General features: G+C 70.2%; 63 protein-coding genes and 1 tRNA gene (2 of these 64 cut by a window edge). 31 read left to right on the top strand and 33 right to left on the bottom strand.

Annotation, left to right across the window (positions count from 1 at the left end; all coding sequences use genetic code 11):
* The 4 genes in view from holA to ACLBKU_RS05165 are tightly spaced (at most 26 nt apart) and all read right to left on the bottom strand, a layout consistent with a single transcriptional unit that may run on beyond the window.
* On the bottom strand, positions 1 to 120 hold the start of the coding sequence (gene holA, locus ACLBKU_RS05150) for a DNA polymerase III subunit delta (RefSeq protein WP_410178462.1). The gene continues 948 nt to the left of window position 1, outside the view; the window shows 120 of its 1068 coding nt (coding positions 1-120); the start codon lies at positions 118 to 120; its stop codon lies beyond the left edge, outside the window.
* Positions 117 to 617 (bottom strand): LPS assembly lipoprotein LptE, encoded by a 501-nt coding sequence (gene lptE / locus ACLBKU_RS05155; RefSeq protein ID WP_410178463.1) that lies wholly within the window; start codon positions 615 to 617, stop codon positions 117 to 119. Before lptE ends, holA begins: the two co-directional genes overlap by 4 nt.
* The gene (gene leuS / locus ACLBKU_RS05160) at positions 617 to 3139 is read right to left on the bottom strand and encodes a leucine--tRNA ligase (protein ID WP_410178464.1); all 2523 of its coding nucleotides are present in this window, start codon (positions 3137 to 3139) and stop codon (positions 617 to 619) included. Before leuS ends, lptE begins: the two co-directional genes overlap by 1 nt.
* Positions 3140 to 3165: 26 nt before the next feature.
* Complete coding sequence (locus ACLBKU_RS05165; RefSeq protein WP_410178465.1) at positions 3166 to 3621, bottom strand: DUF3576 domain-containing protein; 456 nt, start codon at positions 3619 to 3621, stop codon at positions 3166 to 3168.
* Between the two features lie 333 nt (positions 3622 to 3954).
* Here ACLBKU_RS05165 and ACLBKU_RS05170 point away from each other — a divergent pair, with 333 nt between their 5' ends.
* The gene (locus ACLBKU_RS05170) at positions 3955 to 4716 is read left to right on the top strand and encodes a hypothetical protein (protein WP_410178466.1); all 762 of its coding nucleotides are present in this window, start codon (positions 3955 to 3957) and stop codon (positions 4714 to 4716) included.
* 230 nt (positions 4717 to 4946) lie between these two features.
* Complete coding sequence (phbB, locus tag ACLBKU_RS05175) at positions 4947 to 5669, top strand: acetoacetyl-CoA reductase (RefSeq protein ID WP_410178467.1); 723 nt, start codon at positions 4947 to 4949, stop codon at positions 5667 to 5669.
* A 220-nt stretch (positions 5670 to 5889) separates the two neighbouring features.
* On the opposite strand, the gene ACLBKU_RS05180 is transcribed toward phbB, so the two are convergent.
* A complete protein-coding gene (locus tag ACLBKU_RS05180) occupies positions 5890 to 6024 on the bottom strand; it encodes a hypothetical protein (protein WP_410178468.1) in 135 nt (44 codons plus the stop codon).
* Between the two features lie 138 nt (positions 6025 to 6162).
* Between ACLBKU_RS05180 and ACLBKU_RS05185 the strand changes: the two genes are divergently transcribed.
* On the top strand, positions 6163 to 6753 hold the full coding sequence (locus ACLBKU_RS05185) for an NADPH-dependent FMN reductase (RefSeq protein ID WP_410178469.1): 591 nt from the start codon (positions 6163 to 6165) through the stop codon (positions 6751 to 6753).
* On the opposite strand, the gene ACLBKU_RS05190 is transcribed toward ACLBKU_RS05185, so the two are convergent.
* Positions 6747 to 8066 carry an MFS transporter gene (locus ACLBKU_RS05190; protein WP_410178470.1) on the bottom strand — a complete coding sequence of 440 codons (1320 nt, stop codon included), beginning with the start codon at positions 8064 to 8066 and terminating at the stop codon, positions 6747 to 6749. The two genes, ACLBKU_RS05185 and ACLBKU_RS05190, sit on opposite strands and share 7 nt — an antisense overlap.
* Positions 8067 to 8209: 143 nt before the next feature.
* On the opposite strand from ACLBKU_RS05190, the gene ACLBKU_RS05195 reads away from it, so the two are divergent.
* The gene (locus ACLBKU_RS05195; RefSeq protein WP_410178471.1) at positions 8210 to 8743 is read left to right on the top strand and encodes a hypothetical protein; all 534 of its coding nucleotides are present in this window, start codon (positions 8210 to 8212) and stop codon (positions 8741 to 8743) included.
* A 26-nt stretch (positions 8744 to 8769) separates the two neighbouring features.
* Here ACLBKU_RS05195 and ACLBKU_RS05200 read toward each other — a convergent pair whose 3' ends face one another.
* From ACLBKU_RS05200 to ACLBKU_RS05210, 3 genes are all read right to left on the bottom strand, one after another.
* The gene (locus ACLBKU_RS05200; RefSeq protein ID WP_410178996.1) at positions 8770 to 10593 is read right to left on the bottom strand and encodes an AMP-dependent synthetase/ligase; all 1824 of its coding nucleotides are present in this window, start codon (positions 10591 to 10593) and stop codon (positions 8770 to 8772) included.
* Between the two features lie 154 nt (positions 10594 to 10747).
* The gene (gene ggt, locus ACLBKU_RS05205; protein WP_410178472.1) at positions 10748 to 12466 is read right to left on the bottom strand and encodes a gamma-glutamyltransferase; all 1719 of its coding nucleotides are present in this window, start codon (positions 12464 to 12466) and stop codon (positions 10748 to 10750) included.
* Between the two features lie 9 nt (positions 12467 to 12475).
* Positions 12476 to 13516, bottom strand: coding sequence for a quinone-dependent dihydroorotate dehydrogenase (locus ACLBKU_RS05210; protein WP_410178473.1), 1041 nt, complete (start codon positions 13514 to 13516; stop codon positions 12476 to 12478).
* Positions 13517 to 13863: 347 nt separating this feature from the next.
* Here ACLBKU_RS05210 and ACLBKU_RS05215 point away from each other — a divergent pair, with 347 nt between their 5' ends.
* The 14 genes from ACLBKU_RS05215 to ACLBKU_RS05280 all read left to right on the top strand — a co-directional run bounded on the left by ACLBKU_RS05215 (position 13864) and on the right by ACLBKU_RS05280 (position 22674).
* Positions 13864 to 14709 carry a helix-turn-helix domain-containing protein gene (locus ACLBKU_RS05215; RefSeq protein ID WP_410178474.1) on the top strand — a complete coding sequence of 282 codons (846 nt, stop codon included), beginning with the start codon at positions 13864 to 13866 and terminating at the stop codon, positions 14707 to 14709.
* A 97-nt stretch (positions 14710 to 14806) separates the two neighbouring features.
* A complete protein-coding gene (locus ACLBKU_RS05220) occupies positions 14807 to 15247 on the top strand; it encodes an SUF system Fe-S cluster assembly regulator (RefSeq protein ID WP_410178475.1) in 441 nt (146 codons plus the stop codon).
* Complete coding sequence (gene sufB, locus ACLBKU_RS05225; RefSeq protein ID WP_410178476.1) at positions 15244 to 16725, top strand: Fe-S cluster assembly protein SufB; 1482 nt, start codon at positions 15244 to 15246, stop codon at positions 16723 to 16725. Before ACLBKU_RS05220 ends, sufB begins: the two co-directional genes overlap by 4 nt.
* Positions 16725 to 16862 (top strand): hypothetical protein, encoded by a 138-nt coding sequence (locus tag ACLBKU_RS05230; protein ID WP_410178477.1) that lies wholly within the window; start codon positions 16725 to 16727, stop codon positions 16860 to 16862. The genes sufB and ACLBKU_RS05230 overlap by 1 nt, the downstream gene beginning before the upstream one ends.
* Positions 16859 to 17161 carry a hypothetical protein gene (locus ACLBKU_RS05235; protein WP_410178478.1) on the top strand — a complete coding sequence of 101 codons (303 nt, stop codon included), beginning with the start codon at positions 16859 to 16861 and terminating at the stop codon, positions 17159 to 17161. Before ACLBKU_RS05230 ends, ACLBKU_RS05235 begins: the two co-directional genes overlap by 4 nt.
* The gene (locus ACLBKU_RS05240) at positions 17161 to 17724 is read left to right on the top strand and encodes a DUF559 domain-containing protein (protein ID WP_410178479.1); all 564 of its coding nucleotides are present in this window, start codon (positions 17161 to 17163) and stop codon (positions 17722 to 17724) included. The genes ACLBKU_RS05235 and ACLBKU_RS05240 overlap by 1 nt, the downstream gene beginning before the upstream one ends.
* Entirely contained in the window at positions 17721 to 18263 is a 543-nt protein-coding gene (locus ACLBKU_RS05245) for a hypothetical protein (RefSeq protein WP_410178480.1), read from the top strand. The genes ACLBKU_RS05240 and ACLBKU_RS05245 overlap by 4 nt, the downstream gene beginning before the upstream one ends.
* Positions 18263 to 19006: a Fe-S cluster assembly ATPase SufC gene (gene sufC / locus ACLBKU_RS05250; protein ID WP_410178481.1), complete on the top strand. Its 744-nt coding sequence runs from the start codon at positions 18263 to 18265 to the stop codon at positions 19004 to 19006. The genes ACLBKU_RS05245 and sufC overlap by 1 nt, the downstream gene beginning before the upstream one ends.
* Positions 19003 to 19758, top strand: coding sequence for a SufD family Fe-S cluster assembly protein (locus ACLBKU_RS05255; RefSeq protein ID WP_410178482.1), 756 nt, complete (start codon positions 19003 to 19005; stop codon positions 19756 to 19758). Before sufC ends, ACLBKU_RS05255 begins: the two co-directional genes overlap by 4 nt.
* Positions 19755 to 20981, top strand: a complete 1227-nt coding sequence (locus tag ACLBKU_RS05260; protein ID WP_410178483.1) for an aminotransferase class V-fold PLP-dependent enzyme — start codon at positions 19755 to 19757, stop codon at positions 20979 to 20981. The genes ACLBKU_RS05255 and ACLBKU_RS05260 overlap by 4 nt, the downstream gene beginning before the upstream one ends.
* A 5-nt stretch (positions 20982 to 20986) precedes the next feature.
* Positions 20987 to 21448 carry an SUF system Fe-S cluster assembly protein gene (locus ACLBKU_RS05265; RefSeq protein ID WP_410178484.1) on the top strand — a complete coding sequence of 154 codons (462 nt, stop codon included), beginning with the start codon at positions 20987 to 20989 and terminating at the stop codon, positions 21446 to 21448.
* Positions 21445 to 21939, top strand: coding sequence for a GNAT family N-acetyltransferase (locus tag ACLBKU_RS05270; protein ID WP_410178485.1), 495 nt, complete (start codon positions 21445 to 21447; stop codon positions 21937 to 21939). Before ACLBKU_RS05265 ends, ACLBKU_RS05270 begins: the two co-directional genes overlap by 4 nt.
* On the top strand, positions 21936 to 22301 hold the full coding sequence (locus tag ACLBKU_RS05275) for a HesB/IscA family protein (RefSeq protein WP_410178486.1): 366 nt from the start codon (positions 21936 to 21938) through the stop codon (positions 22299 to 22301). The genes ACLBKU_RS05270 and ACLBKU_RS05275 overlap by 4 nt, the downstream gene beginning before the upstream one ends.
* 43 nt (positions 22302 to 22344) lie before the next feature.
* Positions 22345 to 22674 carry a hypothetical protein gene (locus ACLBKU_RS05280; RefSeq protein WP_410178487.1) on the top strand — a complete coding sequence of 110 codons (330 nt, stop codon included), beginning with the start codon at positions 22345 to 22347 and terminating at the stop codon, positions 22672 to 22674.
* 4 nt (positions 22675 to 22678) lie between these two features.
* On the opposite strand, the gene ACLBKU_RS05285 is transcribed toward ACLBKU_RS05280, so the two are convergent.
* The 3 genes from ACLBKU_RS05285 to ACLBKU_RS05295 form a co-directional block, all read right to left on the bottom strand.
* Entirely contained in the window at positions 22679 to 23623 is a 945-nt protein-coding gene (locus ACLBKU_RS05285) for a hypothetical protein (RefSeq protein WP_410178488.1), read from the bottom strand.
* Positions 23624 to 23686: 63 nt separating this feature from the next.
* Positions 23687 to 24112, bottom strand: a complete 426-nt coding sequence (locus ACLBKU_RS05290; RefSeq protein ID WP_410178489.1) for a hypothetical protein — start codon at positions 24110 to 24112, stop codon at positions 23687 to 23689.
* Positions 24109 to 24798 (bottom strand): EI24 domain-containing protein, encoded by a 690-nt coding sequence (locus tag ACLBKU_RS05295; protein ID WP_410178490.1) that lies wholly within the window; start codon positions 24796 to 24798, stop codon positions 24109 to 24111. Before ACLBKU_RS05295 ends, ACLBKU_RS05290 begins: the two co-directional genes overlap by 4 nt.
* Positions 24799 to 24925: 127 nt before the next feature.
* On the opposite strand from ACLBKU_RS05295, the gene ACLBKU_RS05300 reads away from it, so the two are divergent.
* Positions 24926 to 25927 (top strand): adenosine kinase, encoded by a 1002-nt coding sequence (locus tag ACLBKU_RS05300; RefSeq protein ID WP_410178491.1) that lies wholly within the window; start codon positions 24926 to 24928, stop codon positions 25925 to 25927.
* Positions 25928 to 26119: 192 nt separating this feature from the next.
* Here ACLBKU_RS05300 and ACLBKU_RS05305 read toward each other — a convergent pair whose 3' ends face one another.
* Positions 26120 to 26917, bottom strand: coding sequence for a hypothetical protein (locus ACLBKU_RS05305; RefSeq protein ID WP_410178492.1), 798 nt, complete (start codon positions 26915 to 26917; stop codon positions 26120 to 26122).
* Between the two features lie 112 nt (positions 26918 to 27029).
* Complete coding sequence (locus ACLBKU_RS05310; RefSeq protein WP_410178493.1) at positions 27030 to 27407, bottom strand: hypothetical protein; 378 nt, start codon at positions 27405 to 27407, stop codon at positions 27030 to 27032.
* Between the two features lie 121 nt (positions 27408 to 27528).
* On the opposite strand from ACLBKU_RS05310, the gene ACLBKU_RS05315 reads away from it, so the two are divergent.
* The gene (locus tag ACLBKU_RS05315; RefSeq protein ID WP_410178494.1) at positions 27529 to 28086 is read left to right on the top strand and encodes a phosphatase PAP2 family protein; all 558 of its coding nucleotides are present in this window, start codon (positions 27529 to 27531) and stop codon (positions 28084 to 28086) included.
* Here the strand turns inward: ACLBKU_RS05315 and purD are convergent.
* Positions 28083 to 29354 (bottom strand): phosphoribosylamine--glycine ligase, encoded by a 1272-nt coding sequence (gene purD, locus ACLBKU_RS05320; RefSeq protein ID WP_410178495.1) that lies wholly within the window; start codon positions 29352 to 29354, stop codon positions 28083 to 28085. The genes ACLBKU_RS05315 and purD overlap by 4 nt on opposite strands.
* Before the next feature lie 140 nt (positions 29355 to 29494).
* Between purD and xseA the strand changes: the two genes are divergently transcribed.
* From xseA to ACLBKU_RS05335, 3 genes are read left to right on the top strand one after another with little or no spacing between them, the layout of a single operon-like run.
* Positions 29495 to 30937, top strand: a complete 1443-nt coding sequence (gene xseA, locus ACLBKU_RS05325; protein ID WP_410178496.1) for an exodeoxyribonuclease VII large subunit — start codon at positions 29495 to 29497, stop codon at positions 30935 to 30937.
* A 24-nt stretch (positions 30938 to 30961) separates the two neighbouring features.
* Positions 30962 to 31165, top strand: a complete 204-nt coding sequence (locus tag ACLBKU_RS05330) for a DUF2093 domain-containing protein (protein ID WP_410178497.1) — start codon at positions 30962 to 30964, stop codon at positions 31163 to 31165.
* 56 nt (positions 31166 to 31221) lie between these two features.
* A complete protein-coding gene (locus tag ACLBKU_RS05335) occupies positions 31222 to 32190 on the top strand; it encodes an esterase-like activity of phytase family protein (protein ID WP_410178498.1) in 969 nt (322 codons plus the stop codon).
* A 179-nt stretch (positions 32191 to 32369) separates the two neighbouring features.
* Here the strand turns inward: ACLBKU_RS05335 and rpmB are convergent, their stop codons facing one another.
* The gene (rpmB, locus tag ACLBKU_RS05340) at positions 32370 to 32657 is read right to left on the bottom strand and encodes a 50S ribosomal protein L28 (RefSeq protein ID WP_067407090.1); all 288 of its coding nucleotides are present in this window, start codon (positions 32655 to 32657) and stop codon (positions 32370 to 32372) included.
* Between the two features lie 256 nt (positions 32658 to 32913).
* Here rpmB and ACLBKU_RS05345 point away from each other — a divergent pair, with 256 nt between their 5' ends.
* Both ACLBKU_RS05345 and ACLBKU_RS05350 read left to right on the top strand, forming a co-directional pair.
* A complete protein-coding gene (locus ACLBKU_RS05345) occupies positions 32914 to 33159 on the top strand; it encodes a hypothetical protein (protein ID WP_410178499.1) in 246 nt (81 codons plus the stop codon).
* Between the two features lie 36 nt (positions 33160 to 33195).
* Positions 33196 to 33624, top strand: a complete 429-nt coding sequence (locus tag ACLBKU_RS05350) for a nucleoside deaminase (RefSeq protein WP_410178997.1) — start codon at positions 33196 to 33198, stop codon at positions 33622 to 33624.
* Positions 33625 to 33665: 41 nt separating this feature from the next.
* Here the strand turns inward: ACLBKU_RS05350 and ACLBKU_RS05355 are convergent, their stop codons facing one another.
* The 5 genes from ACLBKU_RS05355 to nadC form a co-directional block, all read right to left on the bottom strand.
* Positions 33666 to 34052, bottom strand: a complete 387-nt coding sequence (locus ACLBKU_RS05355) for a VOC family protein (RefSeq protein WP_410178500.1) — start codon at positions 34050 to 34052, stop codon at positions 33666 to 33668.
* Between the two features lie 148 nt (positions 34053 to 34200).
* Positions 34201 to 34686 (bottom strand): hypothetical protein, encoded by a 486-nt coding sequence (locus ACLBKU_RS05360; protein ID WP_410178501.1) that lies wholly within the window; start codon positions 34684 to 34686, stop codon positions 34201 to 34203.
* 5 nt (positions 34687 to 34691) lie between these two features.
* Entirely contained in the window at positions 34692 to 35126 is a 435-nt protein-coding gene (locus ACLBKU_RS05365) for a hypothetical protein (RefSeq protein ID WP_410178502.1), read from the bottom strand.
* A gap of 52 nt (positions 35127 to 35178) precedes the next feature.
* Positions 35179 to 35601: a hypothetical protein gene (locus ACLBKU_RS05370; RefSeq protein WP_410178503.1), complete on the bottom strand. Its 423-nt coding sequence runs from the start codon at positions 35599 to 35601 to the stop codon at positions 35179 to 35181.
* Positions 35598 to 36482, bottom strand: coding sequence for a carboxylating nicotinate-nucleotide diphosphorylase (nadC, locus tag ACLBKU_RS05375; protein WP_410178504.1), 885 nt, complete (start codon positions 36480 to 36482; stop codon positions 35598 to 35600). Before nadC ends, ACLBKU_RS05370 begins: the two co-directional genes overlap by 4 nt.
* Positions 36483 to 36569: 87 nt before the next feature.
* Here nadC and ACLBKU_RS05380 point away from each other — a divergent pair, with 87 nt between their 5' ends.
* Entirely contained in the window at positions 36570 to 36980 is a 411-nt protein-coding gene (locus tag ACLBKU_RS05380) for an NINE protein (protein ID WP_410178505.1), read from the top strand.
* Positions 36981 to 37144: 164 nt separating this feature from the next.
* Here the strand turns inward: ACLBKU_RS05380 and ACLBKU_RS05385 are convergent, their stop codons facing one another.
* The 10 genes from ACLBKU_RS05385 to ACLBKU_RS05430 form a co-directional block, all read right to left on the bottom strand.
* Positions 37145 to 37951, bottom strand: a complete 807-nt coding sequence (locus tag ACLBKU_RS05385; protein ID WP_410178506.1) for a LytR/AlgR family response regulator transcription factor — start codon at positions 37949 to 37951, stop codon at positions 37145 to 37147.
* Positions 37948 to 39168 (bottom strand): sensor histidine kinase, encoded by a 1221-nt coding sequence (locus ACLBKU_RS05390; RefSeq protein WP_410178507.1) that lies wholly within the window; start codon positions 39166 to 39168, stop codon positions 37948 to 37950. The genes ACLBKU_RS05385 and ACLBKU_RS05390 overlap by 4 nt, the downstream gene beginning before the upstream one ends.
* A 74-nt stretch (positions 39169 to 39242) precedes the next feature.
* Positions 39243 to 40226 carry a hypothetical protein gene (locus tag ACLBKU_RS05395; RefSeq protein WP_410178508.1) on the bottom strand — a complete coding sequence of 328 codons (984 nt, stop codon included), beginning with the start codon at positions 40224 to 40226 and terminating at the stop codon, positions 39243 to 39245.
* Complete coding sequence (locus ACLBKU_RS05400; RefSeq protein ID WP_410178509.1) at positions 40226 to 40936, bottom strand: DsbA family protein; 711 nt, start codon at positions 40934 to 40936, stop codon at positions 40226 to 40228. The genes ACLBKU_RS05395 and ACLBKU_RS05400 overlap by 1 nt, the downstream gene beginning before the upstream one ends.
* 33 nt (positions 40937 to 40969) lie before the next feature.
* The gene (locus ACLBKU_RS05405; RefSeq protein WP_410178510.1) at positions 40970 to 42337 is read right to left on the bottom strand and encodes a M48 family metalloprotease; all 1368 of its coding nucleotides are present in this window, start codon (positions 42335 to 42337) and stop codon (positions 40970 to 40972) included.
* Between the two features lie 94 nt (positions 42338 to 42431).
* On the bottom strand, positions 42432 to 44180 hold the full coding sequence (locus ACLBKU_RS05410) for a hypothetical protein (protein ID WP_410178511.1): 1749 nt from the start codon (positions 44178 to 44180) through the stop codon (positions 42432 to 42434).
* Between the two features lie 125 nt (positions 44181 to 44305).
* Complete coding sequence (locus ACLBKU_RS05415) at positions 44306 to 44746, bottom strand: DUF2141 domain-containing protein (RefSeq protein ID WP_410178512.1); 441 nt, start codon at positions 44744 to 44746, stop codon at positions 44306 to 44308.
* Entirely contained in the window at positions 44743 to 45525 is a 783-nt protein-coding gene (locus tag ACLBKU_RS05420) for a sterol desaturase family protein (protein ID WP_410178513.1), read from the bottom strand. The genes ACLBKU_RS05415 and ACLBKU_RS05420 overlap by 4 nt, the downstream gene beginning before the upstream one ends.
* Positions 45526 to 45571: 46 nt before the next feature.
* Positions 45572 to 46066, bottom strand: a complete 495-nt coding sequence (locus tag ACLBKU_RS05425) for an MmcB family DNA repair protein (RefSeq protein ID WP_410178514.1) — start codon at positions 46064 to 46066, stop codon at positions 45572 to 45574.
* Positions 46067 to 46126: 60 nt separating this feature from the next.
* Positions 46127 to 46501 carry a hypothetical protein gene (locus ACLBKU_RS05430; protein ID WP_410178515.1) on the bottom strand — a complete coding sequence of 125 codons (375 nt, stop codon included), beginning with the start codon at positions 46499 to 46501 and terminating at the stop codon, positions 46127 to 46129.
* A gap of 152 nt (positions 46502 to 46653) precedes the next feature.
* Between ACLBKU_RS05430 and ACLBKU_RS05435 the strand changes: the two genes are divergently transcribed.
* Positions 46654 to 46730, top strand: a tRNA-Arg gene (locus ACLBKU_RS05435).
* A gap of 109 nt (positions 46731 to 46839) precedes the next feature.
* Here ACLBKU_RS05435 and ald read toward each other — a convergent pair.
* Positions 46840 to 47934, bottom strand: a complete 1095-nt coding sequence (ald, locus tag ACLBKU_RS05440; protein WP_410178516.1) for an alanine dehydrogenase — start codon at positions 47932 to 47934, stop codon at positions 46840 to 46842.
* 135 nt (positions 47935 to 48069) lie between these two features.
* Here ald and ACLBKU_RS05445 point away from each other — a divergent pair, with 135 nt between their 5' ends.
* The 3 genes from ACLBKU_RS05445 to ACLBKU_RS05455 all read left to right on the top strand — a co-directional run bounded on the left by ACLBKU_RS05445 (position 48070) and on the right by ACLBKU_RS05455 (position 50653).
* Positions 48070 to 48510, top strand: coding sequence for an Lrp/AsnC family transcriptional regulator (locus tag ACLBKU_RS05445; RefSeq protein WP_410178517.1), 441 nt, complete (start codon positions 48070 to 48072; stop codon positions 48508 to 48510).
* Positions 48511 to 48689: 179 nt separating this feature from the next.
* Positions 48690 to 49742 carry a diacylglycerol/lipid kinase family protein gene (locus ACLBKU_RS05450; RefSeq protein ID WP_410178518.1) on the top strand — a complete coding sequence of 351 codons (1053 nt, stop codon included), beginning with the start codon at positions 48690 to 48692 and terminating at the stop codon, positions 49740 to 49742.
* A complete protein-coding gene (locus ACLBKU_RS05455; protein ID WP_410178519.1) occupies positions 49739 to 50653 on the top strand; it encodes a hypothetical protein in 915 nt (304 codons plus the stop codon). The genes ACLBKU_RS05450 and ACLBKU_RS05455 overlap by 4 nt, the downstream gene beginning before the upstream one ends.
* Positions 50654 to 50662: 9 nt before the next feature.
* Here ACLBKU_RS05455 and ACLBKU_RS05460 read toward each other — a convergent pair whose 3' ends face one another.
* Positions 50663 to 51202, bottom strand: coding sequence for a DUF2141 domain-containing protein (locus ACLBKU_RS05460; protein ID WP_410178520.1), 540 nt, complete (start codon positions 51200 to 51202; stop codon positions 50663 to 50665).
* Positions 51203 to 51429: 227 nt separating this feature from the next.
* On the opposite strand from ACLBKU_RS05460, the gene rpe reads away from it, so the two are divergent.
* A protein-coding gene (gene rpe / locus ACLBKU_RS05465; protein ID WP_410178521.1) for a ribulose-phosphate 3-epimerase crosses the window boundary here: on the top strand, positions 51430 to 51793 show its 5' portion. 299 nt of this gene lie beyond the right edge of the window; 364 of the gene's 663 nt are visible here — the first part of the coding sequence; its start codon is at positions 51430 to 51432; its stop codon lies off the right edge, out of view.

A 51793-nucleotide genomic window follows, 5' to 3' on the forward strand; every position in this document is an offset into this window, starting at 1 on the left:
GGCGAGGCGGGCGGCGGCGGCGCTCGCACCGGCCTCGTCGGGTCCGCAGAAGAAGAAGATCCGCGCGGCCAGCGCACCTGCCGGAAAGCCGCGGAGGAAGTCGCTGTGCTTGGCCTTCACGGCTGCGCGGAGGCTTGTGCCCGGAGCGTCAGCGCGACCTGCGTCGCCATGCGGTCGGCGACGTCGAGCGCGAGGTTCTCGAGCGCCTTCTGCTCGGCGGCAATGGTCGCGTATTCGCTGGAGACGACGTCGATCCCCGCGTCCGAGCCCGCGGTCGCGTCGAGCAGCACCGCGCCGGTGGCGATGTCGATGAGCTGGTAGCGCGCGCGCAGGATGCGGCGCTCGCGGCTGATGGTGTCGTCGTTGAGGACGCCCAGGGCTTCGAGCGAATCGTCGAGCCGCACGTCGAGCCGGTAGCGCGGGGCGGCATCCCCCGCGACTCCGAGCCGCGCCTCGAGCGCGTTCTTGACCAGCCAGCCCCCGCGGCCCTGGATTGCCGGGACCTCGACCGCGGCGAGCCCCTGCGCGACCGCGGCCTGCGACCCGCCGGCATACATCGGCTGGAGACCGCACGAGGCAAGGGCCAGCGAGGCCGCGAGGGCGAGAAGGTTCCGCATCAGGTGACGATATTCACCAATCGGTCCGGCACGACAATGACCTTGCGGATCGCCGCACCACCCAACGACCGCTGGAGGTTGGCGGACGACAGGGCGAGCGCCTCGAGCGCCTCCTTCGAGGCCCCCTTGGGCGCGGTGAGCGTGTCGCGCAGCTTGCCCATGTGCTGGATCGCGATGGTGACCTCGTCGTCGACCAGCAGCGCGGGATCGACCTCGGGCCAGGGGGCGTCGGCGATGAGAGTGTCTTTGCCCATCGCTGCCCAGGCCTCTTCGGCCAAGTGCGGCATCATGGGAGCTGCCAGATGGACCAAGGCCCGGATGGCAGAGCTCCGGCTTGCCGAGGGCGCGGCCTTCTCGACCGCGCCGGTCAGCTCGTAGATGCGCGCGACGGCCTTGTTGAAGCCCAGCGCCTCGATGTCCGCGGCAACCGCGGCGATGGTCTGGTGGGTCTTGCGGTCGAGCGCCTTGTCCTCGCCCGTCGCCGACCCGTCGTAGGCGGAGAACAGCCGCCACAAGCGCTGCACGAAGCGCGCGCAGCCCTCGATCCCGGCGTCGGACCACGGCAGGTCGCGCTCGGGCGGCGAGTCGGACAGCATGAACCAGCGCACCGCGTCCGCGCCGTGGCGGGCGATGATCGCGTCGGGATCGACGACGTTTTTCTTCGACTTCGACATCTTGATGACGCGGCCGACCTCGACCGGGGCGCCATCCGCCAGCAGCGTTGCGCCCTCGGAGGTGCGGTCGACCTCCTCGGGGCCGAAGAATACCGGCACGCCGCGCGCGGGATCGATCCGACTGTAGGTCTCGTGCGTCACCATCCCTTGCGTGAACAGCGCAGCGAAGGGCTCCTGCACGCTGATCTTGCCGGTGTGGGCGAGCGCGCGGGTCCAGAACCGCGCATAGAGCAGGTGCAGGATCGCGTGCTCGATGCCGCCGATATAGTGCTGCACCGGCATCCACTTGGCGACCTCCTCCGGGTCGAAGGGCCGGTCGGCGGGCTGGCTGGCGAAGCGCAGGAAGTACCACGAGCTGTCGACGAAGGTGTCGAGCGTGTCGGTCTCGCGCCGCGCGGGTGCGCCGCACTGGGGGCAGTCGACGTGCCTCCAGGTCGGATGGCGTTCGAGCGGGTTGCCGGGGATGTCGAAGGTCACGTCCTCGGGCAGCACCACCGGGAGCTGGTCCTTGGGCACCGGCACCACGCCGCAGGCATCGCAGTGGATGAAGGGGATCGGCGTGCCCCAATAGCGCTGGCGGCTGACGCCCCAGTCGCGCAGGCGCCATACGGTGCGCCCCTCGCCCCAGCCTTCACCCTCGGCGCGGGCAATCACGGCGGCCTTGGCGGCCTCGACGCTCATGCCATCGAGGAAGTCGGAGTTCACGATCACCCCGTCCCCCGCCTCGGCCTCGCCCTTGAAGGGCGCGTCGGCCTGCGCGGGATCGCTGGCGACGACGCGCAGGATCGGGAGGTCGTACTTGGTCGCGAATTCGAAGTCGCGCTGGTCGTGGCCGGGGACGCCCATGACGGCGCCGGTGCCGTATTCCATCAGCACGAAGTTGGCGATGAACACCGGGAGCGCCGCGCCGGTGAAGGGGTGGCGCGCGGTGAGCGCTGTGCGGTAGCCGAGCTTCTCCGCGGTCTCGACCTCGGCCGCCTTGGTCCCGCCCCGCTTGCACTGCTCGATGAAGGCCGCGACCTCGGGGTCACCCGCCAGCGATTGGGTGATCGGGTGGTCGGCGGCGATCGCACAAAAACTCGCGCCGAAGATCGTGTCGGGCCGCGTGGTGTAGACCGGCAGCTTGCCGCCGTCGGAGAGGTCGAAGCTGAATTCCAGCCCTTGGCTCTTGCCGATCCAGTTTTCCTGCATCAGCCGGACCTTCTCGGGCCAGTCCTCGAGGCTGCCGAGCCCCTCCAGCAGATCGTCCGCGAAGTCGGTGATTTTGAGGAACCACTGGTTCAATTTGCGCTTCTCGACCTCCGCGCCCGAGCGCCAGCCCTTGCCGTCGATCACCTGCTCGTTGGCGAGCACGGTCATGTCGACCGGGTCCCAGTTGACGGTCGATTCCTTGCGATAGACCAGCCCCGCCTCGTAGAGGTCGAGGAACAGCGCCTGTTCGTGGCCGTAATATTCGGGATCGCAGGTGGCGAATTCGCGGGTCCAGTCGAGTGCGAAGCCGATGCGCTGCAATTGCGCCTTCATCTGCGCGATGTTCGCCCTCGTCCAGCCGCCGGGGTGGACGCCCTTCTCCATCGCCGCGTTCTCGGCCGGCATCCCGAAGGCGTCCCAGCCCATCGGGTGGAGCACCTCATGCCCACGCATCTTCTGGTAGCGCGCCAGCACATCGCCCATCGTGTAGTTGCGCACATGGCCCATGTGGATGCGCCCCGAGGGGTAGGGGAACATCTCGAGGATGTAGCTCTTGGGCTTCGCGCTGTCCGAATCCGCCGTGAAGGTGCCGGCTTCGGTCCATGCGCGCTGCCAGCGCCCGTCAGCGACGGACGGATCGAAACGGGTTTCAGTCATGAAAGCCTATCCGTGGAAGGGCGGAATTACGAGGCGAGCGCCTGGCGGCGCAGGTCGCGGGCCTTGGTGAGGATGATGTCCTCGAGCTTCTGCACGGTGGCCGCCTGCACCGGGGCCTCGACCCAGGCGCCGGCCTGATTGACCTGACGGCTCGCCGCGACCCTGAGCGCATCGGCGCGCAGGTCCTGGTCGAGGATCGTGATGGTGAGCTTCACCCGCTCGGTCGGATTCGCCGGATTGGCATACCAGTCGGTGACGATCACCCCGCCGTTGCTGTCGGTCTGGAGCAGCGGCGCGAAGCTCACCGTCTCGAGCGCGGCGCGCCACAGGTAGGAGTTGACGCCGATGGTGTTGATCTGCGCCGCCTGGAGATCGGTGGTCGGCCGCTCGCGCCCGCCGCAGGCCGAAAGCCCGCCCAGCGACGCGCCCAGCAGCGCAAGGGTCACGGTGCGGCGGAAAGTGGCGGAGTTGGCGCGTGTCACAGCCGGATCATCCTCGTTACGTGTTACGGGCCCGCTCTATAGTGGCAAGCCCCCCTGCGGCAAGCGTCAACCGCGCCGCGCGCCGAATGGCCGCGGCCCCGCCACCGAGAGGACCTGCGGTCTTTACGCAACCTGAATTGAAGTATTCCAAGGGATTCTGTGTGCAAGGTGCCACAGGTCGGCGGCGAATCCGCCCGCCCGGCGGCGAGGCCATTGCAACTGCGCAAGGCCTGCCTATTGGTTGCATGGGGATAAGCTGCGACTCATGCGCGGTTCATCCTTGATATGCTTGGGCAGATGCCCGGTATGGGAAGAAGTCGACAGGGATCGGTCATGACGGCGAAGCGCAACAGGTTGGCGAAGGGGCAGCGTCCGCTGTCGCTTGTCGTCCTGTGCGGCGCGCTCGCGCTGGCCGTGCCGAGCGCAGGCCTCGCGCTCGCCGGCGACGCCCTGCCCGCGCGCGCGGCCTCCTCGATCGACGCGCTCGGCTTCGGCAGGTTCACCCCGGCCTCGGTCGATCCTGCGCTCGCCGCGCGGGTCGCCGACAAGGCGCGGGCGCGCGGCATCCACTTCACCCCCGCGAGCGCGCCGCCGGTCACCGGCAAGCGCACGGTCACCGTCGCGATCCGCGTCGATCAGGACGCGGCCCAGATCGTCTCGGTGCGCAAGCTGCCCGAGACCATGCCGGGCCGCGGCGTCGGCCTCGCCGCGCTCGATGTCAGCAAGTTCCAGCTCGGCGCGGCGCGCGGCTACCAGAGCTTCGCGCGCAAGGTCGACCTGTCGGGCAGCGTGCGCAGCCTCTCGGCGCCGGACCTCGCGCAGTTCAAGACCTCGGCGCCCAAGAGCGTCGAGAAACCCTCGCGCCTCCAGCCGCGCATCGAGCTCGAGGATCGCGAGATCGCCGGGCGCTCGCCGAACACGCTCGATTCGGTCGGGCAGCAGACGGTCGGCGTGGGCGGCAGCTTCCGCCTTTCGCGCGACGTCAACGTGATGGCCGGGGTGCGCTACTCGCAGGAGCGCGAGCGGATCGATCCGCTGACCAATTCGGTCAAGGACAGCCAGGCGGTCTACGTGGGGACGCAAATCAAGTTCTGATTTGCACCCAAGCCCTTGTGTAGGCTTGTTTTTCCGGAAAATCAGGGTCGTTCGAGGGGCGGTTTGGCCCGCGCTCGCCCCTGTCCAGGCTGCGCCCAGCCCCCCCTCACACCCCCTCAACACCCCCTGCACACCCCCCCTTGCGGCATAGCTATTCGCAGCTTCCCCTTCCCCTACGTCACGGTTAGGTTGGCCGCAAAGCATGTCGCTGACACGAGGGGAGAATTGCCATGGGGAGGGTTGCCATCGTCACCGGGGGGACGCGCGGGATCGGGGAGGCGATCTGCAAGCGGCTCCAGCGCCAGGGCCACACGGTGATCGCCAACTACGCCGGCAACGAGGAAAAGGCCCGCGCCTTCACCGCCGAGACCGGGATCCCCGCCTACCGCTGGGACGTCGGCGACCACGAGGCGACCCTCGCCGGGGTGGCCGAGGTCGAGGCGGCGCACGGCCCGGTCGACATCGTCGTCAACAACGCCGGGGTGACCCGCGACGGCACGCTCCACAAGATGAGCTACGAGGACTGGAACGAGGTGCTGCGCATCAACCTCGGCGGGTGCTTCAACATGGCCAAGGCGACCTTCCCCGGGATGCGCGAAAGGGGGTGGGGGCGGATCGTCAACATCGGCTCGATCAACGGCCAGGCGGGGCAGTACGGGCAGGTCAACTACGCCGCGGCGAAGAGCGGAATTCACGGCTTTACCAAGGCCTTGGCGCAGGAGGGCGCGAAGTTCGGGGTGACGGTCAACGCGATCGCGCCGGGCTATATCGACACCGACATGGTCGCCGCCGTGCCGCCTGCGGTGCTCGAGAAGATCGTCGCCAAGATCCCGGTGGGGAGGCTCGGCATGGCCGAGGAGATCGCCCGCGGGGTGGCCTTCCTCACTTCGGAGAACGGCGGCTTCATGACCGGCTCGACCATGAGCATCAACGGCGGGCAGCATATGTATTGAGCGAGGGCAGGCGCGCAGCCCCGCTGCGCGCCGGCGCCGTAAGGCGGCCCGAGCGCCGGCCGGCGGGTCGGCGCAGCCGAACCCGTCCGACGTCACGCTCCCGGCCGCTTTGCCCCCGGCCCTTGCCCTGCTGTTTCAGCGCCGTGCGCCTCTGCCCCGCGATCGCCGCCCCCGCTGCGGCGCAGGGCTATGTGCTCGCGATGACCTGCGAGAGGAGCACTCAGGGCGACGAGGAGGGCTCCCGCAGCTCGGCCAGCGGACGGCAGGCGATCGCCGAGAAGGTCATCGCCGTCACGCCCGAGGGCACCGAGCTCTCGCGCTCCTTCTCGGTCAGGGCGTCGGTGCCGGTGGTCATGAGGCGGGAAACTAAGGGGCGGGTCGCCGAGCGGCCACCCCGAAATCCTCGGGGTCCCGCGCGGGCGGCACGGCTCGGCAAGAACGGACAAGTCGGGCGGGGCGAGGCCTGCTAGTGCGGCGGTCGAAGGAGATCGCCATGGCCGACCGCATCCTCGTGTTCTACGGGTCCTACCGCAGCGACCGGCAGGGCATCCGCCTCGCCGAATACTGCGAGCGCAAGCTGCGCGGGCGCGGTGCCGAGGTCGAGCTGATCGACGCACAGGCGCTCGGCCTGCCGATGCTCGACCGGATGTACAAGGAATATCCCAGCGGTGAGGCTCCGGAGGCGCTCGAGACGCTGGCCGGGAAGATTCGCAAGGCCGACGCCTTCCTGTTCGTCGTCGGCGAGTACAACTGGAGCGTGCAGCCGGGGCTCAAGAACCTCACCGACCACTTCCTCGAGGAGTGGTTCTGGCGGCCCGCGGGGATCGTCTCCTACTCCGCCGGGCGGCTCGGCGGGGTGCGCGCGGCCCTGGCGTGGCGCGACATCCTCGGCGAGATGGGGATGGTGGTGGTCTCGAGCACCATCGCGGTGGGGCCGATCAAGGACGCGCTCACCGGGGAGGGAGAGCCCGCCGGCAGCGGCGGGGAGGCGCTCGAGAAGCAGTTCCCGCGCTTCGCCGACGACCTCGCGTGGTGGACCGCCGCCGCCAGGGCCCAGCGCGAACGGGCCGCGCCGCCCTATTGAGCCGCAGCGAGCGCGGCGGCCTGCGCGCGCAGCTGCCCGCGCAGCACCCAGATCAGCACCGCACTCGTCGCCATCATCGCCCCGACCAGCGCGAGCCCGGCGGCGTAGCTGCCGGTCGCGTCGGTCGCCAGCCCCCAGGCGAAGGGCGTCACGAAAGCGCCGATCTGCGAGATGGTGTTGATCGCCGCCGCCCCCACCGCGATCTCGCGCTGCGGCAGCGCCTCGGTCCAGGCGGAGGCGACCAGCATCGAGACCGAGAAGACGAAGGTCAGCTCGACGAGGTAGGCGGCGATCACGAGGCCGGGGGCGGGGACGAGCATGATGGCGAACAGCGTCGCGGCGACGATCACGGCGCACAGCGCGGCGTAGAAAAAACGGTCCTTGCTACGATCCGCGCGGTTGCCGATCGCCAGCATCGCGGCTGTCCCGAGCACGCCGCCCACGGCGGTGAGGTAGCCGATCATCGCCATGTCGAGCCCGGTCGCCTTGGCCAGCACCAGCGGCGCCGAGAGGGTGAAGGCGATCCCCGATCCGATGCAGGTGAAGCCGATCACGCCGAACACCAGCACCCGCGGATTGGCGAGCACGGCGAAGATGTTGTGGCTCGCGGGCTTGCCGATCAGACGCTGCTCGCGGGCGAGTTCCTCGGCGATCCACGCCTTCTCTTCGGGCGCGAGCCAGTCCACGGCCTCGGGGCGGTCAGGGAGGAGGGCGAGCACCGCCAGCCCGACGAACACCGTCGGCAGGCCTTGCGCGAGGAACAGCCACTGCCAGCCGTGCATCCCGGCAGTCCCGTCGAGCGACAGCAGCCACCCCGACATCGCGCCCATCACCATCGAGGCGAGCGGCCCGGCAATGTAGAAGCGGCTGACCGCGCGGCTGCGGTGGCAGGGCGGGATCCACAGCGACAGGTAGGTGATCACGCCGGGGAAGAACCCGGCCTCGGCGACCCCGAGGAGGAAGCGCAGCACGTAGAACTGCATCGGGGTCTCGACGAACATCATCCCCGCCGACAGCAGCCCCCAGGTGACCATGATCCGCGCGATCCACGGCCGCGCGCCGAAGCGCACCAGCATGAGGTTCGAGGGGATCTCGAACAGCGCGTAGCCGAGGAAGAACAGCCCGCTGCCGAGCCCGTAGACCGTGGCGCTGAACCTGAGGTCGGCGTTCATCTCGGCCGCCGCGAAGCTGACGTTGACCCGGTCCATGTAGGCGAAGAGGTAGGCGACGAGGATCAGCGGGATAATCCGCCAGAACGCCTTGCGCATCGCCGATGCGCCGATCACCGCCTGCCCGTCGTCTCCTGTCGCCATTGCCGTGCCCCCCGGCGAGGGCTTTGCCCCCTCTGCGTGGAGTGTATTCCGCGAGTGCAGCTGGCGTCAAACGGTGACTTCGAACGGGTGGAAATTCACCAAGTTACGGAGGCTTAAGCGGTTGTCTCTTATGCGTTACCACCATGACGGCGCACTTCGATCCCAACAGGGTCAGCTTTTTCAGGCTAGACGAGTGGTCCGTCGCGGTCTGCGCGTGGCGAGGATGCTGCATCGAAGTTTTTTCACGCGCCGAGCATTCAGTGGCAGATTGCCTGCGTCATTTGGCCTCAGCGGGAGTGCCCTTGGGGAAGGACGCACTCAACCCGTTTGGCGGCAATCGGCTCAAAGCCCTGCGGGCCTGTATCGAACAACAGGACTTCGGCGTCCATGGCAGGGCGGCGTTAAGGCGGATGAAAGAGTGGGAGCGCGTCGACGAGCTTCGCGCGCATCTGGCGCATGGCGAAGTCAAGGCGACGGCAGACGGCATCAGTGTCCGTCACATCGCCTTCGACGGCAAAACTGAGACACGCCACCCGCAGAAGACCTACACGCGGCTCGCCATGCTCCACGTCCTCGCCGATATCGAGGCGGCGCAGAAATCGCTCCACCACCAACTCGGCCAGATCAAGACGCTCGCCCTGAAAAAGGCATCGAACTCCGGATCAAATCCCGGGTGACGACGTAGCCGGATGAGGCTTCTGCCTCACCCCCGGTAGAGCCCGTCGATCCGCTGCTGGTAACGCTCGCGGATCTTGTGGCGGCGGATCTTCATCGAGGGGGTCATTTCCTCGTTCTCGATGGAGAAGGCCTCGTCGGCGAAGGCGAACTGGCGGACCTTCTCGATCACCGAGAGATCGGTGTTGGTCCGGTCGACCGCCGCGCGTACCGCGTTCTTGAAAGCGGGGAGCTCCTGCAAGGCCTTCAGGTCGAACTTCTCGCCGTTGGCGCGCGCCCACTCGAGCGCCCACTCGGCGTCGGGGACGATCAGGCCGACGACATAGGGCCGCTTGTCGCCGCTCACCATCGCCTGCGCGATCTCGGGCTGGAGCGTCAGCATCCCCTCGACCTTCTGGGGAGCGATGTTGTCGCCCTTGTCGTTGACGATCATGTCCTTCTTGCGGTCGGTGATGACGATCCGCCCGCGCGCGTCGAGGTGCCCGATGTCGCCGGTGTGGAGCCACGGCAGGCCCGCCGGGTCCGCGGGATCGGCGCGCAGCGTGCGCGCGGTCTCGGCCTCGTTGCGCCAGTAGCCGTGCATCACGAGCTCGCCGCGCACGAGGATCTCGCCGTCCTCGGCGATCCTGACCTCGACCCCGCGCAAGGGCGGGCCGACGGTGTCCATCTTGAGGCCCACCTTGGGCCGGTTGCAGCTGATCACCGGCCCGGCCTCGGTCTGGCCGTAGCCCTGGAGCATGGTGAGGCCCATCGCGTCGAAGAAGTTGCCGACCTCGGGGTTGAGCGGTGCGCCGCCCGAGACCATCGCCTTGATCCGCCCGCCGAACCGGGCGCGGATCTTGGGCCGGAGCGTGCGCTCGACGAGGTAGTCGAGCGGCCGGTCGCGCAGGCGCTTCTTGCCCTCCTTGGAGTGCTCCGCGATCCTCAGCGCGGCATCCATCATGAAGCCCGCGACCTTCCCCTGCTTCTCGACCTGCTTCATGATTCGGGTGCGCAGGACCTCGAACAGGCGCGGGACCACGACCATGATCGTGGGGCGGGTCTCCTCGATGTTGCTGGCAAGCTTCTCGAGGCCTTCGGAATAGAAGATCTCCGCGCCGACGCCGATCGGAAGATACTGCCCCCCGGTGTGCTCGTAGGCGTGGGAGAGCGGCAGGAAGGAGAGGAACCGCTCGTCGGTGATGCCGAAATCGTTGACCAGCACCTCGGCTGCGCCCGCGACGTTGCAGAGGATCGCGCCGTGGTGCTGCATCACCCCGCGCGGGGCGCCGCCGGTGCCGCTGGTGTAGATGAGGCAGGCGGTCTCGGAGCGCTCGATCCTGGCAATCCGCTCGTCCACCGCCGCGCGCGCCGCCGCAGCGTCGCCGGTGATGAGGCTCTCCCACCCGTGATACTGGAAGCTGCCGGTCTGGCGGGGCTTGAGCGCGTCGATTCCGACGACGTGCTCGACGAGACCCGTCTCGCCGATCGCGCCGACCAGCGGGGCGAGCAGCTTCTCGTTCGAGACGAACACCGCGCGCGCGCCCGAATTGTCGAGAATGTGCGCGTGATCGCGGCGGGTGTTGGTGGTGTAGGTGGGCACGGTGATGCACCCGGCGGCCATGATCGCGAGATCGGCGATGCACCACTCGGGGCGGTTCTCGGAAACCAGCGCGACCCGGTCGCCGTCCTCGAGCCCGAGGCGGCGCAGGCTCTCGGCCAGCAGGCACACCTGCTCGGCGGCGGAGCGCCACGACTGCGTCACCCACTGCCCGCCGGTCTTGTGGCCAAGGAACGGCGCATCCCCCTTCTCGTCGGCGCGCTTCAGGAACAGCGCGACGAGGTTCTGCGCCGTGTCGATGTCCTGCAACACGCGCGGGTCAGCGGGGTTCGCGACCGCGCGGGCGGAATGGGGCAGCGTGGGGGAATGCACTGGCAAAGGCTCCTGTCCCTTCGATTGTCCTCGGGGTTCAGGCTCGACCCCGTTGGCGCCCTGATTAGCCAGCCCAAGCCGTAGCGGCAAGCCGTCAGGGGGTGACCGCGCCCGCGTTGCGCGGCTCGGTCGCGACCTCCCAGCTGCCGTCGGCGCGGCGGCCGAGCGCGTTGGCCTTGATCGGCGCCGCGCCCTTGCGGATCAAAGCGTGGCCGAGCGCGGAAAGCTGCGCCTCCATCCCGGCGAGCGGGGTGCCGTCCTCGATCAGCACCATGTCGCCCATCGCCATCGCGAAGGGCAGGGCGAGCGCGTCCTGCGCGCCGAGCTTGAAGTCGAGCACGCCGATGATCGCGCGCGCGACCGTCACCGGGATGGTCGGGCCGCCGGCGGCGCCGATCACCAGCACCGGCGTGCCGCGCGCGTCGAAGACGATGGTCGGCGCCATCGAGGAGCGCGGGCGCTTGCCCCCCTCGACCCGGTTGGCGACGGGCTTGCCGTCCGCTTCGGGGGTGAGGGTGAAGTCGGTGAGCTCGTTGTTGAGGTAGAAGCCCTTGAAGTGCAGGCCCGATCCGAAGGCGCCCTCGATCGTCGAGGTGTAGCTGACGGCGGTGCCCTCGCGGTCGACCACCGCGAAGTGGGTGGTGCCGTTCTCGGGTTCCTCCGGCCCGTCGCCGCGCGCCAGCGGCGCACCCGGGGGCGTGCCGGCCTCGGCCTTGGCGAGCGTCGCGTCGGGCGAGATCAGCGCGGAACGCCGCGCGAGGTAGGCCGGATCGACCAGCCCCGCGACTGGCACCGCGACGAAATCGGCATCGCCCGCGTAAAGCTCGCGGTCGGCATAGGCGAGGCGCTGGCTCTCGATGAAGAGGTGCCAGAAGGTGGGGCTGTCCGGGCCCAGCGCGGCGAGGTCGAAGCGCTCGAGCTGGCCGAGGATCTGCGCGACCGCGATCCCGCCCGAGGACGGCGGGCCCATGCCGCACACGCGGTACACCCGATAGCGCGTGCAGACCGGCGCGCGCTCCTTCGCCTGGTAGCCCGCGACATCGGCGGCGGTCATGCGCCCGTCCTGCGGGGTGGCGGCGGCAACATGGGCGGCGAGCGCGGCGGCGGGCTCTGCGCCGTAGAAGGCCGCGGGCCCCTCGGCCGCCAGCGCGCGGAACGTCGCGGCGAGCTCGGGCACCTTGACGGTTGCCCCGACGGGGAGCGGGTTGCCGTCCGGCCCGAAGAACACCGCCCGCGCGCTCTCCGCCTTGTCGGCGCGGCCCTTGTTGCCCGCGAGCGATTCGTAAAGGCGGCGGTTCATCGTGAAGCCGTCCTCGGCGAGCGCGATGGCGGGCGCGAACAGCTTCGCCCAGGGCAGCCTGCCGTGCGCCGCATGGGCCCTGGCGGCGAGCGCGATGTTGCCCGGGACGCCGACGCTCAGCCCGGAGAAGACCCGCTGGTCACGGCCCAGCACCTTGCCCTCGGAATCGAGGAAGCGCGTGGGGGTCGCGGCGGCCGGCGCGATCTCGCGCCCGTCATAGGTGGCGAGCGCTTGCGTCTTCCCATCGGCGCGGACCATGAAGCCGCCGCCGCCGATACCCGAGCTCTGCGGCTCGACCACGTTCAACGCGAGCATCACTGCGATCGCCGCGTCGACCGCCGAGCCGCCCTCGGCCAGAATCGCCTCGCCCGCCGCAGTGGCGCGCGGATCGGCGCTGCTGACCGCGCCCGCCGGGGCCCGGGTTGCGGCAGCCTCGACGGTCGGCGTCTGGGTCGCGGCGCAGCCCGAAAGGGCGAGCGCGAGCGGGGCGAGCAGGGCGGGGAACAGGCGCATGGCCGGGTGCTATTCGCTTCCCACCGCTTCGGCAATGCTGGCGAACCCGTCCCGGCGCATCAGCGCCTCGAGCCCGCGCACGATCCGCGCGCCGAGACCGGGGCCCTCGTAGACCATCGCCGAGTAGAGCTGCACGAGGCTCGCCCCGGCGCGGATGCGCTCCCAGGCGTGCCCGGCGGTGGCGATGCCGCCGACCCCGACGAGCGGAAGCGCGCCGCCGGTCGCCTTGCGGAAGTCGCGCAGCCGCTGCGTCGCGAGCGCCCGCAGGGGCGCCCCCGACAGCCCGCCGGTCTCGCCCGCGTGGGCCGAGCGCAGCGCGGGCCGGGTGATCGTCGTGTTCGAGACCACCAGCGCGCCGAGCTTCCTCTCGATCGCAATGCGCGCGATCGCGTCGATGTCGGCGGGCTCGAGATCCGGGGCGACCTTGAGGAACACCGGCGGCGGCGCCGTTGGCACAGCCTCGTCGCGCGCGGCGATCACCGCCTCGATCAGCGCCGTCAGCGCGCCCTCGTCCTGGAGCGCGCGCAGGCCCGGGGTGTTGGGCGAGGAAACGTTGACGCACAGGTAGCCCGCATGGGTCGACACGAGGCGCGCCATGACCGCGTAATCGGCGATGCGGTCGGCGGAGTCCTTGTTGGCGCCGATGTTGACCCCGACGATCCCCGGCCGCCCGGCGCGCGCCCTGAGCCGCGCCAGCGCCGCTTCGGCGCCGCCATTGTTGAACCCCATGCGGTTGATCACCGCCCCGTCCTCGACCAGCCGGAACAGCCGCGGCTTCGGGTTGCCCGCCTGGGGAATTGGCGTGATCGAGCCGACCTCGGTGAAGCCGAAACCGAGACCGAGCAGCACATCGGGCACCTCGGCGTCCTTGTCGAACCCGGCCGCGACGCCGACCGGGTTGGGGAAGGCGAGCCCCGCCACCTCGACCGCGAGCGGTCCGGCGGGCGCCGGCGCGCGGCTCGGCAGCGCGGCGAGCGCGCGGAGGGCCAGCCGGTGGCCGGTTTCGGGGTCGAAGGCGAAGATCGCGGGGCGGACGAGGCGGAACAGCATGGCGACCCCGCGCCTAGGTCAGGCCGGGCCGCCTGTCGAGCGGTCGCGTCCCGCCCGGCCGGCCGCGCCCCGCCTGCACCCCCAGAAATGCCTTGTCGCTTGCATACAATCCTCATTGCCAATCAGCGGCTATGTCCCGGCTCGCGACCCGAAGGGCTCGGAGCAGGAATGCGAAGAGTTCCTCAACTTGCAGGGGCGACGCTCTCTCATGGGGCGTCGCCTTTTTTTCGCGCCCCCGCCCCTCGACAAGCCGCCCGGCCCTGCGCAAGATGGGCCTGCGCATCGTTGCGCCAGACCATGACAAGGGGGCCCCGCAAGGGGAAGTCGGGTTGGATTTCCAGGTACGCATGATCCCGCCACCGGCGTCGCTCGCCCGGTCGGTCCACACCTTCTACGTGATCGAGACCGGAGCCGCGCCGGTCGAGGAGACGGTCCCCGCCTACTCGGCGCAGCTCATCGTGATGGTGCGCGGCAGCGTCGCCTTCACCTTTGCCGACGGGCGGACCGGGTGCTCCTCGCGGGTGTTCGTCAACGCCCCGCAGCTGCGCAGCGCGAATTCGGTGCTGGAAGGCCCGGTGCTCCAGATCGGCGCCTCGCTCACCCACGCCGCGTGGCAGAGGCTCTCGAACCTTCCCGCCGACGTGGTGCACGACCGCCTGATCTCCGCCGAGGCGATCCTCGCGCCCGAACGGATCGCCGCGCTCGAGGCCGCGGCGGAGGCCTGTGATGCCGGGCGGATCGGACCCGAGGCGGTGTGCGCCGAGCTCGCCGCGACGATTGCCGCCGGGCCTTTCGACCTGCGCTCCGATCATGTCGAGGTGGTCGAGACGATCCTCGCCTGGCTCGCGAGCGGTTTCGATCCCGACATCCGCGCCCTCTACGAAGCCGTGAGAGTCTCGCCGCGCCAGGTGCAGCGCATCTGCCGCCGCTTCTTCGGCGTGCCGCCCGCACAGGTGCTCAAGCGCTTCCGCGCCCTGCGCGCCGCGATGGTGCTCGCGCAGCCGGGTCTCGGCGAAGCGCATCGCGACGCGCTGATGGCGACCTATTTCGACCAGGCGCACCTGATCCGCGACATCCGCCGCTACACCGGGCGCACCCCGACGCAGCTGCGCCAGCCCTCGGTGATGCGCGCGCTGCTCGATCCGGCGAGCCACGGCGATGCCGGCGCGCCGCTCATGGCCGCGGCGGGCTGAAGCGGCGGACTCCCGTTCCCTCGGCGGTTGTAAAAGCGCGACAAGGGCCCTAATTCTGAATTCGGAACGATTCTGTCTGAATAGCGAGCCGCCCGCAATGCGCCTGTCCAACCTTGCCGATTACGCGGTCATCACGATGTGCCAGGCGGCGTTGCATTGCGGCAATGGGCGCGTGAGCGCGGCCGAGCTGGCGAGCGAGACCGGGCTTCCGGTGCCGACCGTCCAGAAGCTCGTCTCGAAGCTCACCGCCGCCGGACTGCTGCGCTCGGTGCGGGGCGCGCATGGCGGGCTCCAGCTGGCGCGGCCGGCGGCGGCGATCACCGTGGCGGACATCGTCGAGGCGATCGAGGGGCGCATCGCGCTCACCTCCTGCGTCGATCATTCGGCGTGCGATTTCGAGGCCGGGTGCAGCATGAAGCCGCACTGGCCGATCATCAACGAGGCGCTGCGCGGCGCGCTGGCGGAGATCAGCCTCGCCCAGCTACGCGGGCCCCTCGCGCCGGCGCCGACGCAACTCGTCGAGGACCATCTGGCATGAGCGAAGACGTGGAAATCCAGGACCGCGAGGCGCGGGAGGCCGCTGCGAAGGTCGCCGACTACGAGCACGGCTGGTCCGCCGACATCGACACCGAGTTTGCCCCCAAAGGCCTCTCGGAGGACACGGTCCGCTTCATCAGCGCCAAGAAGAACGAGCCCGAATGGATGCTCGAATGGCGCCTCAAGGCCTTCCGCCTGTGGCAGACGATGGAGGAGCCCGACTGGGCGAAGATCGGCTATCCGCCGATCGACTATCAGGACGCCTATTACTACGCCGCGCCCAAGAAGAAGGCGACCATCGCCTCGCTCGACGAGCTCGATCCCGAGATCAAGGCCGTCTATGACAAGCTCGGCATCCCCGTGGCGGAGCAGGAAGTGCTCGCCGGGGTCGAGGGCGCGCGCAAGGTCGCGGTCGACGCGGTGTTCGATTCCGTGTCCGTCGCCACCACTTTCCGCGAGGAGCTGAAGCGCGCCGGCGTCATCTTCCTCTCGATCTCCGAGGCGATCCGCGAATATCCCGAGCTCGTGCAGAAGTGGCTGGGCCGGGTCGTGCCGGTGCGCGACAACTTCTTCGCGGCGCTGAACTGTGCGGTCTTCTCCGACGGCACCTTCGTCTACGTGCCCGAGGGCGTGCGCTGCCCGATGGAGCTCTCGACCTATTTCCGCATCAACGCAGAGAACACCGGCCAGTTCGAACGCACGCTGATCGTCGCCGACAAGGGGAGCTACGTCAGCTACCTCGAAGGCTGCACCGCCCCCATGCGCGACGAGAACCAGCTCCACGCCGCCGTGGTCGAGCTGGTCGCGCTCGACGATGCCGAGATCAAGTATTCGACCGTCCAGAACTGGTACCCCGGCAATGCCGAGGGCAAGGGCGGGATCTACAACTTCGTCACCAAGCGCGCGCTGTGCCAGGGGGACCGCTCGAAGGTGAGCTGGACGCAGGTCGAGACCGGCTCGGCGGTGACTTGGAAGTATCCGAGCTGCGTCCTCAACGGCGAGGACTCGGTGGGCGAGTTCTACTCGGTCGCGGTCACCAACAACTACCAGCAGGCCGACACCGGCACCAAGATGATCCACAACGGCAAGAACAGCCGCTCGACGATCATCTCCAAGGGCATCAGCGCGGGCAAGTCGAACAACACCTACCGGGGGCTGGTGCGCGTCGGGCCGACGGCGAGCGGCGTGCGCAACTTCACCCAGTGCGACAGCCTGCTGCTCGGCGATCAATGCGGCGCGCACACCGTGCCCTATATCGAGGTGAAGAACCCCAGCGCGCAGATCGAGCACGAGGCGACCACCTCCAAGATCAGCGACGAACAGCTGTTCTACGCGATGCAGCGCGGCCTCGGCGAAGAGGAAGCCGTGGCGCTGATCGTCAACGGCTTCGCCAAGGACGTGCTGAAAGAGCTGCCGATGGAGTTTGCCGTGGAGGCGCAGAAGCTGCTGGCGATTTCGCTCGAGGGGAGCGTGGGGTGATGCGCGCCGCCCTCACCTCGATCGTCACCCCGGCGAAAGCCGGGGTCCAGGGCGGCAAAGTGCTGCGCCCAGCGTCACTGGGTCCCGGCCTGCGCCGGGATGACGAAGTTGGTTTGCTTGAGGGGAGCGTCAAGTGAGCCTCGACGGAGCGACACTCGATGCTGCACATAAGCACTGCATCTCGCATCGAATCGAGGTGCTGGCGAGTGCCGTGTGCGGGTGCTTCTACTGCCGTTCTGTATTCCCGCCGAAAGCGGTGACCTACTGGCATGAAGAGACGAGTGGCGAAGCTGGCCGCGCACCCGATCCATTCACCGCCTTCTGTCCTACCTGCCACATCGACGCTGTCATCGGCGATGCCTCGGGTTATCCCGTCAGCGACCCGACCTTCTTGCGGGCAATGCATGCAAGGTGGTTCAAGAACGAGATCGAATAATGACCACCCGCAAAACCCTCGCCCTCAACCCCGAGGCTGCAACCGCCGAAGCCCCCGCGCTCAAGAAGAAGGGGCGCGGGTGGGAGATTTCGGAGAAGCGGCTCGATGCGCTGCACGAACAGGCGCGCGAGTTGCGGCGGCACTCCACCGAGGCGCACAAGGCGCTCGCGGCAAAGTTCGCCGCCGCGGACATGGGCCGCTACAATTTCAAGCGCCACGCCGTGGTCGGCAGCGCGATTGTCGATTTCAACTGCCACAACCTCGGCCTCGCATTGGCGATTGACGAGGAGGGGCAGAACGACACCCTCGCCAAGCGCCGCGACAAGAGCCTCGAGGCAGTCGGCATCCGGGTGATGCGGATCGCGGCGAAGGACATCCTCGATAACATCGACGATGTGCTCCAGCGCCTCACCCTCGCCATGCGCGAGCGGATCGCCGCCAAGAAGGAGGCCGCCCGCGCGCACAAGGCGGCGAACCCGAAGCAGACCTATTCGCGCCCCAAGCCGCGCCCGACCGACCGCAACGACAAGCCCCCCCAGAGCAACCGGAGCCGCAAGCCGTGATCCTCGCCACTCTCCTTTCCCCCCTCTTCGCGATGCAGGCCGCCGGCGAGTCCGCCGTCGCGATCAAGAACGACAACCCGGAGACCTGGAGCGTCGAGTATCCGCGCCTCATCCAGCCGATGGTCGCCGACTACCGCCGCTGCCTCGTCGTGACCGACCGGCGCATCTCCGGCAGGGCCGACCTCGAGCAGCAGCACGCCGCCGACATCACCCGCTGCGCCGCGCGCAAGGCGAAGGCGATCGCGGAATCGAACGAGATCCTCGCCGGCGCCAAGACCACGCTCACCCCCGCGCAGGTCGACACGCTGTTCGACAACATCGGCAAGATTCACGTCGCCCGCGGGCGCGATCTCGACCAGCAGTTCATCACCCGCGTCTCCGGGGCGCAGGCGGCGTCCGAGAGCTACGACGCCACCCGCCCCAAGGGCCTCGTGCTCGAACTGCGCGACGCAAGCGTGGTCAAGGCGCGCACCGACGCCGCCGCTGCTGCCGCGGGCGCCGCGACCGCAGCCGCCAAGAAGGACAAGGACGGCAAGTGATGCTGATCATCGACGACCTCCACGCCTCGGTCGGCGACCAGCCGATCCTGAAGGGCCTCACCCTCGCCGTCCCGGCGGGCGAGGTCCACGCGATCATGGGCCCCAACGGCGCGGGCAAGTCGACGCTCGCCAACGTGCTCGGCGGGAAGCCCGGCTACGAGGTGACCGGCGGCAGCGTCACCTTCCGGGGGCAGGACCTGCTGGCGCTGGAGCCGCACGAGCGCGCCGCGGCGGGGCTGTTCCTCGGCTTCCAGTACCCGGTCGAGATCCCCGGCGTCTCCAACGTCCAGTTCCTGCGCGAGGCGTTGAACGCGCAGCGCAAGGCGCGGGGGGAAGAACCACTCTCGGGCGGCGAGTTCCTGAAGCTCGCCAGGGACAAGGCCGCGCTGCTGCGCATGGACATGGAGATGCTCAAGCGGCAGGTGAACGTCGGCTTCTCGGGCGGCGAGAAGAAGCGCGCCGAGATGGTGCAGATGGGCATCCTCGACCCCGCCTTCGCGGTGCTCGACGAGACCGACAGCGGCCTTGACATCGACGCGCTGCGGATCGTGGGCAGCGGGATCAATGCGATCATGCGGAGTCCCGACAAGGCGGTGCTCCTCATCACCCACTATCAGCGCCTCCTCGACGTGGTCGCGCCCGACAAGGTGAGCATCCTCGCCGGCGGGCGCATCGTCGAAACCGGCGGCCCGGAGCTTGCCCTGCGGCTCGAGGCCGAGGGCTACGACGCGGTGACGGCGTGACGCTGGCAACCCTCCCGACACGCCGTCACGAGGCCTGGCGCTATGCCGACATGGACGGGCTGGCACGGCTTGGCGTTGCGGCGCTCGAGGGCTGGAAGGAGATCACCCTCGCGCCCGGCGAGACGCGGCGGCACGCGATGGCGGTGGGCTCCGATGCGCCCGAGCTGCACCGCATCCGCCTGACGCTCGGCGAGGGGGCGCGGGCGGATCTGTTCGTCACCAATGCGGGCGCGGATTACACCCGCGTCGAGGTCGAGGTGCGGCTCGCCAAGGGCGCGCACTTCGAATTCGGCGGCGTGACCATCGGCGGGGCGGGCGTGACGCGCGAATTCGTCACGCAGGTCATCCATGCCGAGCCCGAGGCGACCTCCAACCAGACCATCCGCGCGGTCCACTGGGGCGGGGGGACGGGCAACTTCCTCGGCGAGATCAAGGTCGCGCGCCACGCGCAGAAGACCGATGCGGCGCAGGACTTCAAGGGCCTGCTGCTCGAGGCGGGGGCGAGCGCCAATGCCGTCCCGCAGCTCGAGATCTTCGCCGACGACGTGAAGTGCGCCCACGGCGCCACCGTCGGCGCGCTCGACGAGGGGGCGCGCTTCTACATGATGGCGCGCGGGGTCGATCCCGCCACCGCGCAGCGCCTGCTGGTGCAGGCCTTCATCGGCGACGCCTTCGTCGCGCTCGAGGACGAGGTCGAGCGCGAGGCGCTGCTCGATGCGGCTTTGGCGGTGCTGGAGGGGGCCAAGCTGTGACTGCCGCCGTAACCCTCGAACGCGATCTGCGCGCCGACTTCCCCGGCCTGGTCACGCATGACGGCAAGCCGTGGCACTACCTCGACACCGCCGCGACCGCGCAGAAGCCGCGGGCGGTGATCGACGCGATGGCGCGCGCGCTCGGCGAGGATTACGCGACCGTCCACCGCGGGGTCTACACCCGCTCGGCAGAAATGACGCTCGCCTACGAGGCGGCGCGGCGCACGGTCGCACGCTTCATCGGCGGGCACGAGGACGAGCTGGTCTTCACCCGCGGCGCGACCGAGGCGATCAACCTTGTTGCGCAGACCTGGGGCCGCGCAAACCTCAAATCCGGCGACCGCATCCTGCTCTCGCAGGCCGAGCACCATTCGAACATCGTGCCGTGGCAGATAGTGGCGCAAGAAGTGGGCGCGGAGATCGACGTCTGCCCGCTGACCGACGACCACCGGATCGACTTGGATGCCGCAGAGGCGATGCTGACCGAGCGTCACAAGCTGGTCGCGCTGGGCCATGTCTCGAACGTCACCGGCGCGCTGCTCGATGCGCCCCGCGCCGCAGCCCTCGCCCACAAGGTCGGCGCAAAGCTGCTGCTCGACGGGTGCCAGTCGGCGCCGCATATGGGCGTCGATGTCGCTGCGCTGGCCTGCGACTTCTACGTCTTCTCCGCGCACAAGCTCTACGGGCCGACCGGGATCGGGGCGCTGTGGGCGAGGAAGGACATCCTCGCCGAGATGCCCCCCTACCAGGGCGGCGGGGCGATGATCGACCGCGTGACCTTCGCGGGCACGACCTACGCGTCCGGCCCGCAGCGCTTCGAGGCCGGCACCCCGGCGATCACCGAGGCGGTCGCCTTCGCCGCAGCCGCCAACTACGTCGCCGCCATCGGACCCGAGCGCATCCACGCGCACGAGCAGGCGCTCGTCGCGCGGCTGCGCCGCGAGCTGAGGGCGATGAACGACGTGACCTTGTTCGGCCCCGAGGACAGCGCCGGGATCGTCAGCTTCGCGATCGACGACATCCACCCGCACGATCTCGGCACGATCCTCGACGAGGCGAGTGTCGCGATCCGCGCCGGGCACCACTGCGCCCAGCCGCTGATGGATTACCTCGGCGTTCCCGCCACCGCGCGCGCCAGCTTCGGGCTCTATTCGACCGAGGCCGATGTCGACGCGCTGCTCGCCGGGATCGCCCGCACCCGCAGGATTTTTGGAAGAGGATGAGAGCGATGGACAGCGCCTCGCAGCCCGACATGACCGCCGACAAGCCGCCCCGCGCACGGGTCCAGGACGCCATCGACACCGACGAGGCGGCACCCCGCCAGCGCGATTACCTCGACGGCTTTCTCGCCGCCAAGCCGCCCGCCGAGGCCGTCGGCGGGGCGGGGAGCGACCTCCAGGCCGCGGTGATCGAGGCGCTGAGGGAGATCTACGATCCCGAGATCCCGGTCAACATCTACGACCTCGGCCTGATCTACGGCGTCGAGGTCGACGACAATGCCGATGCGACCGTCACCATGACGCTCACCACCCCGCACTGCCCGGTCGCCGAATCGATGCCGGGCGAGGTGGAGCTGCGCGTCTCCAGCGTTCCGGGGATTCGGGACGCCGAGGTGAACCTCGTCTGGGACCCGCCGTGGGGCCCGCACAAGATGAGCGACGAGGCGCGGCTCGAGCTGGGGATGCTGTGAGCCTCGCGCCCACCCTCGCGATTGCGCTGGCGGACTACCGCGACCCGCGTGATGCGGCGGACGTGGTGGTGCTGCTCGATGCCTATGCCCGCGACCCGATGGGCGGGGGCGCGCCGCTCGCCGAGGAGGTGAAGATGCGGCTGCCGGGCGATCTCGCGGCGAACCCGCAGGCCTTCGCGCTCATCGCCCGGCTCGAGGACGAGGCGGTCGGTCTTGCCAACTGCTTCATGGGCTATTCGACCTTCGCCGCCGCGCCGCTGGTCAATATCCACGATCTCGCGGTGCTGCCCGAGACGCGCGGGCGCGGGGTCGGCAAGGCGCTCCTCCAGGCGGTCGAGGTCGAGGCCTTGAAGCGCGGGGCCTGCAAGATCACATTGGAGGTGCTGAGCGGCAACCCGGCGCGGCATCTGTATGCCGCGTGCGGGTTCGGCGATTACCAGCTCGATCCGCAAGCCGGGCACGCGCTGTTCTGGCAGAAGAGGCTGACATGACCGAAACGACCACCACCGCCCGCCCCGCTCCCAAGGCCGCCGTCACCCTGACGCCGTCGGCCGAGGCGCGCATCGCCGAGCTGATGAGCAAGGCCCCGGAGGACGCGATCGGGGTCAAGCTCTCGACCCCGCGACGCGGCTGCTCGGGGCTCGCCTATTCGGTCGACTACGTCACCACCGAGGCGAAATTCGACGAGAAGATCCCCACCCCCGGCGGCACCTTCTACATCGACGGCGCCTCGGTGCTCTACCTCGTCGGCAGCGTCATGGACTGGCGCGAGGACGACTTCACCGCCGGCTTCGTCTTCGAGAACCCCAACGCCAAGGGCGCCTGCGGCTGCGGCGAGAGCTTCATGGTGTGAGCTTGCCCTCGCCTTTGCTGTATTGGTGTGCTAAGACACCTGAATGGCAAAGCGCGGCAAGCAGCTTCCTCCCGAGCGGATTGCAGAGCTGAAAGCTCAGCGCGCTCGGGAGTTGCAGGGGATCATTGACCGACTGACAGGTGAGCTCGAGCAACTCGAGGCCAAGCTGGCGGCGGCCGGCGACCAGAACGAGCGCATCATGCTCAAGGCCGAAATCGTTCACTTCACTTTGGCACTGAAGCAGATCAGTCGCGGGACAGGCCCTCCGCGCCGAAAACCGCCCGAGGCCGGCCTTGCCGTCCCCGCCGTTCCGCCGCGCGGACCCCTGCCCAAGCAAGGCGGAACTGCCGCGGAACTCGAGGTCGACAGCTAGACGGTCAGTCCTCTTCGGCGAGCCGGGCGAGCAGCTTGCGGTCGAGCGCGTCGACCTCGCCGTTGGCGTCGATCATCCGGTCGAGCCATTCCTTCTCGAAGTCGTCGATCGCCTCGCCCTTCGCCGCGAGCGCCGCGAAGTCGGTGCCTTCGGGCTTCTTCCTGCCGAACACCTTGCCGAAGTGGTTGGCGACCCGCGGCACCTCGCGCAGCGCGCGGCCCATGAAGCGGCCGACGTTCGCCTCGTTGTCGGCGACGAAGGCCTCGAGCTCGCGGCGGCGTTCGTGGCTGAGCTGGGCGTGGGGGAGCATGAAGCCCTTGAGATAGTTCGCCACCCCGTCGACGAAGAGGTCGTCCCACTCCACCGCGTTCTCCTCGGCGAGGGTCGCGTCCTTGAGGCGGAACAGCATCTCGGCGTCCTGGCGGGTGACCGCGGCCGGGCCGTGGCCGCCGCTCGCGAAGATCGTGCGGCGGATGAGGCGGCATTCGGCCGAGGTTATGTGGGTCGCGGAAAGCGCGCCGCCGCAGCGGGTCGGTCCGGTCCCGCTCAGCACCGCGCGCTCGACCTCGCCGAGGACGTAGTTCTTGAGCCGGTCGGGGGTGTTCTCGGCGCGCTCGAGGATACGCACCAGCGCCTCGAGCTCGGCCATGCTCTCGACCTCGCCGTCGCTGTCGACCTGCTCGATCAGCCAGGCGGCCTCCTCCTCGGAGCATTGCAGGCGCGGCTCGGTGCCGTTGAGCACGAATTCGCCGATCGCCTCGACGAAGAAGTCGACCCACTCGTTGCTGCGGGTGCGGAGCGCGCTGTTGAGCGCGAACAGCGCTTCGGCCTCGCCGCGGGTGATGATCCCGTCGCCCCAGCCCTCGCGGCGCAGCGCCAGCAGGCCCTCGGCGGTGATCTGCCCGTCCGCGGCGGCGGCCTCGGCGATGGCGATGAATTGCGTGGTCATGCGGCGTCGGTTCCCTTTCCAACCTCGGGAGCGAGCCATCGCATGAGCAGACTTAAGGCGGCGTTACCTTTCCTCGACCTCGCGGATGCAGGCGCCGGGATCGGCGGGCGCCCCGCCCTGCCGCAGCCGCGCCTCGACATGGGTCGCGGTCGGCGCCGCCCCGGCGGCGAGGGGGTAGAGGTAGATGTCGAGCACGCACGCCTTGCCCGCGAACTGGAGCTTGTGCGCGTCGCCCTCGGCAAGGTCGATGCGCGGGGTGCCGAAGCGCCGGGTGAGCGCCGCGGCGGGCGATCCGATCACCCCGCCGAGGCCCTGCGCCGCCATCACCTCGGGCGCGGAGCGGGCGGCGGGGGCGACGCGCCGCTCGCCGCCGATCGAGGGGCGCGGCGCGGCGGCGCTCGCCAGCGTGCGCGGCTTGGCGCCCCCGCCCCCGCAGCCGGCGAGCGCCGCCGCGAGCAGCGCCAGAGCCGCCATTCCCCCGAACCTCATGCCCTCTGTCGTCCCTCCTCCAGCCGGCGCAGCACCAGCTGCGTGCCCGCGCCTGCGCCGATAAGCGGTGCGGCGAGGTTCGCCAAGGGCACCAGCATCAGCCCGGCGATCGCCGTCCCCAGCAGGATGCGCTCAAGTCCCGGCACCGGGTTCGCCCCCTCCGCCCCCTCGCAATGCCGCAGCCACGCCATGTCGGTGAGCTCGCGACCGAGCAGCACCGCGTTGACCGCGAGCAGCACCAGCGCCGGGCCGATCGCGGTGAAGGCGAGCAGGCCGGCGACCGGCAGCGCCAGCAGGTTGTAGCCCACCGCGCGCATCAGCCCCCGCACCGCGTTCACAAGGTCGCGGCGGAACGGCAGCGGCCGCGCGCGCGACGCCAGCGCCGGGTAGTGCCGCGCCTCGACCGCGGCGACCACGTCGTCGGCGAAGAACTGGAGCACCGCGAGCGCGACCACCCGGAACAGCAGCCACGCGGCGAGCGGGACCAGCACCACCGCCGCGAGGCCCGCCCAGCCCTGCGCGACCCCGGCCCGCTCGGCCGCCTCGGCGAGCGCCGCGTAGAGCCCCGCCCCGATCCCCGCGAAGATCAGCAGCGTCACCGCGATGCTCTTCGCCGCGACCGCGAGGACTGCGCGGTCGCCGAGCTGGCGGCAGGCCATGACGAGCGCGGCGAGGACGGCGGACATGGCGCCAGCGATGCCCCGGCCCCCGCGCCCAAGTCAACGCGCGCGCCCGCCTCCCTCAACAGCACGCTTGGCGCGGCGGGCGAAGGCGGCTAGGCGCCCCGCAACATTCGCAACCAAGGAACCGCCCGTGCCCGAAGCCACCGAGCCCCGCTACGACGTGATCGCCATCGGCAATGCCGTGGTCGACGTGATCGCCTCCTGCCCGGAGGAGCTGATCGAGGAGCTCCAATTGAACCGCGGCGGGATGACGCTGATCGACGAGGCGCGCGCCGACGAGCTCTACGAGGCGATGCCCCCGGCGCGTGAGGTCTCGGGCGGCTCGGCGGCGAACACGCTCGCGGGGCTGGCGACGCTCGGCCTGCAATGCGCCTTCATCGGGCAGGTCTCCGACGACCAGCTCGGCAAGGTGTTCCGCCACGACATGCGCGCGACCGGCATCGACTTCGACACCCCGGGCCGCGACGGCGAGCCCGCCACGGGCCGGGTGCTGATCTTCGTGACGCCCGACGGCGAGCGCACCATGAACACCTTCCTCGGCGCCGGGCAGTTCCTCCCCGCCGCCGCGCTCGACGAGGCGCTGATCGCGAGCGGGGCGATCCTCTATCTCGAAGGCTACCTCTGGGACCCCGAGGAACCGCGTCGCGCCATGCGCCGCGCCATCGAGGTGGCCCGCAAGGCCGGGCGCAAGATCGCCTTCACCGCTTCCGAAAGCTTCGTGATCGAGCGCCACGGCGACGACTTCCGGGCGATGATCGAGGAGGGCATCATCGACATCCTGTTCGTCAACGAGACCGAGCTCGCCACGCTGACCGGCGAGAGCGACTTCGAAGCGGGCCTCGCCGCGATCGCGGGCAAGGTCCCGGTGCTGGTCGCGACCCGGTCGGAGAAGGGCGCGGTCGCGATCGCCCACGGCGAGCGGGCGGAGGTCGCCGCGGTGCCGGTCGAGAAGGTCGTCGACACCACCGGCGCAGGCGACCAGTTCGCGGCGGGCTTCCTGTCGGGCTATGCCAAGGGCGAGCCGCTCGCGGTGTGCCTGAAGCGCGGCGCGATCTGTGCTGCGGAGGTGATCTCGCACTACGGCCCGCGCCCCGAGGCCGACATGCAAGCGCTGGTCGCGGCGAAGCTGTAAGCGGACAAAGCGGACACCCTGTCCGCTTGGGCATCGTCGCAAAAACCGCTATCCTTCAGGCGCTTGTGGCCCCTGCGCGCGAGCGGACGGACACGGGGCGGCGGCGGCGAAGCGTCGCGCCGGGCTGCTGGGGGCTGACAATGCGAAAGAGCGGCGCGCCAGTCCTGCCGCCTTCCGCCCGCGTAGGAAAGCCTAGGCCCGCGCCGGGGCAGACAGGCGCTTCGGGCGCAGCTTGCCGGCCTGCCACCCGGCCCACGCCGTCGCCGCCCCGGCCGCGACGCCGATCACCATCATGTTGACCGGCGGGATCGTCGCATAGACGCCAAAGGCCGTCCGCACCGCCGGGATCGAGGGCGCGAACCACATGGCGGCCGCCTGCAACAGCATGAAGCCCGTCGCGACCAGCCACGGGGCGCCATACTTCCGGTTCATCGCAAAGAGGGTGAGCGCGAAGAGGCAGGCGAGGATGTCGCTGAGCGCGATCGTGTCGAGGATCGCCTGCGGGAAGGGGCTGCCGATCACGTTCATCCACGGCAGGTATTCGCCCATCACCCGGCTGAACGGGCTCTCGAACAGGATCAGCGGGGTCGCGAGCATATAGCCTGCATGGAGCCGCACGTTCCGGCGGTTCCTGAGCGCGAGGTAGAACAGCGTGAGATAGGCGGCGATGGCGATGCCCATGCCGATCCCGAACGCCGGGCCGAGCCTGTCCGCGAAAGGATCGTCGCCGCGCGCGAAGTTCGCCGCGGTGACGTTGATGATCATCACGAAGCCGAGGATCAGGAAAGGGAACAGCACGAAGCTCGCCCGCCCCATCTGGCTGTGCAGCGCATGGGCGCGGCGCTGGATGGTGAGGTGCTGGCCGATCAGCAGCGCGAGCCAGGTCATCGCCGAGATCGCGTGCACGTGGAAGGCGAGCGGCACCGGCCGCTCGGCGCCGAAATAGCTCGCCCAGAAGCCCGCCATGATGACGAGCAGCACGAAACCCACGAAATAAGGCGCGTGACGATACGGCATCGAGGCCCCCCTGTTGCCCTGACTTCCCCGCTGCGCGATCTATCACGTTCGCGCGCGCCGTCAAAGCCGCCGGGGGGCGGGGGCGCTAGCGGTCGGGCACGTAGCCCGCGTCGCGCAGGGTCACCATGTAGGCCGCGATCTGGTCGATCTGCGGGCGGGTGAGAGTGAAATCCATGTCCTCGGGGTAGTTGTGCGCCTCGGCCAGCCAGTCGGCGAGCGAGCGCTCCGACAGCCCCGGCCGGTTGGCGATCGCTGCGAAGCTCGGCGAGCGCGGGTTGGGAGAGAGGAACGGCGGCTCGACCGCGTGGCACCCGCCGCAGGCCGCCTCGACGAAGGCCGGCGCGCGGGCGTCGGGCGAGCGCGCGGTGGGCTTGCCGAGCATCGGCGGCGGGTTGTCGGGCGCCGGGGTCTGGCAGGCGGCGAGCCCGAACAGGGCGGAGAGCAGGAGGAGGCGCTGGGTCATGTCGCCCTTGTCTCCCGCGGGCGCGCGGCTTTCCTTGACCACGATCAAATTCGCGCGGCACCAAAGTCGCCGTGGGGCGTTTCGTGCGGGAGCCGAAGTGCAACGCGGAGACTGCCCCATCATGCCGACCACCCGCTTCGCTGTCCTGTTCGCCGCGCCCCTGCTGATCGCGAGCCAGCCGGCCTCGGCCTCGTCGCAGGACGACTGGGCGAGAGCGAGCGACATCGGCGTCGGCGGGCTGCTGCTGTGGTCGATCGGCGTGCCGCTCGCCGAGGGGGACAGCAAGGGCGCGCTTCAGGCCGGGGCCGCGGACGTCGCGGGCTTCGCCGCCGCCCAGGCGCTCAAGGAGGCCTTCCCCGAAACCCGCCCCGACCGCAGCGGCAACGACAGCTTCCCCTCCGGCCATACCGCCACCGCCTTTGCCGCGGCGACCAGCATCCTCGAACGGCGCGGGCCAGGCGAGGGCGTGCCCGCTCTGGCGCTGGCGGGTGTCGTCGGCCTCGCCCGTGTCGAGGCGGACAAGCACTACTGGTACGATGTCGTTGCGGGCGCGGCGATCGGCGCGGGTGCGGGCCTGCTGCTCACTCACCCCAAGGCGGACGGCAAGGGTCGCATGGCCGTGCTCGTGCCCTGGGGCGACGCGCACAGCATCGGCGTCAACGTCGCGGCGCGCTTCTAGCCGCGCTCGCGCGCCACTTCCCGCCAGCCGATGTCGCGGCGGCAGAAGCCGGTGGGGAAGTCAATCGCATCGACCGCCGCGTAGGCCTTCGCCTGCGCCTCGGTGACGCTCGCACCGGTCGCGGTGACGGCGAGCACCCGGCCCCCGTTCGCCACCAGCGCGCCGTCCTTCCGCGCGGTGCCGGCGTGGAAGATCTTCGCGCCCTGCGCCCCGGCCGACCCGAGGTCGATCGCGCCGCCCTTCTCGGGCGCGCCGGGGTAGCCCTTCGCCGCCATCACCACGGTGAGCGCGGTCTCGTCGCGCAGCGCGGGCGCGACTCCCGCCAGCTCTCCTTGCGCGCAGGCGAGCATGATCTGCGCGAGGTCGCTCTCGAGCCGCATCATCAGCACCTGGCACTCGGGGTCGCCGAAGCGGGCGTTGTATTCGATCAGCTTGGGGCCCTCCGGCGTGAGCATCAGCCCGGCGAAGAGGACGCCCGAATAGGGCGTGCCGTCCTCGCGCAGGGTGCGCACGGTCGGCGCGATGATCTCGGCCATGACCCGCGCCTCGAGCTCCGGCGTCAGCACCGGAGCCGGGGAATAGGCGCCCATCCCGCCGGTGTTGGGGCCGACATCGCCCTCACCGACGCGCTTGTGGTCCTGCGCGGAACCGAAGGGAACCACGCGCTCGCCGTCGGTGAGGGCGAAGAAGCTGACCTCCTCGCCCTCCATGAACTCCTCGATCACCACTTCGGCCCCCGCCGCCCCGAAGGCCCCGCCGAACATCTCGGCGAGCGCGGCCTCGGCCTCGGCGAGGCTCGCGGCGATCACCACGCCCTTGCCCGCCGCGAGCCCGTCGGCCTTGAGCACGTAGGGCGCGGCGAAGCGGGCGAGCGCGGCGCGGGCCTCGGCGAGGCTCGCGGTGCGCACGTAACCCGCGGTGGGGATGCCGGCGCGGGCGCACAGGTCCTTGGTGAAGCCCTTGGAGCCTTCGAGCTGCGCGGCGGCCTGCGAGGGGCCGAACACCGGCACGCCCGCCGCCCGCAGCGAATCCGACAGTCCGTCGACCAGCGGCGCCTCGGGGCCGATCACCACGAGGCCGATGCCCTCCGCGCGGCAGAAGGCGATCACCGCCGCGTGGTCCGTCACGTCGAGCGCGACCAGCTCGGCCTCCTCGGCGATGCCCGGATTGCCGGGGGCGGCGAAGAGGCGGGTCACGCTGGGCGCCTGCCGCAGCTGCCACGCCAGAGCGTGTTCGCGGCCTCCCGAACCGAGGAGAAGAACGTACATCGGCGAACCTCGCACAAGAAAGGCAGAACGGCGCTTCGACAAGCTCGGCGCGAACGGGTATCGAGGGAGGCCCTTACCCGTTCGCCCTGAGCCTGTCGAAGGGTGGTCCTGTTTTGGACACAGCTGAGCGTCGTGCGCAAATGTCAGACCTGATCGCGAATCCCAAGCCCGGCGACAACGCCCAGCCGCTCACTGTCAGCGAGCTCTCCGGCCTGCTCAAGCGCACGGTCGAGGACCGCTTCGGTTTCGTGCGGCTGCGCGGCGAGCTCTCGGGGGTGAAGCGCGCCGCCTCGGGCCACCTCTATTGCTGCCTCAAGGACGAGGGCGCGGTGATCGACGGGGTGATGTGGAAGGGCGGGGCGCAGCGCCTAGCCTTCCGCCCGGAGGACGGGCTCGAGGTGATCGCCACCGGCAAGCTCACCACCTATCCGGGGCGCTCGAAGTACCAGGTGGTGATCGACAGCCTCGAGCTTGCCGGCGAGGGCGCGCTGCTGGCGCTGCTCGAGAAGACCCGCGCGCGGCTCGCTGCCGAGGGGCTGTTCGATGCCGGACGCAAGCGCCGCCTGCCGTTCCTGCCGCGGGTGATCGGCGTCGTCACCTCGCCGACCGGCGCGGTGATCCGCGACATCCTCCACCGCCTCGCCGACCGCTTCCCGAGCCACGTGATCGTCTGGCCGGTGCTGGTCCAGGGCCATGGCGCCGCCGAGCAGGTCGCCGCCGCCGTGCGCGGCTTCTCGGGCCTCGCCCCCGGCGATCCCGTCCCGCGCCCCGACGTGGTGATCGTCGCGCGCGGAGGCGGCTCGATCGAGGACCTGTGGAGCTTCAACGAGGAGGTGGTGGTCCGCGCCATCGCCGAGTGCCCGATCCCGGTCATCAGCGCCGTCGGGCACGAGACCGACACCACCCTCGCCGACTACGCCGCCGACCGCCGCGCGCCGACGCCCACTGCCGCCGCGGAGATGGCGGTGCCGGTGCGGATCGACCTCCTCGCGACCCTCGCCGACCTCGGCAACCGCAAGCGCCGCGCGGTGTGGCGGCCGCTCGAACTCGGGCGCGAGCGGCTCGCGGCGCGGGCGCGGATGCTGCCCCGGCCCGAGGCGCTGCTGCAACCGCAGGCGCAGCGGCTCGACGACCTCGCCGAGCGCCTGCGCCGCGCGCTCGGCGACCGCTCCGCCAAGGGGCGCGAGCGGCTCGCCGGGGTCGCGGCGCGGCTCTCGCCGAGCCTGCTCTCGCGGACCGCGGCCGAGGCGCAGCGCCGGCTCGACCGCGCGCGGCTTGCGCCCGCCCTGATCGAGCGCCCGCTGCGCCACGGCCACGACCGCCTCGCCGCGCTCGCCCGGGTGATGAGCCAGCTCCACCCGGAAAAGCCGCTCGAGCGCGGCTATGCGATCATCCGCGACGGCTCGGGCAAGGCGCTGACCACCCGCGCCGAAGCCGCAGGCGAGGCGCTCCTCCACGTGCAGTTCCGCGACGGCGCGCTGAGCGCGGTCCCCGCGAGCAGCGCGCCCCCTCCTCCGCCCCCGCCGGCCCCGCGCCGCCGCCCGGCCGCGCCGCCCGCGGCCCAAGATGATTTGTTCGGTTAGCCGCGCTCTGCTATTGCGCACCCCATGCTGATGACTCCCTCCGACAAGGCCGCCAAGCTCTACTACGGCCCCTCCAGCTTCCGCGTGCTGCGCCCCGGGAGCCACGTGCTCTGCGCCGTCACCGGCGAGGCGATCCCCTTGCAGGAACTGCGCTACTGGAGCGCCGAGCGGCAGGAGGCCTATGCCTCGCCCGCAATCGCGACGCGCCGCCTGCTCGGGCTCGACTGACCGCCTTCCCTTTTGCGGTTGACCGCCCGCGCGCAAGGCCCGATGGGCGCGCGCGGATGCGGCGCCTCCTTCTTCTTGCCCTGGTCGTGGTCGGGCTCGCCCCCGGCACCTTCCTGCGCACCCTCACGGACGCGCGCGGCGCCGCGGCGGTGGTCACGATCACCCCGCGTCCCGAACGCGCGGGCGTCTCCGGGGAGCTCGCCCTCACCGGCGTGTGGGAGCTCAGGTCCGCCCAGGCCCATTTCGGCGGGTTCTCGACGCTCGCCCACGGGGCGGGGCAGGCCCTCGTCGCCGGGAGCGACCGCAGCTTCCTGCTCGACATCGACCTCGCCGGCGGCATCCCGCGCGCGGTGCCGGGCAGCTTCCGCTGGGTCGGGATCAGCACCCGCGGCCGCAAGGAATTCGTCGATCTCGAGAGCCTCGCGCGCGATCCCGCGAGCGGCACGCTGTGGGCGGGCTTCGAGGCGCAGAACCTGATCGTCCGCTACGCTCCCGACGGGCGCCGCACCATCGCCGCGCCGCCGGCGATGGCCGAGTGGGGCCGGAACAGCGGCGCGGAGACGATGGAGCGGCTCGCCGACGGGCGCTTCCTGGTGATCGCCGAGGGGGTGGTGGCAGGCAGCGACTGGTTCCACGAGGCGCTGCTCTTCCCGGGCGATCCGGTGGCGGGCGCGGCCCCGGCGCGGAGCACCTTCAAGGCGCCGCCGGGCTACGACCCGGTCGACGCCGCGCAGCTCCCCGACGGGCGCGTGCTGATCCTGCTGCGCGCGGTCCGCTACCGCCTCCCCGCCGAGTTCGACACGATGATCGCGATCGCCGATCCGCGCGAGATGCGCCCCGGCAAGGTGTGGGAGGCGCGGATCGTCGAGCGGCTGAACGGGGGGATCTTCGCCGACAATTTCGAGGGGATCACCTTCGTCCCCTCAGCCCAGGACCCCGCGAAGGGGAGCATCTGGCTGGTCGTCGACGACAATTTCTCGGTCTTCCAGCGCAGCCTGCTGGTGAGGTTTGATTCGCCGCGCTGACGCGCGGATAGACCTCCCGCCCCGCCTCCCCACCCGGCCACCAATAGTACCACTATGTTATGGTGGCCGGGTGGGGAGGCGGGGCGGGGGGTCTGCCCACCGAAGGTGGCCGAGAACGAAAAAGCGCCCGGAAATCCGGACGCTTGATCGGTTCGCCGATGCCCCGGAGGGCAGCGGGATCAGGCCGCGGCCTGGGCCTTGACCAGCTCGCGCTTCACCTTCAGCGCGTTGGCCGAGAGCTTGTCGTCGCTGGTCTTGAGCAACCAGTTGTCGAGCCCGCCATTGTGCTCGACCGAGCGCAGCCCGTGGGTCGAGACCCGGAACTTGAAGCTGCGTTCGAGCTTCTCGCTCATCAGCGTCACGTTCTGGAGGTTGGGCAGGAAGACCCGCTTGGTCTTGTTGTTGGCGTGGCTCACATTGTGGCCGACCTGGCGGCCCTTGCCGGTGAGTTCGCAGATGCGCGACATGGTGTGTCTCTTCTCGTGAAAAACGGGTCTTGGCTCGGGCCAAGGCAAGGAAAGCGGCGCGCATAACGGGGCTGGCCCGAATCGTCAAGCGCGTTGCGAGCGCGGGCGCTCGCGCTCCGCCCCGGCCCGTCGTGCACCGGCCACGATTTGCGACGAGCCTAACGCATGTCATGGCCGGAATGCTCCCCACGCCGTGCACTCGCCCCCAGAACGGGCGGATCGGCCGCCCGCGCGGTCGCCTGAAGGAGAACCGACAATGAAGCGAATCATCACCGCCGCCCTCATCGCCCCCTTGGCAATCGGCCTTGCCGCGTGCGATGTCGACCAGACCAAGGAGGCCGAGCTCCCGGAGGTCGACGTGAAGGGCGGACAAGTCCCTGAATTCGATGTCGAAACCGCGGACGTGGATGTCGGCACCAAGAAGACCGAGATCGAGGTTCCGGATGTCGATGTCAAAATGCCCGGCGACGCCAAGGGGACCCCGGTCACCGGCAACGAGTAACCGCTTGCAAAGGCGCGGGGCGTGATCCGCTCGTTCATGCCCCGCGCGCTGGCGCAGGCGCGCGCCGCCGCTGCCGCGGGCGAGGTGCCGATCGGCGCGGTGGTGGTGAAGGACGGCGCGGTCGTCGCCGAGGCGCACAATGCCCCCCGCGCGCGGCACGATCCGACCGCCCATGCCGAGATCCTCGCGATCCGCCGTGCCGCGGAAACCCTGCAAGATGAACGCCTTGCCGGCTGCGAGCTGTGGGTCACGCTCGAGCCTTGCGCGATGTGCGCCGGAGCCATCGCCCATGCCCGGATCGCGCGCCTCTACTACGCCGCCGCCGATCCCAAGGGGGGTGCGGTCGAGCACGGGGCGCGGGTCTTCGACCAGCCGCAATGCCTCCACCGCCCCGAGGTCTACACCGGCATCGGCGAGGAGGACGCGGCGGGTCTGCTGCGCGAGTTCTTCCGGGAGCGGCGCTAGGAGTTCTTGTCGGCCTACCGCTTCGCCAACCGACGCCGGCCCTAGTCGACCGGCGGCACGCCCGGCGGATAGTAGGTAAACTCCACGCGCAATCCATCGGGATCGGGCACGAACAGCGCGGTGATGCCCGGCTCGAAGGTCTGGAGCCGCGCCTCGATCCCGGCCGCTTCCAGCTCCGCGGCCAGTGCGCGGACCGCCTCGGGGCTGGGTGCGGCGAAGCCGAAATGGTTGAGCCCCGGGGCATAGCGGCCGTAGTCGCCCGTCCCCTCCTTTGCCTTGCCGAACTGGATATGGAGCCCGGCCGCATTGGCCCAGATGTGCGCCTTCTTCTGCGTGAATCCCAGTCGCGGCAGCAGGAATTCGTAGAATGCCGCGGCCGCGCCGGGGTCGCGCGAGAGGATGGTGAGATGGTCGAGGGCGAAGGTCATGGGGCGCGTCCTTGAAGCGGCGGGAGGCGATGTTTCACGTGAAACAGTCGTGATATGGGGGGGCTGGCGGGGGTCTGGAAGAGGCTGGAGGGGGGCTAAACGGGCTTCGGGCGAGGCTGAAGGCCGGCAAGGGCGGACCGGAACCTGCCTAGGGCGTGACGACATGCGCCCGGGTGCAGGCTTCGGGCTCGCGCTCGCTGAAGGCCGCGAAGCTGTGCGTCCGATAGGGCGCGAAGCGGTCGAGGTAGAAGGACCATACCGCCCGGTCCGTCCCGTCGGCCGGATCGAGCTCCGGTCCGCCGGGCGCTACGGCGAGAGCGAAATTGGCGGTCTGTCCCGGACAGGCGTCGCCGAAGCGCCGGTCCCACGTGAGTTGACGCGCTGCCTCGAGATCCCAGGTGCGCAGGTCCTTCACCAGAGCCAGCCGCGCCCGCCCCCTCTCGCAGGTCACCGCATAGAGGCACACCTTCTGCCCCGGCGCGCGCTCGCGGACGTACCAGCGTGCGGAGGCGACCAACTCCTCCTTCGAGAGGTTCGCCCAGGAGAGGTAGCGCGACAGGTAGTCGTAGCCGATCCCCCCGGCGAGGATCAGCAGGACGATCCCCAGGCAGCCTATCGCGAGCCGGCGCGCCATTGCGCCTATTCGAAGACGTCGGGGTCCATTCCTTGCGTGCCTTGCTTGAACCACGCATTGGCGTCGGGGCGGAACAGGAACCACAGCATCGCCGCCTGCACCGCCGCCGAGATCACCGCGACCGCCAGCGACGCCGGGGGCACGCTCGCCATCATGAAGGAGAAGGGCAGCGTCACCAGCCCGAAGCCGGTCATCACGGTGACGATCCAGCGCGCCGCGTTGCTTGCGCGGCGCGAGACGAAGTACCACAGCAGCAGCGCTATCGCGGTGCTGATCGCATAGGCCCCGATCACGAAGGTCGACCCGCCAAGCCGCGCGGCGGTGGCATCGGCCTCGAGTTGCTGGATCGAGGTCTCGTAGTTGATCGCAAGGCCGACGAACCCGAGCGCGAGCGTGGCGAAATAGAGCTGGTCGAAACGGATGATGGACTGCGGCCGCATGTGTGATCCCCTGTTGCTGGCGCGTCGAGGCTAACGGGTTGGCCGCAAATGTCTATTCGAAGATCGCAGGCCCGTCTTCCGGCGGCTCTTCCTCGGGCTGGCCCGCGAACCAGCGCGCGGCGGCGGGCGTGAGGAGGCTCGCCATCGCCGTCACCACCAGCACCGTTCCGGCGAGCGCGGTGCCATCGAACATGACGAGCCGCACCGCGCCCATGCACAGCACCAGCCAGCGAGCGAAGCGCGCCGCGAAGAGGGTGATCCAGGCGAGCGGGATCAGCGCGATGGTGAACTCCGCCGAGAGCGCGACGATCGCCGCATCGCGGCTCCATGGCAGCCACGGGGCGAGCGCGGCATAGGTCGCCTGCGCCAACGCGAGATCGTCGAGCCCGCGCAGCAGCCGCAGCAGCGCGGCGGCGAGGAAGGCGGCGGCGAAGATGCGGATCGCGAGCGGCCGGGGGCCGCGCCTCGCCCTCATAGCGGCAGGAAGTCGAGGCCGATGTCGGCGGCGGGCGCGCTCTGGGTGAGGCGCCCGACCGAGATGTAGGTGACCCCGCTCGCGGCCTTGGCGGCGATGGTGTCGAGGTTGACGCCCCCGCTCGCCTCGGTCGGCACGCGGCCCGCGACGATCCCCACTGCCTCGGCCAGCGTGGCCGGGTCCATGTTGTCGAGCAGCAGGTGATGCGCGCCCGCCGCGAGTGCAGGCTCGATCTGGTCGAGCCGGTCGACCTCGCAAATGATCCGCTCGACCCCCGCCTTGCGCGCGCGGCGCACCGCCTCGCCGACGCTCCCGGCGACCGCGACGTGGTTGTCCTTTATCATCGCCGCATCCCATAGCCCCATGCGGTGATTCTGCGCCCCGCCCATCCGGGTCGCGTATTTCTCGAGCACGCGCAGGCCGGGGATGGTCTTGCGCGTGTCGAGCAGGATGCAGGTCGCGCTGCCCTCCCCGTTTCCGTGGCCGCGCATCGCATCGACATAGGCGCGGGTCAGCGTGGCGATGCCGGAGAGGTGCTGGACGATGTTGAGCGCCGAGCGCTCGGCGGTGAGCAGCGCGCGGGCGCGCCCCTCGATCCGCATCAGGTCGGTGCCGGGGGCGACGCGCGCGCCGTCCGCGACGAGGGGCTCGATGCGGCACTCGGGATCGAGGTGGCGGAAGAAGGCCTCGGCGAGCGGCAGGCCCGCGACGGTCACCCCCTCGCGGCTGTCCATCACGCCCGAAAAGCGCGCCTCGGCCGGAATGACGCTCTCGCTGGTCACGTCGCGGCCCCCGCCGGGGAGCCCCACCCCGAGGTCCTCGGCGAGGGTTTCGCGGACGAAGGTCGCGAGGTCGAAGCCGGGGAGGGTGAAATCGGTCATGGCCTCAGGAGCTTGGGTGAGAAAAAATTGCTGCCAATATGGCTAGATTTGCATACGCGGGCGGTCGCGGTCCGTTTCTGCATCATCATGGCATATAGCGGACCGGACAACATGGAAAAGCGCAATGGCGCCGGCAACAAGCTGGCGCTGAGCTATCGCGAGCGGATGGAGATCGAGTTCCAGCTCGCCGGTCGCAAGCCGAGGGCGCTCGAGGCCTATGTGCGGTGCATCGCGCTCGGGATGTTTGGCGCGCACCGCTTTTATCTCGGGGACCGCGCGACGGGGAAGCGGATGCTGATGCTCGGCCTCACTGTCGTGGGGCTTCCGGTGAGCTTCGCCTGGGCGCTGCGCGACCTGTTCCGGTTGAACGCGCTGATCGAGGCGCGCACCGAGGCGATCTACGCCGAGCTGCTCGCCGAGGCCCTCGACAAGGCCAACCGCCCCGAGGGAGACGCCAGGGATGAGCGGACCCGGAGGCGGGAGCGGCGCACCGGCTGAGCGATCCGGGGCGGGGAGGCTGGCTGGCGGGCCGCATGACCAGGCCTTATCCGTTCGCCTCGAGCGTAGTCGAGAGGCGCTTGCGAGCGAGGTGTCTCGCGTTCTGCCTTCGGCAGTGCTGCGCGTCTAGCGCGGACGGGGGCGCGCAGGCGCCCCCGCAAACATCAGTGCACGAAGCGCGCCACCACGTCGCGGTAGCTGCGCGAGACTTTCACCTCGGCGCCGCTGTCGAGCACCAGGAAGCACTCGCCGTTGGTGTGGGGCTTGACCTGCCGCACGAGATCGAGGTTGACGATCGTCGAGCGGTGGACGCGCTGAAACTTCCTCGGATCGAGGCGGCGCTCGAGGTCCTTCATCGTCTCGCGCAACACCAGCGAATTGTCGCCGGTCGAGATGATCATGTAGTCGCCCGCGGCCTCGATGTGCTCGATCGTGTCGACCTCGACGCGGAAGATCTGGCCGCGGTCCTTGACGTTGATGAGCTTCTCGAAGCGGTCCGCGCTTTCGGTGGTGGTGGCGGTCGCTTCGGCGAAGTCGGCGGCGCGCTCGGGGGCGATCTCGGAGAGCACGTCGAGCAGCTGCCCGGCATCCTCGGCCGATTTCTTCTCCGAGATGCGCTGGCGCACCCGCTCGATGGTGTCGGCGAGCTTCTGCTCGTCGACCGGCTTCATGAGATAGTTGACCGCGTTCGCCTCGAAGGCGCGGATCGCGTGTTCCTCGTAGGCGGTGACGAAGACGAACAGCGGGGGCTCTATCTCCATCACGCCCTTGACGACGGAAAAGCCGTCGAAGCCGGGCATCTGGATGTCGAGGAAGACGAGATCGGGCTTCTCGGTCTTGATCTTGCGGATCGCCTCGCGCCCGTTGGCGCAGGTGTCGATGATCTCGACGTCCTCGAACGGCTGGAGCCGCAGCTGGAGGCCCTGGATGGCGAGTTTCTCGTCGTCGACGAGGATGGTTCTGATGGTCATGCGGGGGTTCCGATGGTTCTCTGAGTGGGGTTGAGGGGTATGATGTTGTCGCTCCCGCCCGGCGCAGCCCCGACTGCTGCTGCGGGTGCTGCCGCCTCCTGGGCTCTTGCGGCCCGAGTGAAGGGAATCTCGATCAGCACGGTAAAGCCGCCCCCTGCTTCGGATCTGGTCTCGAAAAGGTGATTGTCCCCATAGGCCTGCCCAAGGCGATTACGTATGTTAGCAAGTCCGACGCCGGTCGATACGGGCTGGCCGGGCACCGGCTCCGCCGTCTGCGCGAGATAGCGCGGCACGTCCTCGACCCCCGGCCCGGTGTCCTCGACGGTGAGCCTCAGGCGCTCGCCGATGACGCGCGCGGTGATGGCGATCTGCGCGCCTTCCTCCTGCGGGCTGACGGCATACTTGATCGCATTCTCGACCAGCGGCTGGAGCAGCATCGCCGGCAGCTGGGCGGCCATCGCCGCCTCCTCGAGATCGAACCGGGTGCGGAGCCGCTCCTCGAAGCGCATCCGCTCGATGTCGAGGTAGAGCTGGAGCGTCTCCACCTCCTGCGCGAGGGTGACCTGGCTGCCGGGCTCGGCGACCAGCGTGTGCCTGAGGAAGCCCGAAAGCCGCGTGAGCATCGCGTTGGCGGGCTCGGTCTGCTTCAGCAGCACCAGCGTCGAGATCGAGTTCAGCGTGTTGAACAGGAAGTGCGGGTTGAGCTGGTAGCGCAGCATCGCGAGCTGCGCGGCGGTGGCCTGCGCCTCGAGCCGCTCGAGCCGGTCGGCCTGCTGTTCCACCGTCAGGAAGAAGTTGATCGCGTAGTAGAGCGCGCTCCACCCGCCGAGCAGGGTCAGCGGCAAATACAGGAGCCCGATCAGCCGCTGCGCGAAGGTCGTGTCGCGCGTCCCGGCGTAATAGACCCCCTGCACCCAGGCGTCGATCGAGGCGTGGAGCAGCACCGCGAACATCAGCACCACCGCGGTCAGCCCCCAGGTGACGAGCGGCTGCTGGTGGATGAGGCTGCGGTAGATCACCGAGAGAATCAGGCTGATCGAGAAGCCGGTGATCGTCGTCACCAGGATCAGCGCGAGCAGGTCCAGGGGCTGCTGGTTGGCGAGCGCCGAGACTGCGCGCAGCAGGAAGGCCGCGCCCCAGCCGGCCAGCTGGAGGTTCCAGAACGCCCGGTTCTTGCTCGCGAAGAACGGCGCCGCCTGGATCTGGAGCACTGCCATAGGCGGAACGGTCTAACGCATTTCGTCGCAAACCACACTTCTATTCGGTCGCATCGCCTCGGACGAGCAACGCTTCAGCGCGGGGGATCGATCGCCCGGACGAAATGCCGGCGCCAGTCGGCCTTGCCCTCGCGTGCCAGCGCCGCACGGACCAGCGGCACCTCGGCGGCGATCGTCTCGGCGCGCTCGTCCCAGCCGTCGTGGGTGCGGCGCAGCCTGAGGCCGCCGTCGTGCTTCGATCCCCAGCGCGTCATGTAGGCGACCGCGTCGGCCGGATCGAACCCGGCATTGGCGAAGAGCCAGGGGATCAGCCGGTCGGCCTCGCGCTCGATCCGGCGCACGTTGCGGTCGGAGCGGCCGTTGCGGTCCAGCCACTCGTCGTGGCCGAGCACGTTGTGCGCAAGCTCGTGCGCGACGGTCCCGGCGAACACCGCGTCGAGCGGGTCGGCGAGGGTCGGGGCGTCGATCCCGATGACCACCCGCGCCCCGTCGGCGACCGCGGTGTCGCTGCCGCTCAGCAGCTCGAAGCGGCTGGCACAGACGTGGGCCGGGGCGAGCCGCGCAGTCTCGCCGTCGGCGAAGGTGACGGCGATGCCGCCGTGCTCGGTCAGCATCGCCTCGACATGGTCGTGCGCGCGGGCGAGCCGCTGCCAGTCGGTCGGCGGGCTTGCCGGCCACGCGTTCGGATCGAAGCGCTCGAGCGCGACGATCTCGCGGTTGCGGGTGAAGGCGCCCGAGAGCGCCGCGGGCGAGCCGGAGGCGGCGGTCTCGACCGCGAAATCGCCCTTGAGCCCGAGCGCGCGGCGCGCCACCTCGGGCGCGCCGTAGCTCGCCATGTCCTGCATTTGCAGCCCGATCGAGGGCACCACCTTCGGGCAGAATTCGGCGTTGGCGCGGGCGAGCTTCCAGCCCATGTCCTGGAGCCGCTGGTCGGCGTCCTGGTAGCGGGCGATCGCCGCGCGCTCGGCGGCGTAGTCGACCTGCGCGGCCGGCGGAGCCTCGGCGCCGGGCGAGGCGGCGGCCAGCACGGCCGCCAGCGCAGCAGCCGGCGCGCGCATCAGACCGGCTTGCCGGCCTCGTCCAGCGCGGCCTTCAACTTGTCGTAGCCGACCGCCCCACCGAACGGCTTCTGCCCCGCGATCCACGCCGGCGTGCCGGTGAAGCCCAGCGCGCGGGCATGGTCGAGGTTGCGCGCGATCTCGGTCGAAACCGCGTCCGAGGCGGCGTCGGCCTCGGCGCGGGCCATGTCGAGCCCGGCGGCGCGCGCGGCGGCCATGACGTCCTTGGTCGCGAACATCGCATCGTGGAAGGCGCGGTACTTGCCCTGCAATCCGGCGGCGAGCGCCATGCGCGAGGCGACGTCGGAGCCCTCGAAGATCGGCCATTCGCGGATCACGACCTTCAGTTCCGGGTCCTCGGCGATCAACCGGTTCACGTCCTTGAGGCTCGCCTCGCAATAGGGGCAATTGTAGTCGGTGAACTCGACCAGGACCTTCTTGCCGTTGGGGTTGCCGAGGATCACGCCGGGGAAGGGCTCGAACACCTGCCCGCCCATCTGCGCGAGGCGCTTGGCGGCCTCCTGCTCCTCGTAGGCCTGCGCCATCTGGGGCAGGATGTCGGGGTTGCCCATCAGGAAGGAGCGGGTGCGGTTGTCGGCGAGCCCGCTGTAGGACCACGCCGCCGCGCCGAGGAACCCGAAGGTCAGCGCGAGGCAAGCGGTCAGCAGCGTCTGGCGCAGCACGGAAGGCGGATCGTTGGGCGGGGACATCGGGCGCTTTCTGGCGAGGTTTCGGGCTCAGCCCTAGCGTTTCTTCTTCATCCGTTCCAGTTCGCCGCGCGCTTCGAGCGCGACGTCCTGCGCGCGGATCCAGTCCGCCGAGCCGTAGGGCAGGTAGGCCTCGGCCGCCTGCGCGCTGGCGAGCGCCTGCGGATACTGGCGGTTCATCACCTGCACCTCGGCGCTCGCGAGCCGCGCGCGGGGCATATCGCCGCGGGCCTCGTAGACGACGCCGAGCTGGTACCAGGCGAAGGGATTGTAGCGGTCCTTCTGCACCGAGGCGCGCAGCACGGTCTCGGCCTCGGGGAAGTTCGCCGGGTTCTCGGTCGCGATCAGCGCATGGCCGAGCAGCCCGGCGATCAGCGGATGCGCGCGGGTCAGCTCGGTCGCGCGGCGCAGCGGCACGAGTGCGTCGGTGGGGCGCCCGCTCTCGAGCAGCACCTGCCCCTTCAGCTCGAGGAACCACGGATTGTCGGGCTCCCTCGCGAGCAGCGCGTCGGTCTCGGCGAGCGCGAGGTCGACGCGCGCGTCCTTGTGATAGGCATAGGCGCGCGCATAATGCGCCGCGACCGACTGGTCGGTGAGCGGAAACTCGGCGAGGGTGCGGGCAGGCGGGTTGAGGTAGCCGTAGAGCTTGGCCTTGGCGCGCACGAAGCGCTCCTGGAGGTCGGCGTCGGGCGGGGCGTCCCACGCTGCGTCCTTGTCGACGAGGCCGCGCAGCACCTGGATGCGGTCGCCGGTCAGCGGGTGGGTGCGCGCATAGGCGGATTCGTCGGCCTGACTGTAGCCGGCGCGGATCTCGTTGCCGCGCAGCTTCTCGAAGAAGGCGATCATCCCCTTGCCGCTGATCCCCGCGCCCGCGAGGTAGCGGGTGCCGGCAAGGTCGGTGGCCGCCTCCTGGTCGCGGTTGAAGGAGAGGTAGCTGCCCATCGCCGCCTGCTGCCCGGCGGCGATCACGCCCATGCCGGCCTCGCCCGCTCCCGCAAGCGCCGCGCCGACGCCGAGCAGCAGCGAGAGGATCGAGATGCCGTTCGCCGCCTTGCTGCGCTCGGCGGCGCGCACGGCGTGGCCGGCGGTGATGTGGCCCAATTCGTGGGCGAGCACGCCCTGCACCTCGTTGGCGGTGTCGGCGGCGCTCAAGAGGCCGGTGTGGACGTAGATCGCCTGCCCGCCGGCGACGAAGGCGTTGATCGATTCGTCGTTGATCAGCACGACCTCGACCTGCCCCGGCCCGAGCTCGCTCGCCTCGACCAGCGGGCCCAGCATGTCCTGAAGGAGCTGCTCGGTCTCGGCATCGCGCAGGATCGACTGCGCCGCGACCGGCTGGGCCGCGACGACGAGGCTCGCCAGGAGGCCGAGCGCAAAGGCGACAGGAGAGGTGCGACCGCGCATCGGGCGCGATCCTAGTGCACTGGCGGCTGAACGCAATGTGAAGCTGGGTGCCTGTGGCGGCGCAGACCTCGCGCGTCAGCGCGACGACGAACTGCTATCCCACCACCTTCTTCGCGGCGCGTTCGATCATCGCGACGTCCTCGGGGACCTCGGCGAGGATCTCCGCGCAGCCGATCTCGTCGCGGCGGATCAGCACCAGCGCGAATTCGCTGGCGCCGCCGTCGAGGTCCTCGAGGCTGATCGCCTCGAGCGCCCGCAGCGCCTGGGCGAGCGCCTCGCGCACCGCCGCGGGGTCCTCGACCGGCTTGCCCTGCTGCTCGCGGCGCAGGCGGCGCTCGGCCTTGACGATCGCCTTCACCCCGCCCTCGGTCTCGCCGAGATAGGCGGCGAGGCTCCCGCGCGCGAGCTTGAGGCGGTGCGCGTGGGTCAGCACCGCGGCATATTCGGTGAGGCGCGTCTTGTCGTAGTCGTGCCCGAAGACGAGCTTGACCACCGGGGTCATCGGCGCGCGCTCCTGCACGGTGAGACCGGCATCGGCGATCAGTTCGGCATAGTCCTCCGGCGCGGCGGCGGCGAGGAGCGAGAAGTCGTAGGCGCGGCTCACTGCGGCATAGAGCGCGGTGCGGCTGCGGTCCTCGGTCGAATCCGCCGCGCGGGCGAGTTCGCGCGCTGCGGCGAGGCAGTCGTAGAGGCCCCCCGCTGCGCCGTCTTCCTCGTCAGGGGCGTCCTCGGCGAGAACCGGCGCTTCGGGCTCCTCGTGCTCCGGCTCCGGCTCGGGCTCGGGTTCCACGGCGACGGGTTCGTCGAAGGCCTCGAGCGGCGCCGCGACCTCCTCGAGCGCGTATTCCGGCGCAGGCTCGACGTCGAACTCCGGCTCGGCGAAGGTCTCTTCCGCGATGGCGACCGGTTCGAAGGCGGTCAGGTCGATCGCCTTCTTGGCGGGCGCCTCGATATAGTCGGCCAGCGAAGCGAAGTTGTAGCCCGCGCTCTCGGGTTCGCCCTCGTCCTCGTCGTATTCCTCTTCATCGTCGAGCGCATATTGCCCGAAGTCCGGCAGGCTCCCTTCGAGTGCCGCGTCGAGGCGCCCGAAGGCGCCCGCGTAGGGGTCGTAGGTCGGGGCGAGCGTCTCCTCGCCGTTCTCGTAGGCGGGCGAATCCGCCCAGTCGGTGACCGGCTCGGCCTCGCGCCGCAGCGGCTCCTCCTCCTCCTCCTCGGCCAGCTCCATCGCCGCGCCGAGGTCGAGCGCCTGGTCGATCTCGAGCAGCAGCTCGTCCGCAGTCAGCTGGTCGGCCATCTCCTTCCAGTTGATGACCCCGTAGATGTAGTCGATCGTCGCATCGTCGCTCGAATAGGGCAGCAGGATTCCGCGGTAGAGGATCGCGACGCCGGCGTGGTTCACGAACTCGGCCTCGAAGCCGATCGGCGCCTGGTTGGCGAGGATCTGCATGTAATGATCGGTGATACGGCTCAGGAGCGAGCGCGGCGGCACGTCCGAAAGGCGGGTGATCACCGAGGGCGGCGAGCATTCCTTGGCAAGCTTCTCGCCGAGGTAGCGCACCTTCGGGTCCTCGATTCCCGCCGTGAAGTCGAGCAGCACCGAATGCGGGCCGAAGTCCGGCTGGTCGGCAGGCTGGAGGTCGGCGATGTTCGGGAACATCCGCTCGCCGAGCAGGCCTGCCCAGTGGTTGTAGGCGCGCACCTGCATGCGCCGCTCGTCGCGGCCGATCGATTCGGGCGGAAGGTCGCGCGCCGGAGCGGCGGCAGCGGCGTCCTCGTCCTCGGAAGCGTCCCAGCTTCGATCCGCAAGTCCCTCGGAATCGAAGGTGCCGCGCAGAGTGTCCATGGCTGTGAATCCGCCCCTTGGTGAACCTTTGTCGCCCGGTTCTGGCGAGGCGTGGTAAACATCACGTAAACGGTGGTTGCTTTCGATCGCGCTGGCGCGCGATGCAGACCGCCCGAAAGGTGGCCCTAAAGAAAATACCGCATCTTGATGGTCACCCTGCTCGTCCCCTCGCCGATCGCGAAGACCGCGTCGGTGAACTTGGGCGGCGCCATCTTCACCGGGGCATCGCGCGAGAAGCCGTAGCCTTCCTTGGGCATCATCCCCATCGCGCGGTCGGCCTTGCCGTTGTCGTTCTCGTCGTGGAGCAGCGCAATCGCGTATTGCCCCGGCTTGACCCCGGCGAAGCGGATCTCGACCTTGCCGCTCGCCGGAACCACCGTGCGAAAGGCGGTCGGGTCCTTGATGCACTTGGGGAAAATGTCCGAGCGGGTCGTCATGCAGGCGCGCACCACGCCCTTGGTGGAGCGCAGGTCGGTGACGGTGATGACCACCTCCCCCGCCTGCGCCGGCGCGGCCGCGGCGAGCGCACCCGCGATCCCCGCGAAGCTGAGGCCGAGCGCCCTCATTCCGCCGGCACCGCCGCCGCGCCGCCGTGCCCGGCCTCGGCGACGATCCGCTTCGACAGCCCCCGGTCCGTCCCGCAGAGCCGGTCCCACACCCGGAAATAGAGCCCGTAATTGCATCTGTATTCCTCGTGATGCCGCTCGTGATGGCTGGCGGTTATCAGCCATTCCCCCAACGGCGAGTGAACGATCCAGCGGGGAAACATCTCCCAGCCCATGTGGTTGGTGACCCCCATCACCGTGGCGATGGTGAGCACCAGGCCGAGCAGGCCGACATGGATCGGCACGAGGAACACCAGAAGGGGCACGACGATCGCCCCCGTCACCGCCTCGACCGGGTGGAAGCTCATCGCGGTCCACGCGGTCGGCGGGCGGCTCTCGTGGTGGACCGCGTGGGCGATCCGGAACCACTTCGGCCGGTGCATCCAGCGGTGGCTCCAGTAGAAGCAGGTGTCCTGGACGAACAGGTAGACGAGCACCGAGAGCGGGTGCCACCACAAGGGCAGCGCGCTCCAGTCGGCGGTGAGCAGCGTCCAGTCGTGCTGGCGCCAGCCCCACAGCACGATGCCTGCCGGGGTGCCGTAGATCGCCGCGGAGAGCAGCGACCAGCGCACCTCGCGGCGGATCTGGGCGGCGCGGCCCGCATAGAGCCCCGGGCGCATCCTCGCGGTCGCCCATGCGAAGGCGCCGCTGGTGAGGACATAGCGCAGGGCTACGATCGCGGTAACGGTGATGCTGACGATCAGCAGCGCCAGCGGGATCGGGGTGTCGGCGGGGAGCATTGCTGCCCGGCTATGCCGCAAATGTGCGCGGCAAAACAGCGTTAAGTCAGCCTTGTGCGTCGTGCGCCCCCGCGAGCGGGTCGAGCAGCGCGGTGTGCCGCCGCATCGCCACCCTTGCGAGGTGCTCGACCTGGGTCTTGCGGCGCGCCGCGGCGAGCGGCTCCAATGCGGCGGGACGCAGGATCTCGGCGTCATAGCCGTCGGCGACGATCACCCCGCAGGTCGCCGGACGATAGGCCTCGGTCTCGAGCGGCGCGCGGTCGAGCCCCGGGGGCAGGCCCCAGTAGAAGCGGTCGCAGTAGTCGAGGTAGTCGGGCCACTTGGCATCGCCGAGCAGGTCGGAGCGCGCGACCTTGATCTCGACGATCACGATCAGCCCCTTGGCATCGACCCCCATCAGATCGGCGCGGCGGCCGTTCCTGAGCGGCACCTCGGACAGGCACCAGATGTCGTTGCGCGCGAACAGACGGCAGATGCCGCGCGCGACCTCGCTCGCGGCGAGGCTCGGCGAATCGGGCGGGGCGAGCGGGGCGTCGGACATCGCCCAGCGTTGGAACGGATCGGGAACGGCGTCAACCCCGCTCGGGGCAGCGCGGCGGGGTCAGCCCGCGAGCACCGCGACCATCGCCGCGCGCGCCGCGTGGAACTCGCGCCACAGCACCAGCGCCGGGGCCGAGGCGTCCTGCCCGCGCCGCGAGAGGGTGGCGAGCGCGGTCAGCCCGGTGTCGAGCATCGCCGCGCAATCCCCGAGGGTCTGCGCCACCAGCACGCGCTGCGCGGGGCGGGCGCGGGCGATCACCGCGCCGATCTCGCCGCGGATCTCGACCGGCTCGGGCGCGAGCCGCGCGAGCAGCGCCACCGCCGCCGCCTTGCCGTGGAGCGCGACCAGCGCCTCGGCGAGCGCCTCGGGCGCGACATCCTCCGGCGGCGCCGCGGCGGCGGGCGGAAGAATCGGCTGAGGGGGGAGCGATGCCATGCCATGGAGCCTATGGCCGTATGCTTGCCGACAGGTTAACTCCGCCCCCGCCAGGCTCCTCGGTAAGCGCCCGAGAATTGTCTGGCGCCCCGCACCGCCTCTTGCTAAGCGCCGCGCCGCACGCGACAATGCGCGCAAGGCTCCGGCCGCAGGCACCCGTAGCTCAGCTGGATAGAGCGCTGCCCTCCGAAGGCAGAGGTCACAGGTTCGAATCCTGTCGGGTGCGCCACCGGATAGCCTTCCGCGAGGCGACCCTTTCTCCCACCGCGTCTCCCGCACATGCGCGCCGCGTCCTTCGCCGATGCCAACCCGCTTCGGTGTTTGCCGCCCCACCCGCCTTAGCCGAGCGGGAGGCCCAGCGCCTCGGCGACCGCCGGGTGGGTGATCTTTCCGCCCGCGACGTTGAGCCCGGCGGCAAGGTGCGGGTCGGCGGCCATCGCCGCCTCGGCCCCGAGGTTCGCGAGCTTCAGCGCGTGCGGCAGCGTCACGTTGCCGAGCGCGATGGTCGAGGTGCGGGCGACCGCGCCGGGCATGTTGGCGACGCAGTAGTGGATCACCCCGTCGACCTCGAACACCGGGTCCTCGTGGGTGGTGGGATGCGAGGTCTCGAAGCACCCGCCCTGGTCGATCGCGATGTCGACCAGCACCGCGCCCTTGCGCATCGTCCCGATCATTGCGCGGGTGACGAGCTTCGGCGCGGCGGCGCCCGGCACCAGCACCGCGCCGATCACGAGGTCGGCCTCGCGCACCGCCTCGGCGATGGCGGCGGAGGAAGCGAAGGCGGTCTTCAATTGCGCACCGAACAGCGCGTCGATCTCGGCGAGGCGGCGGGCGGAGATGTCGAAGATCGTCACGTCGGCACGCAGGCCGACCGCCATCTGCGCGGCGTTGAGGCCCGCGACCCCGCCGCCGAGGATCACCACCCGGCCCGGCTCGACCCCCGGCACCCCGCCGAGCAGCACGCCGCGCCCGCCCTGGTGCTTCTCGAGGTAGTGCGCCCCGCACTGGACGCTCATCCGCCCGGCGACCTCGGACATGGGCTTCAGGAGCGGCAGCGAGCCGTCGGGCGCGGTCACCGTTTCATAGGCGATCGCCGTGGCGCCGCTCGCCATCAGCCCCTCGGCCTGCGGCTTGTCGGCGGCGAGGTGGAGGTAGGTGAAGAGCAGGTGGTGCGGGCGCAACATCGCGATCTCGGTGGGCTGCGGCTCCTTGACCTTGACGATCATCTCGGCGGCCGCGAACACCGCGGGCGCATCGGGGAGGATGCGCGCGCCAGCGGCCTCGTAGGCGGCGTCGGCGAAGTCGACCCCTGCGCCGGCCCCGGCCTGCACCGCCACCTCGTGCCCCGCGCGCACCAGTTCGGCGACCGCGGCCGGGGTGAGGCCGACGCGGTACTCGTTGTTCTTGATCTCGGTGGGAACGCCGATGCGCATGGGTCTCTCCTGCCTGTCCTGTGCCCGCGGGTTTAGCAGGAGCGCGGCGGGCGATCTTCGCAATGATCGGCGCCGGGCGGGGCCATGTCTGGAGATTCTTGCGTCCGATGCCGGTTCGGCGCATGGCTCTTGCACATGGATCGCACGGACCGGAAAATTCTCGCCATCCTCGCCGCGGACTCGGCGCTCACCGGGGAGCGGCTCGGCGAACGCGTCGGCCTCTCGCCCTCGGCCGCGCACCGGCGGGTCAAGGCGCTCGAGGAGAGCGGCGCGATCCTCGGTTACCGCGCGCGCCTGTCACGCGCGGCGCGCGGGAACCCCTCGACCGTGTTCGTGCAGGTCACCCTCACCGACCAGCGCCAGGCGACGATGCTCGCCTTCGAGGAGGCGCTCGCCCGCACCGAGCAGGTCGCCGAGGCCTACCTGATGAGCGGCCCGTCGGACTACCTCGTCAAGGTGCTGGTGCGCGACGACGACAGCTACGAGCGCATCCACCGCGAGATCCTCTCGGCCCTGCCCGGCGTGCAGCGGCTCGTCAGCCAGTTCACGATCCGTACATTGGAAGGCGGCGACTAGCGGCTGACCCCCGCCCGCGGAATGTTACAGGCCGAAGTCGCTCGTCGCACGCGGAATATTCTTCGTCGCGAAGCGCTTGCCTTTTCATTCCGGGTGGTGATGCCCAAATCTGGGCTCGTGGCGCCATCGCGCCGCGTACGCGTGACAGAAAGTGACCTCGGGAAGACTATAGGACGCGCATGCCCGGCTCGATCTACGAATTCGCACAAATCCCCCGCGTCGCACCCGCCGACGCGCGGAGCCGTGCGCCGAGGGGCCGGCGGCCGCGCGACACCGGCAAGCCGCCGAGCATCGGGGTGATCTACAACCCGCGCAGCCACCGCAATCTCGGGGCGGATTTCGACTGCGGCGTGTCCCCGCAGGTCTACATCGCCCAGCCGCAGGCGCGCGCGCAGCTGCCGCTGGCGCTCGCCGAGATGGCCGAGCGCGGGGTCGACCTCCTCGTCATCAACGGCGGCGACGGCACGGTGCGCGACGTCCTGACCTGCGGGCAGGCGATCTTCGGCGACGACTGGCCGGCGATCGCGGTGCTGCCCAAGGGCAAGACCAACGCGCTCACGGTCGACCTCGGCGTGCCCGACGACTGGACGCTCCAGGCCGCGATCGAGGCGCTCGACCACGGCGGCCGGGTGTGGCGCCGCCCGCTCAGCGTCGCGCCGGCGGGGAGCGCGCCGGGCGAGCCGGCCGGGCGGGCACTCGGCTTCGTGCTCGGCGCGGGGGCCTTCACCAAGGCGACCCAGGCCGGGCAGAGCGCGCACAAGCTCGGCGCCTTCAACTCGGTGGTGGTGGCGGTGACCGGCATCTGGGCGCTTCTGCAATCGCTGTTCGCAGGCCGCAGCAACCCCTGGCGGCGCGGCGCGCGGATGCGCATCGGGCTCGGCGCCAACGGCGTGCCGATGGCGCATAGCGGCCACGGCGATCCGGCGATGCGCCAGCTGCTGTTCGCCTCGACGCTCGAGCGGCTGCCGGCGGGGATCAAGGCCTTCGGGACGCTCAAGAGCGGGCTGAAGCTGGTGGCGATCGACCAGATCCCGCGGCGCACCACCGCGCTGATCCCGCTCGCGCTGATGGGTCGGCTCAAGGGCCCGCTGCGCGACCGCGGCATCCACCAGCTCGCCGCGACCCAGTTCAGCCTGTCGATCGAGGAACCCTTCATCCTCGACGGCGAGGCCTTCCCGGCGGGCGATTACCGGATCGAGCAGGGCCCGGAGCTCGCCTTCGTCACCCCATGAGCGTCGGCTCCCCGGCGCTGGCGGAGCGGATCGCCGCGCGCCTCGCCACCCCCGTCGACCCCGCCGTCGCCGCCTTCGCGGGCGCCCTCGCTGACGCTGCATGCGCACGGGCGGTGCTGTTCTACGGGTCGAACCTGCGCACCGGCTCGCTGGACGGCGTGCTCGACTTCTACATCCTCCGCCCCGGCACCGGCGAGGCGGCGATTTGGCCGACGGTCAGCTACCACGAGCGCGACTGGCAGGGCACGACCCTGCGCGCCAAGGTCGCGACGATGGCCTTCGCGACCTTCGCCCGCGCCTGCGGGGGAGAGACGATCGACACGACGATCTGGGCGCGCTTCGTCCAGCCGAGCGCGCTCGTCTGGACCGCCGACGAGGCCGCGCGCGGGGAGGTGATCGCCGCGCTCGCCGCAGCTGCGGCCACCGCCGCGCGGCTCGCCGCCGCTCTGGGCCCGGCGAGCGGCACGGCGGAGGACTACTGGCGCGCGCTGTTCCGCGCCACCTACGCGGCGGAGTTCCGGGTCGAGAGAAGCGGGCGCGAGAACGACATCCTGTCGGTCAACGCGGCGCACTTCGCCGGGCTCCTGCCGCTCGCGCTCGAGGCGGCGGGGATCGATCCCGGCCTTCAGGGCGAAACGCTCACCCCGCGCCTTGCGCCCGGCGAGAAGGCGCGCATTCTCAGCTGGTGGGCGAAGCGCCGCCGGCTCGGCAAGCCGCTCAACCTCGTGCGCCTGCTCAAGGCCAGCACCACCTTCGAGGGCGCGGCGCGCTATGCCGCGTGGAAGATCGAACGGCACACCGGGATGGCGGTCGAGCTCACGCCGCTCGCCGAGCGCTTCCCGCTGCTCGCTGCGCCGGGGGTGCTGTGGGACCTCGGCAAGCACCGCCGCCGCCAGCGCCGCGGCGGCTGATGCGGCGCCTCAGCGGTACTGCACCGCGATCGCCATCCGGGTGACGCCCGGGCCGGCGGTGAAGCGCGCCTTGTCGACGCCCGGCGGGCGCGGGAGCACGCCGAGGAAGCTCCCGAACTTGACGTTGTTCGAAACCCCCGCCCCGTCGGTCGAGAAATCGGTGTCGCGGTTGCCGTTGACGTCGTGCTGGACCGTGATCGCGTAGTCCCCCGCCGCGGGGAGCGGGATGCACACCGTGGTCGTGCCCTGCCGCGGCTTGACCTCGATGCGGTGAATGTAGCGGCGGCTCTTCAGCCAGTCGCTGCTCCGCGCGTAGTAGGTGCGCACGAAGAGGTTGCCCGCGGAGGACTTGAGCCCCGTCACGTCGAGCCTAACCGCCGGGCCCTTGCCCGCAGCACAGCGGCTCATGTCGTTGCCGATCTTCGAGCCGAGCACCACAGGCGCGGCCGAGGCGGGCGCGGCGGCGAGGCCGGCGAGCGCACCGAGGGCAAGCGCCGCGGCGAGCGGGCTGCGGGCAGCGCGGTGCGGGAGGTTCACGGACATGGCCATCTTTCGGGGAAGCTAGGAGGAGAGGGCGGGGCGCGCAAGCCGGGCGCTATGCTCTTGAAGGCCTGTGGACACGGAGCACCTTTGGCCGGAACGGGCTGAATTGCGGCTTAATTGCCGGTTGGGCCGCCGTTCACCGTGGAAAAGGGCCTGTCCGCGGCTTGTCCGCTGAATCGCCAAGCACCTATGGCTTGACGCACGCGTCGCAAGAAGGGCCTCCTGCCAGCGCCATGCCCCAGCCCCTGATCTCGCCCTCGATCCTGTCCGCGGACTTCGCGCGGCTCGGCGAAGAGGTGCGCGCGATCGACGCGGCGGGGGCGGACTGGATTCACATCGACGTGATGGACGGGCATTTCGTGCCGAACATCACGATCGGCCCGGCGGTGGTCAAGGCGCTGCGGCCGCACACCACGAAGCCCTTCGACGTTCACCTGATGATCGCCCCGGTCGACCCCTACCTCGAGGCCTTCGCCGAGGCGGGGGCGGACATCATCACCGTCCACCCCGAGGCCGGGCCGCACATCCACCGCACCCTCCAGGCGATCAAGGCGCTGGGCAAGAAGGCGGGCGTCGTCATCAACCCCGGCACGCCCG

Source organism: Erythrobacter sp. NE805 (assembly GCF_046452355.1).
GTDB lineage: Bacteria > Pseudomonadota > Alphaproteobacteria > Sphingomonadales > Sphingomonadaceae > Erythrobacter.

What these genes read in the sequence shown, in the direction of transcription:
- lptE (WP_410178463.1), bottom strand. Translation starts at nt 617, where the DNA reads ATGCGGAACCTTCTCGCCCTCGCGGCCTCGCTGGCCCTTGCCTCGTGC.
- leuS (WP_410178464.1), bottom strand. Translation starts at nt 3,139, where the DNA reads ATGACTGAAACCCGTTTCGATCCGTCCGTCGCTGACGGGCGCTGGCAG.
- ACLBKU_RS05170 (WP_410178466.1), top strand. Translation starts at nt 3,955, where the DNA reads ATGACGGCGAAGCGCAACAGGTTGGCGAAGGGGCAGCGTCCGCTGTCG.
- phbB (WP_410178467.1), top strand. Translation starts at nt 4,947, where the DNA reads ATGGGGAGGGTTGCCATCGTCACCGGGGGGACGCGCGGGATCGGGGAG.
- ACLBKU_RS05180 (WP_410178468.1), bottom strand. Translation starts at nt 6,024, where the DNA reads ATGACCACCGGCACCGACGCCCTGACCGAGAAGGAGCGCGAGAGCTCG.
- ACLBKU_RS05185 (WP_410178469.1), top strand. Translation starts at nt 6,163, where the DNA reads ATGGCCGACCGCATCCTCGTGTTCTACGGGTCCTACCGCAGCGACCGG.
- ACLBKU_RS05190 (WP_410178470.1), bottom strand. Translation starts at nt 8,066, where the DNA reads ATGGCGACAGGAGACGACGGGCAGGCGGTGATCGGCGCATCGGCGATG.
- ACLBKU_RS05195 (WP_410178471.1), top strand. Translation starts at nt 8,210, where the DNA reads ATGACGGCGCACTTCGATCCCAACAGGGTCAGCTTTTTCAGGCTAGAC.
- ggt (WP_410178472.1), bottom strand. Translation starts at nt 12,466, where the DNA reads ATGCGCCTGTTCCCCGCCCTGCTCGCCCCGCTCGCGCTCGCCCTTTCG.
- ACLBKU_RS05210 (WP_410178473.1), bottom strand. Translation starts at nt 13,516, where the DNA reads ATGCTGTTCCGCCTCGTCCGCCCCGCGATCTTCGCCTTCGACCCCGAA.
- ACLBKU_RS05215 (WP_410178474.1), top strand. Translation starts at nt 13,864, where the DNA reads ATGATCCCGCCACCGGCGTCGCTCGCCCGGTCGGTCCACACCTTCTAC.
- ACLBKU_RS05220 (WP_410178475.1), top strand. Translation starts at nt 14,807, where the DNA reads ATGCGCCTGTCCAACCTTGCCGATTACGCGGTCATCACGATGTGCCAG.
- sufB (WP_410178476.1), top strand. Translation starts at nt 15,244, where the DNA reads ATGAGCGAAGACGTGGAAATCCAGGACCGCGAGGCGCGGGAGGCCGCT.
- ACLBKU_RS05230 (WP_410178477.1), top strand. Translation starts at nt 16,725, where the DNA reads ATGCGCGCCGCCCTCACCTCGATCGTCACCCCGGCGAAAGCCGGGGTC.
- ACLBKU_RS05240 (WP_410178479.1), top strand. Translation starts at nt 17,161, where the DNA reads ATGACCACCCGCAAAACCCTCGCCCTCAACCCCGAGGCTGCAACCGCC.
- sufC (WP_410178481.1), top strand. Translation starts at nt 18,263, where the DNA reads ATGCTGATCATCGACGACCTCCACGCCTCGGTCGGCGACCAGCCGATC.
- ACLBKU_RS05265 (WP_410178484.1), top strand. Translation starts at nt 20,987, where the DNA reads ATGGACAGCGCCTCGCAGCCCGACATGACCGCCGACAAGCCGCCCCGC.
- ACLBKU_RS05275 (WP_410178486.1), top strand. Translation starts at nt 21,936, where the DNA reads ATGACCGAAACGACCACCACCGCCCGCCCCGCTCCCAAGGCCGCCGTC.
- ACLBKU_RS05280 (WP_410178487.1), top strand. Translation starts at nt 22,345, where the DNA reads ATGGCAAAGCGCGGCAAGCAGCTTCCTCCCGAGCGGATTGCAGAGCTG.
- ACLBKU_RS05285 (WP_410178488.1), bottom strand. Translation starts at nt 23,623, where the DNA reads ATGACCACGCAATTCATCGCCATCGCCGAGGCCGCCGCCGCGGACGGG.
- ACLBKU_RS05290 (WP_410178489.1), bottom strand. Translation starts at nt 24,112, where the DNA reads ATGAGGTTCGGGGGAATGGCGGCTCTGGCGCTGCTCGCGGCGGCGCTC.
- ACLBKU_RS05295 (WP_410178490.1), bottom strand. Translation starts at nt 24,798, where the DNA reads ATGTCCGCCGTCCTCGCCGCGCTCGTCATGGCCTGCCGCCAGCTCGGC.
- ACLBKU_RS05310 (WP_410178493.1), bottom strand. Translation starts at nt 27,407, where the DNA reads ATGACCCAGCGCCTCCTCCTGCTCTCCGCCCTGTTCGGGCTCGCCGCC.
- ACLBKU_RS05315 (WP_410178494.1), top strand. Translation starts at nt 27,529, where the DNA reads ATGCCGACCACCCGCTTCGCTGTCCTGTTCGCCGCGCCCCTGCTGATC.
- purD (WP_410178495.1), bottom strand. Translation starts at nt 29,354, where the DNA reads ATGTACGTTCTTCTCCTCGGTTCGGGAGGCCGCGAACACGCTCTGGCG.
- xseA (WP_410178496.1), top strand. Translation starts at nt 29,495, where the DNA reads ATGTCAGACCTGATCGCGAATCCCAAGCCCGGCGACAACGCCCAGCCG.
- ACLBKU_RS05330 (WP_410178497.1), top strand. Translation starts at nt 30,962, where the DNA reads ATGCTGATGACTCCCTCCGACAAGGCCGCCAAGCTCTACTACGGCCCC.
- ACLBKU_RS05335 (WP_410178498.1), top strand. Translation starts at nt 31,222, where the DNA reads ATGCGGCGCCTCCTTCTTCTTGCCCTGGTCGTGGTCGGGCTCGCCCCC.
- rpmB (WP_067407090.1), bottom strand. Translation starts at nt 32,657, where the DNA reads ATGTCGCGCATCTGCGAACTCACCGGCAAGGGCCGCCAGGTCGGCCAC.
- ACLBKU_RS05345 (WP_410178499.1), top strand. Translation starts at nt 32,914, where the DNA reads ATGAAGCGAATCATCACCGCCGCCCTCATCGCCCCCTTGGCAATCGGC.
- ACLBKU_RS05350 (WP_410178997.1), top strand. Translation starts at nt 33,196, where the DNA reads ATGCCCCGCGCGCTGGCGCAGGCGCGCGCCGCCGCTGCCGCGGGCGAG.
- ACLBKU_RS05355 (WP_410178500.1), bottom strand. Translation starts at nt 34,052, where the DNA reads ATGACCTTCGCCCTCGACCATCTCACCATCCTCTCGCGCGACCCCGGC.
- ACLBKU_RS05360 (WP_410178501.1), bottom strand. Translation starts at nt 34,686, where the DNA reads ATGGCGCGCCGGCTCGCGATAGGCTGCCTGGGGATCGTCCTGCTGATC.
- ACLBKU_RS05365 (WP_410178502.1), bottom strand. Translation starts at nt 35,126, where the DNA reads ATGCGGCCGCAGTCCATCATCCGTTTCGACCAGCTCTATTTCGCCACG.
- ACLBKU_RS05370 (WP_410178503.1), bottom strand. Translation starts at nt 35,601, where the DNA reads ATGAGGGCGAGGCGCGGCCCCCGGCCGCTCGCGATCCGCATCTTCGCC.
- nadC (WP_410178504.1), bottom strand. Translation starts at nt 36,482, where the DNA reads ATGACCGATTTCACCCTCCCCGGCTTCGACCTCGCGACCTTCGTCCGC.
- ACLBKU_RS05380 (WP_410178505.1), top strand. Translation starts at nt 36,570, where the DNA reads ATGGCATATAGCGGACCGGACAACATGGAAAAGCGCAATGGCGCCGGC.
- ACLBKU_RS05385 (WP_410178506.1), bottom strand. Translation starts at nt 37,951, where the DNA reads ATGACCATCAGAACCATCCTCGTCGACGACGAGAAACTCGCCATCCAG.
- ACLBKU_RS05390 (WP_410178507.1), bottom strand. Translation starts at nt 39,168, where the DNA reads ATGGCAGTGCTCCAGATCCAGGCGGCGCCGTTCTTCGCGAGCAAGAAC.
- ACLBKU_RS05395 (WP_410178508.1), bottom strand. Translation starts at nt 40,226, where the DNA reads ATGCGCGCGCCGGCTGCTGCGCTGGCGGCCGTGCTGGCCGCCGCCTCG.
- ACLBKU_RS05400 (WP_410178509.1), bottom strand. Translation starts at nt 40,936, where the DNA reads ATGTCCCCGCCCAACGATCCGCCTTCCGTGCTGCGCCAGACGCTGCTG.
- ACLBKU_RS05405 (WP_410178510.1), bottom strand. Translation starts at nt 42,337, where the DNA reads ATGCGCGGTCGCACCTCTCCTGTCGCCTTTGCGCTCGGCCTCCTGGCG.
- ACLBKU_RS05410 (WP_410178511.1), bottom strand. Translation starts at nt 44,180, where the DNA reads ATGGACACTCTGCGCGGCACCTTCGATTCCGAGGGACTTGCGGATCGA.
- ACLBKU_RS05415 (WP_410178512.1), bottom strand. Translation starts at nt 44,746, where the DNA reads ATGAGGGCGCTCGGCCTCAGCTTCGCGGGGATCGCGGGTGCGCTCGCC.
- ACLBKU_RS05420 (WP_410178513.1), bottom strand. Translation starts at nt 45,525, where the DNA reads ATGCTCCCCGCCGACACCCCGATCCCGCTGGCGCTGCTGATCGTCAGC.
- ACLBKU_RS05425 (WP_410178514.1), bottom strand. Translation starts at nt 46,066, where the DNA reads ATGTCCGACGCCCCGCTCGCCCCGCCCGATTCGCCGAGCCTCGCCGCG.
- ACLBKU_RS05430 (WP_410178515.1), bottom strand. Translation starts at nt 46,501, where the DNA reads ATGGCATCGCTCCCCCCTCAGCCGATTCTTCCGCCCGCCGCCGCGGCG.
- ald (WP_410178516.1), bottom strand. Translation starts at nt 47,934, where the DNA reads ATGCGCATCGGCGTTCCCACCGAGATCAAGAACAACGAGTACCGCGTC.
- ACLBKU_RS05445 (WP_410178517.1), top strand. Translation starts at nt 48,070, where the DNA reads ATGGATCGCACGGACCGGAAAATTCTCGCCATCCTCGCCGCGGACTCG.
- ACLBKU_RS05450 (WP_410178518.1), top strand. Translation starts at nt 48,690, where the DNA reads ATGCCCGGCTCGATCTACGAATTCGCACAAATCCCCCGCGTCGCACCC.
- ACLBKU_RS05455 (WP_410178519.1), top strand. Translation starts at nt 49,739, where the DNA reads ATGAGCGTCGGCTCCCCGGCGCTGGCGGAGCGGATCGCCGCGCGCCTC.
- ACLBKU_RS05460 (WP_410178520.1), bottom strand. Translation starts at nt 51,202, where the DNA reads ATGGCCATGTCCGTGAACCTCCCGCACCGCGCTGCCCGCAGCCCGCTC.